Origin of the sequence: Gordonia sp. SMJS1 (genome assembly GCF_029866425.1) — a bacterium.
GTDB lineage: Bacteria > Actinomycetota > Actinomycetes > Mycobacteriales > Mycobacteriaceae > Gordonia > Gordonia hongkongensis.
Genome location: NZ_CP123383.1, coordinates 55,514 through 104,860, shown reverse-complemented (window position 1 = coordinate 104,860; position 49,347 = coordinate 55,514). Strand labels below are relative to the sequence as shown.

The 49,347-nt window shown below is 66.4% G+C and carries 57 protein-coding genes and 1 pseudogene (1 of these 58 running past the window's edge); 5 read left to right on the top strand and 53 right to left on the bottom strand.

Annotated features, from left to right (window positions below; translation table 11 throughout):
- Positions 1–526: 526 nt before the first annotated feature.
- From QAD21_RS25280 to QAD21_RS25230, 11 genes are all read right to left on the bottom strand, one after another.
- Entirely contained in the window at positions 527–688 is a 162-nt protein-coding gene (locus tag QAD21_RS25280; protein WP_280362348.1) for a hypothetical protein, read from the bottom strand.
- Positions 685–1,050, bottom strand: a complete 366-nt coding sequence (locus tag QAD21_RS25275) for a hypothetical protein (RefSeq protein WP_280362347.1) — start codon at positions 1,048–1,050, stop codon at positions 685–687. The genes QAD21_RS25280 and QAD21_RS25275 overlap by 4 nt, the downstream gene beginning before the upstream one ends.
- Before the next feature lie 262 nt (positions 1,051–1,312).
- Positions 1,313–1,720 carry a DUF3846 domain-containing protein gene (locus tag QAD21_RS25270; RefSeq protein WP_280362345.1) on the bottom strand — a complete coding sequence of 136 codons (408 nt, stop codon included), beginning with the start codon at positions 1,718–1,720 and terminating at the stop codon, positions 1,313–1,315.
- Positions 1,721–1,942: 222 nt separating this feature from the next.
- Positions 1,943–3,085 carry a hypothetical protein gene (locus tag QAD21_RS25265; RefSeq protein WP_280362344.1) on the bottom strand — a complete coding sequence of 381 codons (1,143 nt, stop codon included), beginning with the start codon at positions 3,083–3,085 and terminating at the stop codon, positions 1,943–1,945.
- A 213-nt stretch (positions 3,086–3,298) separates the two neighbouring features.
- Positions 3,299–3,721, bottom strand: coding sequence for a hypothetical protein (locus QAD21_RS25260; protein WP_280362342.1), 423 nt, complete (start codon positions 3,719–3,721; stop codon positions 3,299–3,301).
- On the bottom strand, positions 3,718–4,041 hold the full coding sequence (locus QAD21_RS25255) for a hypothetical protein (RefSeq protein WP_280362340.1): 324 nt from the start codon (positions 4,039–4,041) through the stop codon (positions 3,718–3,720). Before QAD21_RS25255 ends, QAD21_RS25260 begins: the two co-directional genes overlap by 4 nt.
- Complete coding sequence (locus QAD21_RS25250) at positions 4,034–4,714, bottom strand: hypothetical protein (RefSeq protein WP_280362338.1); 681 nt, start codon at positions 4,712–4,714, stop codon at positions 4,034–4,036. Before QAD21_RS25250 ends, QAD21_RS25255 begins: the two co-directional genes overlap by 8 nt.
- A complete protein-coding gene (locus QAD21_RS25245; RefSeq protein WP_280362336.1) occupies positions 4,711–5,232 on the bottom strand; it encodes a hypothetical protein in 522 nt (173 codons plus the stop codon). Before QAD21_RS25245 ends, QAD21_RS25250 begins: the two co-directional genes overlap by 4 nt.
- 255 nt (positions 5,233–5,487) lie before the next feature.
- Positions 5,488–6,522: a DUF4192 domain-containing protein gene (locus QAD21_RS25240; RefSeq protein WP_280362334.1), complete on the bottom strand. Its 1,035-nt coding sequence runs from the start codon at positions 6,520–6,522 to the stop codon at positions 5,488–5,490.
- Between the two features lie 228 nt (positions 6,523–6,750).
- Positions 6,751–7,248 (bottom strand): hypothetical protein, encoded by a 498-nt coding sequence (locus QAD21_RS25235; protein ID WP_280362332.1) that lies wholly within the window; start codon positions 7,246–7,248, stop codon positions 6,751–6,753.
- Between the two features lie 13 nt (positions 7,249–7,261).
- On the bottom strand, positions 7,262–7,753 hold the full coding sequence (locus QAD21_RS25230) for a hypothetical protein (RefSeq protein WP_280362330.1): 492 nt from the start codon (positions 7,751–7,753) through the stop codon (positions 7,262–7,264).
- A gap of 237 nt (positions 7,754–7,990) precedes the next feature.
- On the opposite strand from QAD21_RS25230, the gene QAD21_RS25225 reads away from it, so the two are divergent.
- The 3 genes and pseudogenes from QAD21_RS25225 (at position 7,991) to QAD21_RS25215 (ending at position 11,477) form a co-directional block, all read left to right on the top strand.
- Positions 7,991–8,977, top strand: a complete 987-nt coding sequence (locus QAD21_RS25225; protein WP_280362328.1) for an AbiV family abortive infection protein — start codon at positions 7,991–7,993, stop codon at positions 8,975–8,977.
- Between the two features lie 75 nt (positions 8,978–9,052).
- Positions 9,053–10,304, top strand: a pseudogene (locus tag QAD21_RS25220) (IS110 family transposase).
- Positions 10,305–10,568: 264 nt separating this feature from the next.
- The gene (locus QAD21_RS25215; RefSeq protein WP_280362326.1) at positions 10,569–11,477 is read left to right on the top strand and encodes a DNA methyltransferase; all 909 of its coding nucleotides are present in this window, start codon (positions 10,569–10,571) and stop codon (positions 11,475–11,477) included.
- Here QAD21_RS25215 and QAD21_RS25210 read toward each other — a convergent pair.
- The 28 genes from QAD21_RS25210 to QAD21_RS25075 all read right to left on the bottom strand — a co-directional run bounded on the left by QAD21_RS25210 (position 11,456) and on the right by QAD21_RS25075 (position 32,739).
- The gene (locus tag QAD21_RS25210; RefSeq protein ID WP_280362324.1) at positions 11,456–12,130 is read right to left on the bottom strand and encodes a hypothetical protein; all 675 of its coding nucleotides are present in this window, start codon (positions 12,128–12,130) and stop codon (positions 11,456–11,458) included. The genes QAD21_RS25215 and QAD21_RS25210 overlap by 22 nt on opposite strands.
- Before the next feature lie 147 nt (positions 12,131–12,277).
- The gene (locus QAD21_RS25205) at positions 12,278–13,087 is read right to left on the bottom strand and encodes a phosphoadenosine phosphosulfate reductase family protein (protein WP_280362323.1); all 810 of its coding nucleotides are present in this window, start codon (positions 13,085–13,087) and stop codon (positions 12,278–12,280) included.
- Positions 13,088–13,107: 20 nt separating this feature from the next.
- A complete protein-coding gene (locus tag QAD21_RS25200; RefSeq protein WP_280362321.1) occupies positions 13,108–13,335 on the bottom strand; it encodes a hypothetical protein in 228 nt (75 codons plus the stop codon).
- 2 nt (positions 13,336–13,337) lie between these two features.
- Positions 13,338–14,345, bottom strand: coding sequence for a hypothetical protein (locus QAD21_RS25195; protein WP_280362320.1), 1,008 nt, complete (start codon positions 14,343–14,345; stop codon positions 13,338–13,340).
- A gap of 5 nt (positions 14,346–14,350) precedes the next feature.
- On the bottom strand, positions 14,351–15,094 hold the full coding sequence (locus tag QAD21_RS25190) for a hypothetical protein (protein WP_280362318.1): 744 nt from the start codon (positions 15,092–15,094) through the stop codon (positions 14,351–14,353).
- 60 nt (positions 15,095–15,154) lie between these two features.
- Positions 15,155–16,330, bottom strand: coding sequence for a hypothetical protein (locus tag QAD21_RS25185; RefSeq protein WP_280362316.1), 1,176 nt, complete (start codon positions 16,328–16,330; stop codon positions 15,155–15,157).
- Positions 16,331–16,603: 273 nt separating this feature from the next.
- Positions 16,604–17,350 (bottom strand): hypothetical protein, encoded by a 747-nt coding sequence (locus QAD21_RS25180; RefSeq protein WP_280362314.1) that lies wholly within the window; start codon positions 17,348–17,350, stop codon positions 16,604–16,606.
- Positions 17,347–17,691 carry a hypothetical protein gene (locus QAD21_RS25175; protein WP_280362313.1) on the bottom strand — a complete coding sequence of 115 codons (345 nt, stop codon included), beginning with the start codon at positions 17,689–17,691 and terminating at the stop codon, positions 17,347–17,349. Before QAD21_RS25175 ends, QAD21_RS25180 begins: the two co-directional genes overlap by 4 nt.
- A complete protein-coding gene (locus tag QAD21_RS25170) occupies positions 17,684–18,169 on the bottom strand; it encodes a hypothetical protein (protein ID WP_280362311.1) in 486 nt (161 codons plus the stop codon). Before QAD21_RS25170 ends, QAD21_RS25175 begins: the two co-directional genes overlap by 8 nt.
- Positions 18,169–19,029: a hypothetical protein gene (locus QAD21_RS25165; protein WP_280362309.1), complete on the bottom strand. Its 861-nt coding sequence runs from the start codon at positions 19,027–19,029 to the stop codon at positions 18,169–18,171. Before QAD21_RS25165 ends, QAD21_RS25170 begins: the two co-directional genes overlap by 1 nt.
- Complete coding sequence (locus QAD21_RS25160; RefSeq protein WP_280362350.1) at positions 19,029–19,439, bottom strand: hypothetical protein; 411 nt, start codon at positions 19,437–19,439, stop codon at positions 19,029–19,031. Before QAD21_RS25160 ends, QAD21_RS25165 begins: the two co-directional genes overlap by 1 nt.
- A 29-nt stretch (positions 19,440–19,468) precedes the next feature.
- Positions 19,469–20,029: a hypothetical protein gene (locus QAD21_RS25155; protein WP_280362308.1), complete on the bottom strand. Its 561-nt coding sequence runs from the start codon at positions 20,027–20,029 to the stop codon at positions 19,469–19,471.
- A 208-nt stretch (positions 20,030–20,237) separates the two neighbouring features.
- Positions 20,238–20,486 carry a hypothetical protein gene (locus QAD21_RS25150; protein ID WP_280362306.1) on the bottom strand — a complete coding sequence of 83 codons (249 nt, stop codon included), beginning with the start codon at positions 20,484–20,486 and terminating at the stop codon, positions 20,238–20,240.
- Positions 20,487–20,498: 12 nt separating this feature from the next.
- Positions 20,499–20,816 (bottom strand): hypothetical protein, encoded by a 318-nt coding sequence (locus QAD21_RS25145; RefSeq protein WP_280362304.1) that lies wholly within the window; start codon positions 20,814–20,816, stop codon positions 20,499–20,501.
- A complete protein-coding gene (locus tag QAD21_RS25140) occupies positions 20,813–21,484 on the bottom strand; it encodes a hypothetical protein (RefSeq protein WP_280362302.1) in 672 nt (223 codons plus the stop codon). Before QAD21_RS25140 ends, QAD21_RS25145 begins: the two co-directional genes overlap by 4 nt.
- On the bottom strand, positions 21,481–21,651 hold the full coding sequence (locus tag QAD21_RS25135) for a hypothetical protein (protein WP_280362300.1): 171 nt from the start codon (positions 21,649–21,651) through the stop codon (positions 21,481–21,483). The genes QAD21_RS25140 and QAD21_RS25135 overlap by 4 nt, the downstream gene beginning before the upstream one ends.
- A 223-nt stretch (positions 21,652–21,874) precedes the next feature.
- Entirely contained in the window at positions 21,875–22,168 is a 294-nt protein-coding gene (locus QAD21_RS25130) for a hypothetical protein (RefSeq protein WP_280362298.1), read from the bottom strand.
- Positions 22,169–22,211: 43 nt separating this feature from the next.
- Entirely contained in the window at positions 22,212–23,006 is a 795-nt protein-coding gene (locus tag QAD21_RS25125; RefSeq protein WP_280362296.1) for an HNH endonuclease family protein, read from the bottom strand.
- Entirely contained in the window at positions 23,003–23,395 is a 393-nt protein-coding gene (locus QAD21_RS25120; protein WP_280362294.1) for a hypothetical protein, read from the bottom strand. Before QAD21_RS25120 ends, QAD21_RS25125 begins: the two co-directional genes overlap by 4 nt.
- Positions 23,396–23,425: 30 nt before the next feature.
- Entirely contained in the window at positions 23,426–24,088 is a 663-nt protein-coding gene (locus tag QAD21_RS25115; protein WP_280362292.1) for a hypothetical protein, read from the bottom strand.
- Positions 24,089–24,110: 22 nt separating this feature from the next.
- Complete coding sequence (locus QAD21_RS25110; protein WP_280362290.1) at positions 24,111–26,027, bottom strand: cutinase family protein; 1,917 nt, start codon at positions 26,025–26,027, stop codon at positions 24,111–24,113.
- A 229-nt stretch (positions 26,028–26,256) separates the two neighbouring features.
- The gene (locus tag QAD21_RS25105; protein ID WP_280362288.1) at positions 26,257–27,033 is read right to left on the bottom strand and encodes a hypothetical protein; all 777 of its coding nucleotides are present in this window, start codon (positions 27,031–27,033) and stop codon (positions 26,257–26,259) included.
- Positions 27,033–28,718 carry a hypothetical protein gene (locus QAD21_RS25100; protein ID WP_280362286.1) on the bottom strand — a complete coding sequence of 562 codons (1,686 nt, stop codon included), beginning with the start codon at positions 28,716–28,718 and terminating at the stop codon, positions 27,033–27,035. Before QAD21_RS25100 ends, QAD21_RS25105 begins: the two co-directional genes overlap by 1 nt.
- Before the next feature lie 91 nt (positions 28,719–28,809).
- Positions 28,810–29,676 (bottom strand): ParB/RepB/Spo0J family partition protein, encoded by an 867-nt coding sequence (locus tag QAD21_RS25095; protein WP_280362284.1) that lies wholly within the window; start codon positions 29,674–29,676, stop codon positions 28,810–28,812.
- Positions 29,676–30,377 carry a ParA family protein gene (locus QAD21_RS25090; RefSeq protein ID WP_280362282.1) on the bottom strand — a complete coding sequence of 234 codons (702 nt, stop codon included), beginning with the start codon at positions 30,375–30,377 and terminating at the stop codon, positions 29,676–29,678. Before QAD21_RS25090 ends, QAD21_RS25095 begins: the two co-directional genes overlap by 1 nt.
- Positions 30,378–30,872: 495 nt before the next feature.
- Positions 30,873–31,118: a glutaredoxin-like protein NrdH gene (gene nrdH / locus QAD21_RS25085; RefSeq protein WP_280362280.1), complete on the bottom strand. Its 246-nt coding sequence runs from the start codon at positions 31,116–31,118 to the stop codon at positions 30,873–30,875.
- Positions 31,119–31,181: 63 nt separating this feature from the next.
- Positions 31,182–31,658 (bottom strand): hypothetical protein, encoded by a 477-nt coding sequence (locus tag QAD21_RS25080; protein ID WP_280362279.1) that lies wholly within the window; start codon positions 31,656–31,658, stop codon positions 31,182–31,184.
- 850 nt (positions 31,659–32,508) lie between these two features.
- Entirely contained in the window at positions 32,509–32,739 is a 231-nt protein-coding gene (locus tag QAD21_RS25075) for a hypothetical protein (RefSeq protein ID WP_280362277.1), read from the bottom strand.
- A gap of 1,581 nt (positions 32,740–34,320) precedes the next feature.
- Here QAD21_RS25075 and QAD21_RS25070 point away from each other — a divergent pair.
- Entirely contained in the window at positions 34,321–34,770 is a 450-nt protein-coding gene (locus tag QAD21_RS25070) for a helix-turn-helix transcriptional regulator (RefSeq protein WP_280362275.1), read from the top strand.
- Between the two features lie 312 nt (positions 34,771–35,082).
- Here the strand turns inward: QAD21_RS25070 and QAD21_RS25065 are convergent, their stop codons facing one another.
- The 14 genes from QAD21_RS25065 to QAD21_RS25000 form a co-directional block, all read right to left on the bottom strand.
- Entirely contained in the window at positions 35,083–36,147 is a 1,065-nt protein-coding gene (locus tag QAD21_RS25065) for a GAF domain-containing protein (RefSeq protein WP_280362274.1), read from the bottom strand.
- 81 nt (positions 36,148–36,228) lie between these two features.
- The gene (locus tag QAD21_RS25060) at positions 36,229–37,068 is read right to left on the bottom strand and encodes an MBL fold metallo-hydrolase (RefSeq protein ID WP_280362272.1); all 840 of its coding nucleotides are present in this window, start codon (positions 37,066–37,068) and stop codon (positions 36,229–36,231) included.
- 92 nt (positions 37,069–37,160) lie between these two features.
- Complete coding sequence (locus QAD21_RS25055) at positions 37,161–37,736, bottom strand: hypothetical protein (protein WP_280362270.1); 576 nt, start codon at positions 37,734–37,736, stop codon at positions 37,161–37,163.
- A gap of 151 nt (positions 37,737–37,887) precedes the next feature.
- Positions 37,888–38,286 (bottom strand): hypothetical protein, encoded by a 399-nt coding sequence (locus tag QAD21_RS25050; RefSeq protein WP_280362268.1) that lies wholly within the window; start codon positions 38,284–38,286, stop codon positions 37,888–37,890.
- A 279-nt stretch (positions 38,287–38,565) separates the two neighbouring features.
- Positions 38,566–38,925 carry a hypothetical protein gene (locus QAD21_RS25045; RefSeq protein ID WP_280362266.1) on the bottom strand — a complete coding sequence of 120 codons (360 nt, stop codon included), beginning with the start codon at positions 38,923–38,925 and terminating at the stop codon, positions 38,566–38,568.
- 283 nt (positions 38,926–39,208) lie between these two features.
- Complete coding sequence (locus QAD21_RS25040) at positions 39,209–39,331, bottom strand: hypothetical protein (RefSeq protein ID WP_280362265.1); 123 nt, start codon at positions 39,329–39,331, stop codon at positions 39,209–39,211.
- Entirely contained in the window at positions 39,309–39,830 is a 522-nt protein-coding gene (locus tag QAD21_RS25035) for a hypothetical protein (RefSeq protein ID WP_280362263.1), read from the bottom strand. The genes QAD21_RS25040 and QAD21_RS25035 overlap by 23 nt, the downstream gene beginning before the upstream one ends.
- Before the next feature lie 16 nt (positions 39,831–39,846).
- Complete coding sequence (locus QAD21_RS25030; RefSeq protein WP_280362261.1) at positions 39,847–40,938, bottom strand: NlpC/P60 family protein; 1,092 nt, start codon at positions 40,936–40,938, stop codon at positions 39,847–39,849.
- The gene (locus QAD21_RS25025) at positions 40,935–41,483 is read right to left on the bottom strand and encodes a lytic transglycosylase domain-containing protein (RefSeq protein WP_280362259.1); all 549 of its coding nucleotides are present in this window, start codon (positions 41,481–41,483) and stop codon (positions 40,935–40,937) included. The genes QAD21_RS25030 and QAD21_RS25025 overlap by 4 nt, the downstream gene beginning before the upstream one ends.
- A gap of 29 nt (positions 41,484–41,512) precedes the next feature.
- Complete coding sequence (locus QAD21_RS25020; RefSeq protein ID WP_280362257.1) at positions 41,513–42,295, bottom strand: hypothetical protein; 783 nt, start codon at positions 42,293–42,295, stop codon at positions 41,513–41,515.
- Positions 42,288–44,420, bottom strand: coding sequence for a hypothetical protein (locus tag QAD21_RS25015; protein ID WP_280362256.1), 2,133 nt, complete (start codon positions 44,418–44,420; stop codon positions 42,288–42,290). Before QAD21_RS25015 ends, QAD21_RS25020 begins: the two co-directional genes overlap by 8 nt.
- A gap of 77 nt (positions 44,421–44,497) precedes the next feature.
- Positions 44,498–47,761 carry an ATP-binding protein gene (locus QAD21_RS25010; protein ID WP_280362254.1) on the bottom strand — a complete coding sequence of 1,088 codons (3,264 nt, stop codon included), beginning with the start codon at positions 47,759–47,761 and terminating at the stop codon, positions 44,498–44,500.
- Positions 47,758–48,180, bottom strand: a complete 423-nt coding sequence (locus QAD21_RS25005; protein ID WP_280362252.1) for a hypothetical protein — start codon at positions 48,178–48,180, stop codon at positions 47,758–47,760. Before QAD21_RS25005 ends, QAD21_RS25010 begins: the two co-directional genes overlap by 4 nt.
- Before the next feature lie 15 nt (positions 48,181–48,195).
- A complete protein-coding gene (locus QAD21_RS25000; protein ID WP_280362250.1) occupies positions 48,196–48,468 on the bottom strand; it encodes a hypothetical protein in 273 nt (90 codons plus the stop codon).
- Positions 48,469–48,928: 460 nt separating this feature from the next.
- On the opposite strand from QAD21_RS25000, the gene QAD21_RS24995 reads away from it, so the two are divergent.
- On the top strand, positions 48,929–49,347 hold the 5' portion of the coding sequence (locus QAD21_RS24995) for an FtsK/SpoIIIE domain-containing protein (protein ID WP_280362249.1). Its footprint extends 1,666 nt past the window's final position; 419 of the gene's 2,085 nt are visible here — the first part of the coding sequence; it begins with the start codon at positions 48,929–48,931; its stop codon lies beyond the right edge, outside the window.

Genomic DNA, 49,347 nt, shown 5'->3' with positions numbered 1-49,347 from the left:
GTGTCCCGCTCCCCATCGGCCTACGGCCGATTGGCTGTAGTGTGGTTGTGGTGCACCGTGTTTCATGTCGATCAGTCTATCACGACTCCCGTCGGGCAACGGGCCAGGACGCCGCTGTGTCGGCCTGCGGCCGACCCTGCCTCGCGCCCACCGACCGCCCTGCGGGCGCTCTCTGACTCCATATGAAACATGCTACCGCACAACAGAATTAAAACCCATTGCCACACAACCGATTCCCTGCGGGAATCTGAGACCACCGCGACCGATACTCGCACATGCAACCAAAAGGCCGGCGGACGCCCGTCATGTCAGAGGATCGGCGGTTTGCTATCGTTACCGTCGCGTTGCTCTGTTGCCACACCCAACGAGAGAGTGGACGCTACACAGGGGAGGGAGGGGACCCCCACCATTGCACCCCTCCCTCCCCTTCTGCCTGTCGGTGTCTGGGAGTCTGGACCGGGCACCGTGGCAGGGGTAGCCGAGTTGGGCGCTCACCTGCCCCGCCACGGTGGCTGTCAGCGGCCCGCTAGACCCGGTCCCAATCGCTGATCGACGTCGATGTGAGCGAGAATGCGCCTTCGCTCAGCTTCTCCCGGATTGCCTCATCGTCGATGCGTTGCTCTAGGCAATAGCTCTCCTGCTCGTTGCGGGGGACATCAGACGCCAGCACCGACACCTGCACCGTCACCTCGACGGTGACCTCGAGATCGTCGACGCGGCCCTGCCAGCCGAATTGATCGCAGAACTGCTCGAACTGGCTGCACAGATCGTTCTCGTCGGCCCACTCGCACGCCGCCTCATTGCGTGCCCGGTCTTCCCTCGCGAGGTCGACGCCTCTTCGCGGGCGGTGTCCCGGTCCAGCTCGGCGCGCCGCAACTCTTCGCGCAGACGCTCGACCTCGGCCTCGACCCGGCGCACATCCTCAGCGGGCACCCACGCCCCCGCGTCGGTGATCGGGTTCGGCAGATGCAACACACCCTCACCGATCGACGGCCACACCTGCTCGGCAGCGTGCCCGTTGTGTCCGTGGCTGACTTCCATTGTCGTCATGCGACTTTCCCTCCATGTGCCCCGGTGAGACCCTGATGTCTCGCCGGGTGGTCTGTGATGCTGTGCTGCCCGGTAATGTCGGCCAGCGTTAGGGCGGGGTGCCAGTGCCCGCACGGAGGCAGCACGGCGTCGCCCTGGTACGCCTCGGCGGGACCGTCGAAACAGCAGTGCCCCGCGTGCGGGACCGTGCCCACCCGCCAGCACACACACGCCGACGGCGCGGCGTCAACGGCACGTGCAGCGGGCGCGGCAGGGGCGGGCATCACTGCACCCCCGCCGGGGTCTCGACACCGCCCAGACCTGTGATCGCGGCAGCGACGTCGGGAGCCTCGACCTCATCGGCGAACCACGCCGCCAGCCGCGCGACCTGCTCACCGCTGAGTGAGACGGTCTCCCCCGCGTCGGTCGACGACGCGAACACCACCGGACCCCAGATCACCGGCTGACCGCCCAGGAGATCGTTGAGCACCGACGCCCACGCATTGACGGGCTGGGTGTAGGCGGCCTCATCACCGACCCACATATCGATGCCGCCGGGCAGGCGCACCACATCGACGTACCCGCCCACCCCGGCCTGCAACATGCTCAGCGTGTCGCCGCCCTCGGCGCTCACCTGTGACACCGCGCCCTCAGTATCGATCCGCACACCCGACACATCAGCAGTAGCCATGACGGCCCCTCTCGGTTTAGGTGTCCGGCCCAGACCCTTATGTCTCACCGGAACTAACCCACACACTAACCGCACCCACCGACAACAATCCAGCACCGCCACAACGCAATACACCGGGCCGACCTCATACCGGGGTCCGCCCGGTACAGCCGGTCGGGCCTGCCGGGACGGCTCGGCGCCGGCACCCCGATCGGTGGGTGCCGGCGCCCCGCTGGACCCGGTCTAGGCGGCCGCCGCCGCCGGCTCGGCACCGGGCAACCGGACGGGCATCAACAGATGACGCACCCGATCGAACTCGATGGTCATCGGCCGCGATGTCGGCGCGGTCGGTGACCACGTCAACTCGACCTCACCCGGGGCGCACGCCAGCAGCGACGCCAGATACTCCGGGTTGTAGCCGACCACCACCCCGACCACACGGTCGTCGACGTCGTGAGCGGCCACGTCGAAGGTCGTCGAGACCTGTCCGGTCTCGAGGTCGCCGGCCTCCACCCGCACACCGTCGGCCGCCATCGTGACCCGCACCGAGAACACCGACAGCTTCTTGAGCCGGCGCGCGAGATCCGGCGCGGCGATCCGCGCCCGCATCCGGTCATCACCAGCACCCGGCAGCAGATTCCGCCACCGCGGGAACTGGCAATCCAGCGCCCGGACCACGACGTCACTGTCACCGCCGCTGACGCGTACGTTCCCGCCGTCGACGTACACACTCACCGCGCCCTCGCGCTTGGCCACCCGTGCCGCGGCCGCGGCGAGGACCTTCGCCGGCACCAACACCGGCGCCTCCAGCGTCACGGGGGCGGCCGTGGCCAACTCCGTTGCCGCCAGCCGGAACCTGTCGGTCGTCGCCATCGACACCACCCCGGCGTCGTCGGCGTCGATGTGCACACCGGTCAGCATCGGCAGCGTCACATCATCCCCGGCCGCCGGCGCCACCGCGCCCACCGCCGTGGCGAACACCGCGGTATCGGCCACCAGCACCGCCGTCCCGCCGACGGTGGGCATCACCGGCACATCCTCGGCCTTGGCGAACACCGCCACCGACGACCGCCCGTCGGGCCCGGCCACCACAAGCCGGTCCCCGTCGCGCTCGAGCTCGACCACCCCGCGCCCCGCGGCTTTGACCGCCGCGGCGAGTTCGGGGAAGTCCACCGTGGTCGCCTCCATGTCACCGGAGATCTGCGCGCGCACCACCACCCCGGCGTCGTAGTTGTAGTGGGTCAGCGTGCCCACCCCGCCGAGCGCGGCGATCGTCACCGTCCGCAACGGCGCCAACACACCGCGGCGCGCCGACAGCCCGGTGACGCGCTTCACATAGGCCAGATCCGCGGCCAACGAACGTCCATCCCACTGCGCAACAGTCATGACACTGTCCTCTCAGGAAATCCGGCGAGACCCTGATGTCTCATCGGAACTAACCCACACACTAACCGCACCCACCGACAACAATCCAGCACCGCCACAACGCAATACACCCGGCCTACCTCATACCGGGGTCGGCCCGGTACCGCACTTCTCGGCCTGCGATTTTGGGGGAGGCGACACTCTGTCACCTCCCCCAAAATCGGGGTCAAAGCGCTATCCGATGGGCGGCCATCCGGCGGGGACTTGGGCGCGTAGTGCTGAGTTGATCGCCGCGCGCACGTCGCCGCGATCGGCCCAGTACTGGCCGTCGAGGTAGCGGAAGATGCGTCGTGGGCAGTTGCCGACGACCTCGAACATCACATCGTTGATCGCCTCCAGGTCGTTGTCGGCACCCAGGTAGCAGCGCTCGCCGTCGGCCAGCGCGAGTGTTTCGATCGCTGAGCACTCTTCGATGTCGACGTGGATCGCTACCCACCCGTTGCTGCACATCACCTCATACAGGGTGCGCAGCGCCGCCAACTCGGTATGGCGCTCAACGAGATTGCGCACCGTCAGATGCGACGACAGCGCCGCCCGCGCCCGCTCCCCGGTTTCGCCGAACACCACCGGACTCGCCGTCTGCTGGTCGATGGTCACTGCGACTCACCTGCCAGCGTCACCTGGTAGCCCAGCGCGTCGGCGAGCATCACCATCAGTTCCTCGCCCGACGGCAACGGCTGCTCGGCCATGCGATTGGTGACCGTGTCGCACACCGCATCGTCTTGCCCGCAATGGCATTCGACGTTGGACGGGTAGGTGTCGTGGGTCGAATCCAACGCGCCGCCGTCGATGGTGAGCGGGTCGATGACCCACCGGTCCTGGGTGGGGTGGCGCATCAGGTACACCGACACCGCTTCTTCGATGTAGTGCGCGCCCGGGTCCTCGCCGTCGCGGCGCGGGTACTTCGCATCAGCCACGACGCACCCCCTCAGCGGCGTCGCGCACCCGTTTGAGGTAGTCGACCTCGTCCATCTCCAGGGCCGTCAGGAGCCCGGTGTCGCACGCCTCCGACGCCGCGCTGATCTGCCCGGCCAACCGCCGATGATCGGCCAGCGCCTCATACAGGCCCAGCCAGGCCCTGTCCTGGCCGTCGGCGTCGACCTCGGCGCTGTCGGTGGCCGCCAGGTCGACGGTCTGCCAGAAGTCGACTGCGTCGTCGGTTGTGGTCCCGGAGTCGGTGAACGTCGGCACCCAGTGCGGGGCGATGCGGACAAGATGTGCGGCGACCCATTCGATGGTGTCGCTGGTCCACTCGGCCTGACCGCCGAGGGCGGTCATCATCTGTGCGCACGCCAGCTGCGCGGCGCGGGCCGGGATCTGATCCGCGATCTCGCCCACGGTCACCGCTGGCGGGTCGTCAGGGTCGGTGATCACCGCCAGTGCGCTACGCGCCTCGGTGGGGGCCTCGGGGAACGCCTCGGCCTCGCGCTCGTAGGCAACGACCTCGCCGCCCTCGCTCCCCTCCTCGATGTTGTGTCCGGTGGCGACGTCCTGCGCGCGATCGGCATCGGCGGCACGGACGCGGTAGCGGGTCGTGGTCGTCTCAGTGACCTCGACCGAGAACACCGGCGCGATGTCGGGGGCGCTCACGCGGCGGCCTCGCCGTCGGTGCTGGCGTAGACGCACGCGACCTCGACGCCGTGGTGCTGTCCGCAGCACCCGGTGACCTCCAGGACCCGGTCGGGGCGGTTGATGTGGCGGCGCGCATAGGTTTCGGCCTCGTCCAGGGCGTCGGCGCTGATCGCCTCGTAATGGGCTCGCATGTTGGTGACGCCGTCGACCTCCGGCAGCCCGGCGGCATCCCACATCCGTGCATACAGCCCGAACCCGTCATGACTCAGCGGCGCCCGCAGGCTCGCTTCCCGCAGCCCCAAGCACACCTCCACCGCCGTACCGGGGCGAGTGTCCTGCTCTTGGCCGACCCGATCGAGCAGTTCCCGGGCATAGGCCCGGTACACCGGTTCCACACTCAGCCGCTCCAGCAACTCGACCGGCGGCCGGATCAGCGAGAACGAATGGAACAGCGCATCTGAGCGAGCTGGCCAGCGCCGCTGCGCCGCCGCGATCTCATCCTCTGCCCACTCGATCGAGGCGAACACATCCGCCAACGAATCACGGACCTCTGCGAACAACTCGGCAACATCCATCGCCACAACACCCCTTCGGGAATCGCCCGGCGAGACCCTGATGTCTCATCGGAACTAACCCACACACTAACCGCACCCACCGACAACAAACCAGCACCGCCACAACGCAATACACCGGGCCGACCTCATACCGGGGTCCGCCCGGTACGGCCCGGGCGCCGGCACCCTTTCGAGCGCCGGCGCCCCGGGCCGTGGGAGGCCCGTCGGACAGAACGGTCAGGCGGGCAGGGCGGCCACCGCGTCGACCTCCACCGGGACGCCGAGCAGTGCGAGCATGTCGGCGCTGGTCTCGAGTATCGACCGCAGCACGCTCGGATGCGCGCCTGCCCGCAGTGCCTCATCGAGCAACCGCGCCAACGCCCAATCCGAATCCGCGACGAGCGCCTCATCCAGTGCGATACCGCTCATCGCGCCCTCACCGGCGACGTAGTACAGGTGCGCGAGCATCGTCGCCGCACTCGCCCGTACCGTGCCGATGCTGTGACGGGCGATGTGCTGCCACAGATTCGCCGCGGTGTGGCGGTGCGCGGTCGTACCGGCCAACGCCAGCAACGCATCGCGGATGTCGAGGTCGCACAACGCGCGCCCGACCGCGGCCGCCGTCACACAGTCCACCGGGCCGTCCAACGCGCCCATCACCGTGGCGACCGCAGCGACCGGATCGGTCTCGGTGTGACCGTGAGCGTCGAACCCATAGCCACCGCACGCGCAGCCGTCCGGACTAAGGTCGGCGCCGACCCGGTCGCGGCTGGCGACCACCGTGCGTCCCTGCTCGACCGCGGCGCGGGTGGCCGTCGGCGAGGTGAACGGATCACCGAGCACCTCATCAGAGTCCGCGCCGTCGCGGGCCTCCTCTCCCCACACCGTGCACCACCGCTGGCCTTCGGTCATCGTCTCGACCACATAGCCCGCGTGCAGCCCGCCGCACCCGGCGAGGATGTCGTGCATCCGGTGCGCGAACTCCCGGTGCGCGGCGTCGCCGCGGCGCAGCCGGTCATCCACGATCACCGCGGCCACCGTGGTCACGCCGTAGCTGGCGGTGATCGCCGCCAGGTCCCGCAGCGTCGCATACATGTGCTCGTGCGCGCTGCCATCGGCGCGCCGAGCGAAGTCGTGACGCATCGTCGCCACCACACGCTCACCGCCGTCGGCGAACGCCAGAATCACCAGCGAACGGTGCGGGACGAAACCCAGCAGGCCCGGCACCGCCGTCAGCACTGCCGCCACCGACTGCGGTACTCGACTCGACACGCACTCACCCATCGAAATCACTCCCTCGATTCGGCCCGGCGAGACCCTGATGTCTCATCGGAACTAACCCACACACTAGCCGCCGCCACCGACAACAAACCAGCACCGCCACAACGCAATACACCGGGCGAACCTCATACCGGGGTCCGCCCGGTATGGCCGGTACGGCCGGGTGCAGGTAGTCGTCGGAGGCCCCGACGACTACCTGCACCCGGCCCTGGCGTGCGATCAGAGGTTCAGCGGCACGTCTCCTGCCGGGTCGTCGCGTTCCTCACCGCGCCGTAGGTCGATCACATCGGTGTGGACCACGCTGGTGTAGTCACGGCCCAACTGGCGCAGCGCGGTCACCAACGACACGTGGGCTTCCTGCGCAGTGTCGAACGCGATCGGCCACCCACCGTCCTCGGTGAACGCCGGCGCCCCGTCGATCACCGCGTAGTAGCCGTTGTCTCCGCACTCGATCCAGCCACCCAGCCGCCCGATCGGGTTCCGCCTGGCCCAGTCCTGCGTCACCTGGCTGTACTGGCCCAGCTCGAGCTGCCACCCATGCCGTGCCGGGTGCGGCCGGATGCTCAACGCCCCGTAGTAGGCGCCGTCGATGACCAGATACACGTAGGTCTCGAAGCCGTCGAGGGCCAGGCGCAGCCTCTCATCGTCTTCGCCGTCGCTGGACAGTTCCAGCACGGCGTGTGCGGGCGTCCGTTGCTGTTGTGGTGTCGTCGTCACTGGCCTGCCCCTTTCAGCAGATCCGGAATCCGCCGCAGGCGGCGAGGAACTCGGCGAACTCGGCCACGTTCTCGGCGCTGAACGGATAGCTCGCATCAATCGGTGGGTGGGTTCCGACGCCGTTGCACGCGTTGCATCCGCCCCGCCCGGTCTCGGGGTCGCGCGGGCGGTCCAGACCCATCTGCACCCCGACCTCATCGGTACGCACCCCGGTGCCCGCGCACCACCGGCAGGTTTCATCCGGCAACGCTGCCAGGCGGGCGGTGTGGGCCTGTTCGTACTCGGCCACCACCCCAGACGCCAGATCGGCACGCAACCGCCCCGCCAGCTCGATCGAGGTCTGCTCGTCGAGCCCGTCACCGTCGTTGGACTGCCAGTACTTACACCCCGCAGCCAGCTCGGGATACCGCTCGCACACGAACTCCGCCAACGGCCGCCACCACCACACGTTGTTACGGAAGTACTCACCCACCGGCGCGCTCGGCGCCCGCCCAAACACATCCATCCCCATGCGGGACTCCTTCGGATCGAGGCTCCGGCGAGACCCTTATGTCTCACCGGAACTGATCCACACACTAACCCACACCACCGACAGCAAACCACCACCGCCACAACGTAATACGACGGTCTAACCTCATACCGGGGCCGCCCGGTACGGCCAGGCCCCTGGGATTCGCCGGCCCTCACAGGACCCACCAAAAGTCGCTGTCCCCGCAACCGCCCGACCCGGCACAATGACCAGGTGGAACCACGTGCCCTCGTACAACTATTCAACATCTCCGGAGCTGCCCGCACGCCCGTCATCGCCGAGGGTCTGCCCGCGATCGCCGAGCACGTCGCGGTCCTGACCGCCGACGCCGCGTTGCTGCGGGAGTCCGGCCGGCACCGGTCGGCCAAGGTGATCGAGCTTCTGGCTGATGAACAGGCGGGGTTGGCGATGATGCTGTTCGACATCGTTCGGGCCGAGAAGATCGCCAACGACAGGCTGGCAGCGCTACAGCGTCGGTTCTACGACCACCGGGCCCGAGCGATCTACGTTGCGGCGTACGAGGCCAGGCTGGATGACCTCGTCGAAGCGCAGCGACACGTCGACTCCTACCGCGACAGACGCTATCTCGACGGTCCGAACGACGTCGACTGGATCATGTACAACGAACTTGACCACCACCGGGAATCGTCGCTCTACGTTGATCTCGTCGCCGATAGTGAGAACCGTTTCGAGCTGCGCTGGCAGTCCCCTCGCCACTCGGTCTACGCCGAGACGACGTCCATGTCCCAGCGTCCCTCACGGGCGGTCACTCTTCTGCTCGCCCTCGACGCGATTGGCGTCACCTCACTCGCGGGGGTCGAAGCGACGAAGGCCGCCTGGACCAGTTGGTGGGAAGCGCGCGCCCTCGAGGAGCCTCCGCGCGAGATCCGCTGGAAAGATGCCCGCGCGATCAACTCCGAGATCGTCACAGCGTTTCTGGACACCTCCACGGCACCCACCGAGCAGCACCGAGTGGCCGTCAACTACTGGCTCTTCCCCTTGACCACACTGGATTTCAAGGTGCGCGAGGTGACAGCCAACACCGTTATCTTCTTGTCGGACCCCGGTGTTATCACTGGTGTCAGCCAGCTACTCCGGCATGGCTCACAGCCCACTGACCCTGTCAGGTCTCGCGAGGTGTCGCGACCGGGGTGGTCTGGCGTCGGTTCATCGCTGATAGAAGCGTGGTTCAGGCCCTGATCTGGATCTCATAACGTGTGTGCCGGGAACCGATGCCGCGGCTACGATTTCACGCCCCGACCGGGAGGAGTAGTCATGCGATACGACAACTACGATGTCTACTGCGGCATTGATGTCGGCAAATTCACTCATCACGCCATTGCGCTGCGCCCAGACGGCTCGCGGATACTAAGCCGTGAACTGCCGCAAGACGAGACAAAGCTCCGAGAGCTGTTCGGCGCGTTGGGCAAATTCGGTTCCGTGCTCGTGGTCGTAGACCAGCCGCGCAACATCGGCGCGCTACCATTAGCGGTAGCCCGAGACTGCGAGCTGGACCTCGCCTATCTTCCCGGGCTACGTATGCGCAGGATAGCGGACCTGTACCCGGGCTCCGCGAAAACCGACGCACGCGATTCATACATCATCGCCGATGCAGCACGCACTCTGCCCGACACATTGCTTCCCGTTGACGCGAGCAACGAGATCGTCGAAGGCCTGCGCATTCTCACCGGGTTTGACGCTGACCTCGCGGCCGAAGAGAACCGCCTGATCAACCGACTGCGCTCGCTACTGCTATCCCTGCACCCCGCCCTGGAACGTGCTATCGGAAAGCACCTTCACCGGCCCGTCGGACCTGGACTTCTCGCGAAGTTCGGCGGACCACAGGGGCTATCAAACGCTCGACCCGCAGCATTGCGCAAGGCAGCGCGACACTACGCGCCACGCGTCGGAGACGCAGTCGTCACCACGATCACCGAAGCACTCGCTGAGCAGTCGGTCGTCGTGCCCGGAGCCGCGAAAGCCGATTACGTCATATCGACCCTCGCCCAACAACTCCTCGACGTCCGCAACGCCAGAGCCGACCTCAGCGCACAATTCGAAAACGAACTCGACCGTCACCCCCACGGCGAGGTAGTCTCCTCGCTTCCCGGCGTCGGTCCCCGGACTGCTGCGACGATCCTCGTCGAGATCGGAGACATCAGACGCTTCGACAAACCCGGCCAGCTCGCCGTTTACGCCGGCATCGCACCTCGGACGCGGCGCTCAGGCACCTCCATCAGGGGCGAACACCACCAGAGCACCGGCAAACATGCGGCTCAAAAGAGCTATGTATCTCGCCGCGTTCGCGTCCTTGAGACGCCCGGTGAGCAGGGAGAACTACGAACGCAAACGAGCTGAGGGCAAGACCCATCACGCCGCGCTCATCTGCCTCGCACGCCGCCGATCGAATGTCCTCTACGCGATGCTGGCCAACAACTCCGTCTACGACGAACCCCCACCACCGCCACGCCTCCCATGCGGTCACCACGTCGAGCCCGGCGCGGATGAACAAGAACACGCAGCCTGAGTTCCCGCCAGGCGACTTTACATACGACGTCTAGACGTCTAGATTCAGGCGCATGAGCGAGAGGCCAGGCGTGGTGCGCGATGCAATCCTCAACAGCTTCACGACTTCCGAGCCTATGACGGTCGGCGAGATCCATGCCGCTGTCGAGAAGAGTGTCGGGCGCGAGGTCGCGCGATCATCGGTCAGGTCCTACCTCCGCCTCAACACCCCGGGCACCTTCGAACGCCACGGCCGGGGGTCGTACAGGAAGAAGCGAGTAACACGGTGACTCCGCCGAAGCCGTTCACCTACGGACGCGCTGAGCTTATCCGCACCGATTGCCTGACATGGCTGAAAGGCCGGGCAGAGAAGTCGATTCACGCGGTGGTCACAGACCCTCCGTACGGCTTGCACGAGTACACCGACGCCCAACAAGCCAAACTGCGCGCCGGCAAAGGCGGAGTGTGGAGAATCCCACCATCGTTTGATGGCCACCAGCGTTCGCCGCTCCCGCGCTTCACCACCATGACGAAGTCCGACCTGGAGCAGCTTTCCGAGTTCTTCCAAGCATGGGGAGAGGCGCTTCTGCCCGCCCTCGTCCCCGGTGCGCACGTTATGGTCGCGGCCAACCCGCTCGTGTCTCCCTATATCTCTGCGGCACTGGGTCACGCTGGTCTGGAACGGCGCGGCGAGATCGTACGGGCGGTCATGACCATGCGGGGTGGCGACCGACCCAAGAACGCGCACGACGAGTTCCCTGACGTATCGGTCATGCCCCGATCGCAGTGGGAACCCTGGTTGCTCTACCGCCGGCCGATCGAATGCAAGACAGTCGCGGATAACCTGCGCAAGTTCAAAACCGGTGGGCTACGCCGTATCTCGGAAGAGCAACCCTTCGGGGACCTCATCCTGTCCCACCCCACGCGGCAGAATGAACGAGATCTCGCCCAACACCCCTCACTCAAACCACAGTCGTTCCTCCGGACGATCGTCCGAGCGTCGCTGCCGATGGGCGAGGGTGTCGTACTCGACCCCTTTGCAGGCTCCGGGTCGACCCTGGCCGCCGCCGAGCACATCGGGTACGAATCCATCGGCCTCGAGCGCGATCCGCACTACTTCAAGGTGGCCAAGTCAGCGATCCCAAAGCTCGCGCAGTTTGCGACCCGATCGGCTCAAACCCGCCAAGCTGAATGACCGCCCTCACCGCTTCCGGTATCGAGGTAGACCCAGCTTTGACGGAACTTCTTAATGCCCTCTCGATGTAATGTCGAGGTAGGAGTTCCCAACGCGCCTCGATTGTTTCGGCGGAAGTCGTCGACAGTCACTTCGCCCAAGTAGATTTCGCGGAACCTGAGCGGCTCACGCTCGTATACCGACTTGCTACGGTCGTTGTCGACCTCGTACACCCACACACAGAGCGTCTGATTGCGGGCACCATGCATGTCAACAGCGCCACCCCGACTGCGCGTAGCTTTGATCTCGACGCCCTCCTCGCCGGCCTTAACTCCGTCCTGTGGGTATCGGCCCTTGACGATCAAATCCGGGTGCCCATTGTGAAACAAGTTCGAGGTCAGACCCCGTGAGTGGTTCGCCACACTGTCAGTGATCATGTCCGACAACATGCCCGACATCGCGGCAGGCCTCAGCATCTCATCAAGCCGCTGCAGACCCTTCGCTGTGAGGTTTTCGTTCACATCAGCAAAGAAGTCGTAGACGTCCTGCATCGCAGACACAAAATCCATTCGCCGCAACGAGTACGGATACTCGGCCGCCGCATTGAAACACGACTCGTGCACTTCAGCTCGCTTGACCTCCACCACAGCCCGCAGGCTATCAGCCTCGGACACGACTCCTGGCTGCCACAGCACCCCGACGGATACCGATCCCCCATCCCGCTGTAGCCATCGCGCGCCGCTTGCGGAGTTGATAGAAGCACCTCATTGAGAAGCGGAAGAACCGCACTTACGGATAACCACGCATGCCGCGTTGCGCGCTTATCGGTAGTCGGCCAGCCTCGGCAGCACCTCGACAAGTCGGTGGTAGATGTCGGGCCAACCGGCGGCGAGGCGGGCGATGTGGCCGTTGTCCAGGCGGGAGGGGTCGATCATGGCGTTGACCCTGGCGGTGTGGGTATCGGCGCCGAGGGATGCGAGTGTGGCGTAGAGCGGGTTCGGCGGGATGTTGCGAGCGGCGCTGTACTGCCACACCTGTTCGGTGCTCCAGTTCCAGATAGGCCCGAAGCTGCTGGTGCCGTCGCTTCGGTGCACCATACCGCGAGGTACGTCGCCGCTGTGGCGGGCGGCCTGGGTGCGGTAGAGGTGGCGGCGGCCGGCGGATTCGTCGGCGCGAACACCCCACAGGTTGGCCGGCCCGAACACGGCATGCGCACGGGCAGCCGGCGCGGTGATCATTGCCTGGCGCATGTCCACCTCGAGGTGCCGGGTCGGCGCGGTCGGGTCGAGGTCGCCGGCCGCGATGAGCAGGGTGAGCAGATCGGGTTCGGTCGGCACCACGTGCAGATTCAGCTCCCACGCGGCGGCGAGATCGGCGAGGTAGGTGCGGGTTTCGGGGAAGTCGAGGCCGCAGTCGTAGAACACCACCGGCACCGCCGGGTCCACGCGGCGAGCCAGATCGACCACCACGGTGCTGTCCTTGCCACCCGACCAGGCCACCCACATCCCGCCGTGACGATCGCGATAGTCGGCGATCTGGGCGAGCACCGCGGCACCGTCGGAACGTCGGCCGCGGACCGCCCGCAGCGCGGTGAGGTCCAATCCGGGGTCGAGACCGTCGCCGCCGGGCATCGGTACTGCTGGCCCTCCTGTTACCGCTTGCGGCGGCGGGAGGCGGCGGTGTTGATGTGCGGCACCTCAGGGGTTTCGTTGTCGGCGTTGGGGTCGCCGGGCTCGACCGAGCGGAAGCTGTTGATACCGAAGCGGATGTCGTCGTGCACGATCAGCACATCGTTCCACCGGCCACGCCCCAGGGGCTCGCCCTTCTTCTTTCGCGGTGGGATCGGGGGGAGGTCTTTGGGTGGGCGGGTTGCAGACATGGTCAGGGCTCCTTGGTGTCTCGGGCCGCTGCACGCGCGGCGGCGGCAGCTCGGCGGTCGGAGAACAGTCGGCGGCCGGTGATCGGTGGTTGGTAGTCGGGATCGCGTGGGGTGTCGCGCAGCTGTACGACCAGGGTGGAGTCGTGACCTCCGGGGCGGGCATAGTCGGCGTGCTCGTCGATGCCGGCCACCCGCATCCCCAGTCCGCGGGGAAGGATGTGGCTGGTGTCGTTGACGCTGTCTGATCGGCCTAGGTACATGCCTCGGGATGTTTCGATCTCCAGGATCACCGTCGACGCACCTGAGCCGCCGCCTTCGGCGCGGCGGCGGTCAGCCACTGCAGCAGCTTCGTGCAGGGTGTGGGTGGCCATCGTGTACTGGTCGAACGAGATCCGCGCCCCGGGCTGCAACGTGGCCGGCACATCCCGGCGGCGGGTGACCGGGTTGTCGGTGGGTAGCTCGACGACCGCGTACACCACATGCCCACGGCCGCTGTCGCGTTCGTAGCTTTGGATCAGCCGGTCCAGGCGTTGCACCGAGCGGCGATCACGCTCGGGCAACTGTTGGGCATCACCGGTCGCTGCACGCAGCGACGAGTTCAGATGCTTCCACCGCTGCGGATCACGGACCGCCCAACTCATCTCACGTATCTGGCTCTGCGGGGCGGTCTCATGAACGCGCCGTTTGGCCGCTGAACGGTCTTTGCGTTGCCGCGAGGACAGATCGCCGCGGAACTCCCCGCGAGCCGGTAGCCGCCGGCGTTTGCGGTCATCATCGACGGTCGAGGTGTCACGGGGGAACGCGCGATCGCGGTCGCGGGCCGCACGGTTGCGGGAGGTGTCGTCCTCGAGGACCCGATCAGACAGGTCGGCGCCGATGCGGGTCTGTTCCATCGCGTCGTAGAACTTCTCGGCCACCAGGCCGGCGGACTTGATCGCCGCATCGTCGACCGGCCCGGCCTCGAGGTCGATCACCCCGTGCCCGGTGTAGGCCGTCCGCGTGGAACTCACACCATTCAGCTTGGCAGAAACACCAGCCGCGCGCCGTCAACGCCGGCCGCGGCGCGTGCGGCGCACACCTGGTGGGTAGGCAACGGAAGCTGCTCGCGCGCCGGCCACTGGCGATCCATCTGCTCATCGGTGGCACACACCCACACGATCGGGTCGTCCGGATCGATGTCGGCGGCGAGTTCATCGATGTGCGCGCGCACCACTACGGCGATCTCGGCGATGTCGGCAAGCACCGACGCCGGCGCGGGACGGTCGCCGAACATCCAGTACTGCACGCCGCGTTTGCGAACATCGAACCAGCGCTGCATCTGCCCCAGCCCGATCCCGCAGGCTGCGGTCACGCACAGCAGCCACGCCTGACGTTCGGTGCCGTCGACGTCGCGGCGCACGACCGTCGCCGTCGGCACCGCCATCGCCGCACGGCCGACGCACACCCGATGTACTCCTTCGAGGCGGATACGCCCACCGGTGCGGGCGGCGACGACGTCGTTGCCGGCGAACGTGGTAATCGTCCCCGTGGTGGCGGCGACTTCGATCAGGCGGACCGTCTCGGCGGCCGCGGCCGCGGTGATCTCGACGAGCAGCCCATCAACGGTGTCGGGGACCGGGAGTCGTCCCGACTCCCACCCGGCAACGCTGCCCGCCGGCATACCGGCGAGCTGCTCGAGATCGGCTTCACGCAAGCCCACCGCCAGGCGGGCGCACCGCGCGTGTGCTGCATCAACTGTGCTCATCATTAGCGCCGTCATCGACGCGTCCTTTCACCTGTGCGTGGACCAGAGACCCTTGTGTCTCATCCATCTGCGGCTTCACTCTACGCCACCTACCCTCGTCGCTTCGAGTGCCAATCGGCGGATGGGGTCAAAAGATGTCACGCGGACCCATGATCCTGGCGAACTTCCTCGCACGGCTATGGTGGCGGGTCCGAGAGACCGCGACCTCCCATAAACCGGGGTCGACGCCCGCCGGCGGTCGGGCAGAGCGGGGTCTTCTCCTCCTACGCCCGCGACTCCGTAGGCAACGCGGCTTGGGCTCTCGTCAAGCTCCAAGGCGAGCTGGAATGACCGCGATTCTAGACCGCGGTCGGTGACCACCCAATCATCGTCGATGCGCTCGATCATCCTCCCGGTGAACCACGGATCGTGGTCTGCCCTAGTCGTAATGGCTTGTTCCAGAGCGGTTTTCAGACTAGGAAACACTGTCGATGCGACAACGCTGGACCTCGTGCTGTTCATGCCTTCGCGAGTCAGCTTATCGGCCAGCGCACCGAGCATCTCCCCGGCGGATTCTCCCTCCCTCCACGTCACCAACGCCGACTTCCCGCCGGCCGAAACCTCCACCTGGAGGATGTCTTCCACCCAACCGCCGGCGCCGAATGAGCTGCCATGGTTGGTTTCGCTCATAACCGCCAGTTGCACCGTGATCCGTGGCACGTGCGCGGCAATGTCTCCGGTGAGCGGTGCGGTGATCTCACTGCCTACAACAGCGTTGAGTCTGTCGGCTTCGCGAATCGCGGACGCCAACACGTCCCAGCTCGGCCTTTCTGCCAGCTCGTCGAGTATCTCGGCGCGGTGGGATTGCTGTCGATCGTGACGCTGGTTCAGCTGATCGTCGATCTCGTCGAGACGTTGGGTGAGGTGCTCGGCGTTTTCCCGTAGATCTCTGGTCCCCTCTTCGACAGCTGCCGTGGCACTCTCCGACGCGGCGACACGAACACGCTGGACGATCTTGCGTTCGATCCATATCAGCGCCGCCGCCAGAAGAACGTTCATGCCGCCAGCTGCGAGCGTGCTGGCCAAGATGCCCTGCCACGTCCCGAACTCCTTACCGAACATCAGCGGTAGCGCACACGCCACCGCGGCGATACCCAGCCCGACCGCGACCACGACAACGACCCAGCCCCAACGCAGCCGGTCAGCGGGCTCACCGCCACCTACCGCCGCCGGGTCCCTCCTCGCCGGGACCGTGCCATCGTTCTCCGTCACGGGCCGCACCCCCTCTCTCGCGCTCAATGGTCCGAACAGAGAGTCTCACGAACCACTGACCAGGCCGCGCAGCGTGGCGTCTCCACCACACGCCGCAGAACACGGGGACGACCCAGCATGTGCGCCGGGAACGCCGGGCGATGGCGCCTCCTCAACTGATTCGGTGGCGGGGTCGAACTTCCCAGTCCGACCCGCAACCGGCTACGCCGGCGGCGAGGACAGCGCGCGCCGCGATCACCGCAGTGCGCGCGGCTCGGCGGCCCCGCACGTGGGTCACCGCTGCGCCTCGTCGGGTGCGGGCAGGTACGCGGCGATCGCGTGGCGGCTGGGGTGGGCGTACGGGGCACGGACCGCGACCCTCGCGCGTCCACCGTGGGCGATGTCTGGGCGGTCGGCGACGCAAGGTGCCGGGGTGCTGCGACCCAGGACCCCGGGGTGGTGTTCGTGGCCAGCGGACCAGACGTCGTCGCTGGGTGCCGATTCGACGGTCCAGGAGCTGACGCGGCCTTCGCCGCTGGTGCGGTACTTGCCGATCTCGGTGACCTCGGCGAGCAGCTCGGCGATCTTCTCGGGGTCGCCGACAGCCCGCCACGTCGCCGTCGCAGTGATTGTCGCGACGGCGGGGATCAGGCGTTTGCGGTAGTGCCCGCGCGTATCGGAGACCGTGGAGGGCACAGAGGGTGAGAGGCGTTGCAGATCAGCGTGATCGGTGCGGCTCGATCTCATCCGCGGCTCCGGTTGTGGGGTGGCGGGGGTGGTGTGGGCGAAGGTGCACATCCAGTGCCACGGCTGCCCGACCTCGCAGCGGGCCAGGGGCAGCTCCATGTCTTCCGGCACCGCGAGGGGGTCGTAGGTGAGGACCTCACCGCGGCCGGCAGCGGCGGCTTTGCGGCGGTGCCAGAGCACCGAGGCCAACAGGCCGTCGAGGCTGATCCCCCACGGGGTGCCGACACACACCCCGTGCGGCAGGTCGGCGGTCACCCGTAGCGGCACCATTCCGGTCTGGCTCGTGGTGGTCATGTTCGCGGGTGCCGGCGGTGGGCCGAGAGTTGGTCGCGAAGCACAAAGACGCCGATTGCGGTGCCGAGGATGGTCAGTAGCGCGACCAGGGCTATCCCCGGTATGGCGTATCCAATCCGATCGGGGCAGACCCACACCTGCTGGCCGTCAATGGTGTTCGGCGTGCACCCCAGGTGCAGCACGGACTCGGACAGATAGATGAGCGGCCAGGCGAGAGCGGCGGCCACCGGTACCGCGATCGCGATGCTGACCACAATGATCCCGGCCAGTATCCATAGTGCGTGCGCCGGTCCTGGACTGGACTCCTCTCCATCCTCCGGATCGACGTGTCTGTCAGCCATGCTGGCCCCACACCGAATTGAGGGAATAACCGGCCTTCGCCGCTTCCTGAGCCTCCAGGATGCCGATGAGGACGAACGCAGCTTCTCGGTTGCTGGGCGGGAGAGCGCACACGGCGGCGGCAAGACGATAGTGGCGTCGGCTGATCCGGGCCAGGAGGACTCGCTGTGCCATCGTCTCGTGGTGGTGACGGTGGTGGAAGTTGGTGGTGAAGAACGCGATGTCAACGTCAAATCCGGCGGCGAGGGCGGCCACGGTCGTCAGGCTGGGCGACTGGACGCGGCCGTGACGGAGCGAGCTCAGTGCCGGGGGTTGTAGCTGTCCAGGGTGTGATCGGTGGGCGCGCCGGCATACTTCGTCGCCGGTGAGCCGCGTTCCCGGTGTCAGACCGGGTAGGTGAGTGAACAGTGCCTCGAGCAGCTCGGTGAACGGCAGCTCGTCGTCGGCGGGGTGGGAGAGCGCGTGTGTGGGCATCGGCATCAGGTGAGGGTGTTGAGGGCGGTGATCGCGGCATCACGGCCGGCGGCGATGATGGTGCGCCAATCGGATTCGGCGGGCGCGCCGGCGGCAATGGTCTGGGTGAGGGTGGCGTGGATGCGGCCGTGGCCAGCGCCGGTGCGGCCGCCGAGGTGGCCGCGGGTGGCGAAGTGCTCGAGGATGTCGGCCAGTAGCGCGTACTCCACCGAGCTGGCGTGGGTGAGGCGGATCTGTCCGGACAGGCGGGTGCCGGCGATGAGGGTCTCGGTGTCGAGACGGATCGGGCTGAATCCCTCACCGGTCTCACCGTCGGCGGCGGGGTTGGTGTCGGACAGGTCGTTGCTGTGACTGGTGGATTCCTGCCCGAGGACGGTGTGCACCGACCGCGGTATCGGACCACCCGGTGGTGCCGTGGGGAGTAGGTGCAGGGTGTCGGCGGTGACCGGAACGACCTTGGACACCACCAGTTTCCCGGACATGACCCGCGCGTTCCCGGCGCCGCCGAACAGCCCGATCAGCGGCACCAACGTCTTCAACTCGCGCTCTTGTTCGGGGGTCATCTCGCGAGTCGATTTGCGCAGGAACCCGCCGTTACGCAGCAGGTGCGCGGCCGCGGGGGTGAGTTGTCCGTCGTAGTCGAGGACTTCGGCGAGGAGTGTTTCGCCGGTGCGTCGCAGAATGCCGCGCCAGGCGTTGCCTGAGATGATCGGCACCACCGCCACCTCCCCGGTCGGGGTCAGGACTTTCTCGCGGCGGAACAGGCTCTGGATCGACGAGTTGTTGCGGGTGTCGTCGCGGTGCACGATCGACGTCGTGGCGGTGATGTCGAGATCGAATACCGCGCTGATCAACGGTTCCCCCATCAGCCCTTCCCTCCCGCGGATTCGGCGGCTGCGCGGCGATTGTCGGCGACGGTTTCGGCGATGATCCGCACGCGCAGGATCAGGGCAGGTAGTTGATCGCGAAGCAGATTGAGCACCGGCGCCGACGGCTCGGTGAGGAGCTGGGCGACCTCGAGCCGGCGGCCGCGGTCGGGGACCGTGATGGGGAGCGCTTGGGCCAGCAGAGACCACCAGGTGGGCAGGCTGTCGGCGCGGTAGGTCGCCGCCCGCACCCGCGCCGGGAGCAGCTCGTCCCAGTAGCGGTGGCGGTGATCGCCGATCCAGGAGTCCCAATCCAGGTCGTAGTGCACCAGCAGCAGCAGCCGTTCGGCGCAGATCGCGGCCGGGTCGGTGAGCGCGGGCAGTTCCGGGACCGCGGCCCGCCATCGCATGGTCGGCGTCGACCCCTCGTCGGTGGTGCTCACCCTGCCCGCCTCGCCGTCACGGCAGGAGCGACCGGTGTGGACAGGGCGATCGCGCCGTCCCACCACGCCCCAGGGTGGGTGCGCCACACCGACAAGGCGTCCCAGGCGGTGAGCAGCTGAGGCCACTGGTCGGCCGGCAGAGCGCGCATCACTGCTATGGGTGGAGCGGGGTCGGTGAGCATCGCTGCGCGTACCCCGGGCAGGGTGCGTATCCATCGCAGGTCGGTCAACAACGCCACCGCGGCATCATCCCACCGAACCGCTGTGTCGTCGGTGCAGACATGCCCCCATCGTGCGGTCGGGAGGATGTGGCGGCGACCACGGACCGGCACCACCGCCATCTGGTCGACCGGTAGTGGGCCGGCGGCCAGCAGCTCCCCCAGCTCGGTGCGCTCAACGATGGTGTGGGCGGGGTGATGTTGGTCGACGAGGTAGACGGTGCGGCGCAGTTCGGCTGTGCTGTAGGCCCATCCGCAGGCGGCGCACAACCAGTCCCCTCCGTACACCCAGGATTCGGCGTCGGTGAACTTGCGGGAGACCACCGTCAGAGCGGCCACCAGCGGTAGGTCGGTGGTCCCGCAGCAGCAGCACCACAGCCTCGGGCCGGGCAGCTCGACGGTGGGTGGGGTCGGTCGGCCGGCGGCGGTCCAGGCCGTGAACGCGGGAGACCCGGCAGCAGAGCGGGTCTGGGACCTTCTCGTCTGCCGGGCCTGTCGGGAACGCGATACTGCGGGCGAACCTGATATGTGAGAAGTACCGGACATTCTAGTGAGGCGCGATGCGTAGCGCAGCAACCAACTCGCCGCAGTCCAGACATCGTGGGGTGCCGCACCACCCGGTCACTGTCCCGTCCGCGGACAAGGTGACCGCGCCGGCGTCGCGGTCAAGCCCGGCGTCGCGGGCATCCAACTCGAACCACGCACCCCCACAGTTGTTGCACCCCAACACCTCGCCGCCGCTACGAGTTGCGTGTGTTGCCGCCCGTCGGGCGGCGAGGTCAACAACATCAGCCATGGGTGGGGTCCTTCATCGTGGCGGGAAAGCAACGCCGCAGGTATCGACGTCGAGGTAGTCATCGGCGTCGATGTCGACGTCGCTGCCGTCGTCGTGCAGGGCGATCAGGCGCACGGTGGTGGTTCGTTCGGTGATGGTGAATGCGTCGGTGTCGCCGTAGACGTCGTAGTGGCGGGCGGTGATGCGTACATATCCCGCGCCGGTGGCGGTGTCGGTGAGTGTGTGGATGGCGGTGACGTGTGCCGGCTGCGGGCCGTCGATGAGGATGTCGCCGACGGTCAGTTCATCGGCGCGGCACTCGAGTGCGTCCAGCGACGCCGCGGTCGTCATCGGTGATCCTGCCAGCGCGGTGTGGGCGTGAGGGGCGTGCGCTGGTTGACCGACCGCAGAGCGCGGTCGGAGCCGACCAATCCGATGCCGACGGAGATGGCGATTGCCGCGACAAGCACCACGACCAGGGGTGCGATCGCATGCTGCCAGTGCACGGCACCGCTGGCGGTGTACACCGTTGCCATCGCAACGCCGGTGAGTAGCACCACCATCCACCGGTAGTAGGTGCGGGGTGGTTCAACAGTGGCCATCAAGCCCAGGAGCAGACCGGCCGCGGCGAGGACCCCGGCCACCGACCAGCCGATCGCTTCACCAACGGGTATCGGCAGACGGGACCAGACGCTGGCGGGGTCGATCTGGGCGAGTACGGAGTTGGCGCAGCATACCGTGAGCCAGACGGTAAGCGCGACCGCTACCGCGGTGACCGCGACGCCGGCGGCGAAGCTGGCCGGGTGGCCGACGAACAGACCGGGCCGTACCGGCGGTTCTGGTTCCGGCTCGGGGGTCAGCCATGGCGGGCTCGCCGGTGAGGCACTGGCCGGATATGGGGCGGGTTCGTCGAACGCAGCGGTCGGCGGCTGATGTCGGGTGGTCGGGTCCTGTTGTGGGAGTTCGGAGTAGGCGACCGGCCGAGACCCGGGACTGGGTTCGCGGGGTGAGGCGGTCATCGCTGGTGAACCTCCACGAGGGTGAGGATGCGGTCGGTGTTGTCCGGATCCGCGATGTCGATTCCGGCGTCGGCGAGTTCGCGGGCCAGGCCGTCGAGGTCGACTTCGTGACCGTCGGGCAGGTCGAGCAGTTCAGCCAGCACACTGTGATCAGCGGTGGTGGTCATCAGGTGTCGCCCTCCCAGGGGGTCGCCGGTTGCGTGTGGGGCTCGGGTGGCTCCCGCCGCTCGTCCTGCGACGGGTGCACAGTGCGGGTCCGGTTGGCGGACGGGCCCGTCCTGTCGTCGATTCCAGGGCGGCGCGGGAGCCACCCGAGCTTCCTCGTCTCCGTTCCGCGTCGACCTGGTTTGGGGGCAGACCTTGTCGCGGACCGGAGGGGTTTCTGTGGGGTTATGCCGACCAGGGGCTGATGGCCCACCATTGGCCGTTGCCGGCGCGGTAGCAGGTCCCGAACCGGGGACCGAACTTCTTGGCGCCGAAGCTGGTGAGTCGGTTGGCGGTCGGGGCGCACTGCTCGGCGCTCGAATGGGGTCCGATCCCGAACGCCCGGTGACCGTCGACGGTGCCGATCGGGGTGACCGCAGCCGACGCGGGTGCGGCGGCGAGGCCGAGGCCGGTGGCGATCGAACCGGCCAACAGCGCTGCGGCCGCGGCGCGCCGCAACGGGGTACGGGTGGTGGTCATGGGGTCTCCTCAGTGTCGTGAATTTCGTCTGTCCTGCTGGGGGTCAACAGGTTCGGTCCGCGACAGCGTGGTCGGCGGTGGTGATGGGCAGCTGGTAGTCCGCGGCGACGCGCAGGTAGGTGGCGATGTAGGTGCACACGTAGGCGCGGTTGGGTGGCAACCATTCGGCGATGGTTTTGGAGCCTTTGGCGCTGTTGGCCGAGCCATCGGCGGCGAGGAGGTTGGCGGGATCGTTGGCGAAGGTGACCCGCTTGGCCAGCGGCCAGTCGTGGGCACCGGCATGCCAGGCCGCCTCGAGCGGGAACACGTGGTCGATCTCGATGTCGCTGCTGGTGGTGCCTTTACGGAACGGGAGGACTGCACCGGTGTAGGGGTCGGGGTCCAGGACACCGGAGAGGACCGTGCAGCCGCGGGTTTTCGGGTCGAGCTGCACGGCGTCGAGTTGGGTCCGCAGGATGTCGTTGCGGGTGTCGCATCCGTTGTGCGACATCGCCGCATCCGAATCGTCAGTCCAGGCCGGACCGAACACGCACGCTTTGCCTCTGCGGCAGGACCTTTCGTACCCGGGCCTGTCGGGAAGCCCCGACACCACCCGCACGCGGGCCAGGAGTTGACTGACCTCATCAGCGGCGCCGTCGACTGTGCCCCGGGGTGTGCCGGTGACCGGCTGGGCGGTCACCGGGGTGATGTGGTCGGCGGCGGTCTCGTCGATCCAGGAGGTGATCGTCTGTTTGGCGGCGTCGGTGGACTCTGTACGGATCATCCCGCCGGCAACCCCGAGACCTACAACAACGACCGCGCCCACGAGCAGCGCCACCAGACGGCGCACGATCATCATCGCGCCACCACCACCGGTCGCAGGAGTTGGCGTCGCAGCACGGCCTGTGTGGCGGCCAGGGCGCACATCACGACGACGGTGCCGATGTAGAGCGCCGGCGACACCACCACGAGGGCGTTGGCCCACACCGCGAGGGTGGCCAGCCATACCGTGGACGGGCGCAGTAGTGCGGGCCTATTCCAGCCCACCGCGACAACGAACAACGCCGCCACCGCTGCGCCGACGCCGATCAGCACCAGCGCGATGGCGCTGTCCAAGGGCTGGGTCCACGACACCGCGGCGAACCCGACCAGCCCGGCGGCGGTGACGACCACCGCGATCGCGGCATCGAGCCACGCAGACAGACCGGCGATGTTGTGCCGGTCGGGGCTGTCCGGGTCGGTGGTCATGGCGAACTCCAGGTGGTGTGGTGTCGGGGGTCAGTTGCTGGGGACGGGTGTGGTCGATGTGTTGCTGGTGGGTTGTTCGCGGAGCGCGCCGGCGGCGTGGGCGCCGGCGGTGATGCGCACCGTGACCGGGGACGCCGACGGCCCGGTCTCATCGGTGCCGGCGGTGCCGAGGTGGGTGAGGGTGTAGACGCCTTCGGGCAGGGCGAGGGCGATCGGGGTGTTGGCGGTGATGACGTCGAGGCTGGCGCCGACGGGGAAGGCGAGCGTGCTGCCTGCTCCCCCACCCTCGGCGGGTGTGGGGATCTGCGGGGACGTTGTTGTGGCAGTGCTTGGTGTCTGTTCGGTGCTCGACGATGCGTCCGTCGAGGGCGCGGCGGCGTCGTCTCGACGCTCGATGTGGATGACCGCGTTGGGCACTAGCCCGCCGGTGGCGGCGACCTGGGAGATCGAGACCAGGCCAATCTTGTCGGTGGAGGCCTCGGCGATCACCGTCGAGACGTCGGCGGTCGTCGAGCTGCTGGCGCTTGTGCTCGGTGTGGTGGTCTCGTCGGCGTGGGCCAGGCCGACTGTGGTGGCCACGACCAGCCCACCGAGCACCGCCGCCGTGGCTCCTACGCCAATGCGGCGTCGCCAGGACTGGGTGGTGGTGGGGTCCGCTACGTGGTCGTCACGGTGGGTGCGTTCGATGGACATCAGGTTCTCGTTTCAGCAGCGGTCAGACTTGTACGCGTTGGACTTTGAGGGTGATCCACTCGGCGAGCCATTCGATGGCTGAGCGCCCGGAGTTGTCGACTTTGTAGTTGCCGTAGGCGACGTGGTTGCGGGTGGCGCCGCCGACGAACTGCGACACCTCGATACCGGCGTCGACAAGCCCGGCGAGGTTGTTGGCGTCCTCAGAGGACACGAGCTGGATCATGGAGTTGGTCAGGCCCAGGAAGTCCGCGCCTGCGACCTGGTTGGACAGAGTCGTACCGGCGACGAGGTTGGGCTGATACCCCGAGGCGGGGGTTTTGGTGCCGCCGTTGAGGACTCCGGACGCCACGGTCGCCAGATCGAGGCCGACCGGCACGAGGTCGGCCAACCGTACGAGGTTGCGTTGCTCGAGGACGTCGAAAGCAATGCCCTCGATGCGCTGGACGTTGTTGACCAGCCGGATGATGTCGAGGTTGCCTACGAAATCCAGGACGGTCGCGGCGATCTGGGTGTACCCCGACGGATCAGGGATCATCCGCAGGATGCTGGCGATCCATTTGAAATCGACCTGGGCGGCCATCTTCACCAGCGGGGCGATCGCTTCGTTGATCTCCTGGGCACTCTTGCGCACCCCGGGCACGTCGAGGGCGACCGCGCGTTGCACGGTCATGCTCAGCCCGTTGATCATGCCGATCCAGTTCGTCGACCCCAGTCCCACAACGACGTTGAGGACTTGTTCGATCACCTTCTGTGGCGCCAGGACACTCAGGACGTTGGAGGCGGTGGCCATGGTCGGTGCGGGGGTGGCGGTCAGCGGGGCGGTCTGTTGGCCCAGCTGGTTCGACAGCGACGACAGCTGTTGAGCCTGTGCGGGATCGAGGCTGCCCGACCCGGACTGCTGGGCCAGGGTGCCCGCAGTCGTGGCGAGCTGCTGGGAGGTCGTCACCGCTCCAGACAGGTCGGCCTTGTTCGCGTTGTTGAGGACGGTCAGCGCGGCGCGATCGGGTGAACCCGCCGGCGCCGCGGACAGGTCTTTGGTGGTGGTCGTGTCGACGGTTCCCGAGCCGATGAGCTGCTGCAACGGTTGCAGGGTGTTGCTCACCGAGGATGCGGTGGTGGCGATCTGGCCCAGGTCGACAGCCCGTCCCCCACTGGGGGTGTTGGCCAGCGATTGGGCCAGGGTGGACACATTCGAGCCGAGCTGCCCCAGATCTGCACTCGACCAGTCGGTGGTCATCGCCGAGGTCAGCTGCGACGGCGACTGCTGCCCGGTCGGTGACACACCCGTGGCGCCGGGCAGACCGGCCATCTGGCGTTCGTTCTGCTGTTTGACCCCGGCTTCGGCCGGCGTGGTGGCCAGCATCTGCGAGATGCTCGAGACCAGGGGGTACTTCTGCCGGTCGAGGTTGCAGTACATGTCACCGGGCGTGGTCTTGGTGCCGGTGTCACAGATCGTCGCGACCCGCCCGGACAGTGATCCCATCCCGCCGGGACGGTTACCGCCCATTCCCACACCACTATTGGCGTTGGGACCCACGAGCGCTTCACCGGGTGTGCCGCGGCCGGGATCAGCCAACAGCGCGACCGCCAGGACCTTCTCAGCCTCGATCGGGCCGCGGTTGTTGCCGATGTCCGAGGCCACGTCACCGGCGGCATCAGCGCCCTGGCTGTATCCGCCGAGCACGATTTGGGTGGTGGGGCACTGACTGACCTGGCTGGTCAGGGTGTGTTTGAGCGAGTCGATGCCGGTCTGTTTGGACTGAACGTAGTTGAGTCCCTTGTTGAATGCCGACGCCGAGTAGGCCGGGAAGATCACCGACACGTTGTCGCCGACAGAGGCTTTCACGCGGTCGGTGACGCCTTTGAGCATCCCCACCGGCTGGTTCGGGTTCGCCGCGGCGTGGGTCTCCCCTGTCCCGGCCATCATCACGATCGTCACCGGCGCACACCCAGCCGCCGGAGCAGCAGACGCGGCCGGCACAGTCACCAGGGACGAACCCGCGACCGCCGCGACGACAGCACCCGCCGAGACAACCTTTGTGAACCGTTGTCGGAGACTGACTCCCACCCTCGTGACCCCTTGCTGTCCGGATCGGCACGTAACGCGCCGATCGCCCTATACAGCGAGTGTCACTCGGATTTTTCGGTATTCAACGCACGACTAGGGGTCAGTTCCAGTCGATGCGGAAGTCGCGGACGCCGTCGAAGTGGAATCCGGTGTCGTCGTCGAAGTCGTCGAAGGCGGCGAAGTTGATCGAGGCGTGTTCTTCGAGGATGGCCGCGACGCGGGCGTGGTCGTCACGGGCCAGGGCGTCGCCGAGGGCGGAGATTTGTTGGCGGCTCATCTGGGTGTGGTCGAGGCCTTGGGGGCCGCCGAAGTCGAAGGATTTGGCCATGCGGTAGTCGTAGTTGCCGCCGTCGGTGCGGGCGTGGACGTCGGCGGTGAAGTGGATGGTCGGTCGCATGCGGGAGACGTCGACGCCGCTGTCGACGAGGCGTTGGGCGACCTGTGCATCGACGAGGCGGCCTTGAGCGTCGGGCCGCAGACTCTTGGTGCGTCCGGCCCGCCAGTCGTAGACGGCACTCGGTGAGCGGCCGAGTTGTCGTGCGGCTCCGTCAACACCGCCCATGCGGGTGATCTCGGCGCGGCGAGCGACGAGGTCGGCGGTGCGGTCATCGGGGATGCGGCCCTGTTGTTTCCAGCGGCGGAAGGTGCGCCGCGAGGGTGGGCGGCGGCCGGCGTCCTGGGCGGCTTTGCAGGCGGCGTCGTAGCCGATAGTGCCGAGGTGGTCGGTAGGGGTGCGCTCCCCCACCAGACCCGCATCGGCCCGTGCGAGATCAGCCGCGGTCCCGGCTGCGACGGAGACCTGCCGGCCGGCGGCCGCGGTAGTGGTGGCGGTGGGCTCGTCGCGGCGTTCGCGACGGCGCGGCCGGAACTGGGCCATCAGCTCACCACCTCCGCGGTGGTGGCCGTGTCATTCTCGGATGTGAGATCGGTTGTGGCGGAGTCATCGTCGTCTGGCAGGCCGGAGGCAGTGTAGGCGGTGCTGATCGCCTTGCGAACCTCCGTGGGTGTAGTTGCTGAGAGCAGAGCGAGGATGACGTTGTCGTCGAGTGGGCGCCGCTTCTCGACCACGAACTTGCCGAGGTAGGTCAGTTCGTCGGCGAGGCCGGCACCCGCGGTGAGGTAGGTCCAGGCGTCGGTGAGGCCTTTGATGGGCCAGATGTTGTGTTCGCGTGCGAGTTTCATGGCTTTGGCGCGGGATCGGTGGCGGGCGTGAGCTTTGATGGCCGCGGCCCAGATCGGCTGGTAGTGGTGGCGCATGTGGGAATCCCAGTTGCGGTCCCCGGCGATGCGACCGAGGTAGCCCTTGTAGATGTCGGTGACCATCGATTTGAGGATTGGGTCATCGGCCTCCACAGCGGCTTTGCGGGCGGCAGCGAGCAGTTCCTTCCACCGCTTGAGCACCTGCCCCTGGTCGCTGGTGGTCCAGGCCTCGGCGATCGCCAGATCGGCGATGTCGAGGCCCGCTCCCCCATCTGGAATGGGTGCAGTCAGGCTGATGATCGTTTCGGTAGTCACCCAGGTCGTCACGGGCCGGTCGGTGCGCATCCGCGGATGCGGGAGCGGCAGCTTGTCCGGTAGGGCGAGGGTGTCGGCGGCCGGCAGCGTGATCTGCCAAACACCGAACGGAAGAGGGCTACTGGTGTGGGCGAGTTCGTCGGCGCCGGTGCTGTGGTGGACGAGTTCGCCGTATCCCAGGTTGATCATGCCGGCGCTGGCCAGATACGAGGCGCGTTGGTCGATCGTCACCAGCTCATCGGCGGCGTCGAGTTCTTCGGTGTCGATCCAGCCGCGCGACCACACGATGACCGGTTCGAGTTCGTCGGCATCTGTGATATCGATGGGCGGCAACGGGACTGGCGCATCGACGATGGTGCCGCGACCGGTTTTGCGGCGGTCCCGGAAGATCCGGTCGAGGATCACCGCCCCGGTACGTGCGGGAGTGATCCCAGGCAGGACGCCGAGGTTCTCGACATGCCAGCACAACCGTCGGGCCAGCTCCCGGGCGGTGTCCATCTCGTCATCGAAATCGATGAGCGTGCCTGCGGTTTCGGAGCCAAGGATGCCCATGCGGTCGTGGTTGATGCGTGCAGTCCACGCCCAGCCCTCGAGGATCACATCGACCATCAGCTTGCGGTTCCCTGCGGTGTGAGACAGGTGCAGGCGGTAGCCGATCTCCTCCCCCGGCTGGTACAGATGCCATCCGTCCTCACCCTGCGGGGTCAGGAAGGGGCCGAGTAGCTCGCGGGTGGCGTCATCCAGGCGCGCGATCACGTCGGTCTTCATCCGGCCTTCGCGCAGCTCCTCATCGGAGTAATCCGCCTCGTCGCCCGGGTCGACATCGTCCGGGCCCCAGCCGAGCTGTGCGCACGCAGCGTCGATCACCCACACCTGCGCCGGCAACCCCGCCGGAGACAACGGCTGCCGACGCTGACGCCACTCCAACACCTTGAGGAGCTTGTCGACCGAATCAACAGGCTTGTCTACCAACACGATCCCCGACGGGGACAGAACCTTTGTGGAGGTGACGATCATCGCGTGATCGTCGGCCGTTTTGCCACTCAAGGGGTCACCTCTGCGTTCGCATAGTCGCTCCTGCTTAGCTCTCTTTACCGCGGTAAACCGACTTGGTCGCTTTACCGCGGTAAAGAACGCCTCAGCTACGGTCTTGGAGCTGTTCGATGAGTGCGTCGATATCTTCGGGCGGCCAGACCTCGCGGATTGCAATCGCTACGGTGCTTGGCTCGGCCTTGAACCTCTTCAAAGCACGCTTCATTGCAGCAGAGGAGTGTTCCGGCGTTCGGGCCTGCTTACCGCCCTCCTCCCCTGTGTCTGTTGACTTTTCACGCTTCTCGCTTGCCGCCTGCCAGGCGGCGACCTGCTCCTCCATCGGGACCTTCGCGAGAGTGCGTGCATGCCGCACCGCGAGTTCTCCACTCCGTAACTTCGCTTGGAGTTCCGGGTCCAGCTGGAGGAGGGTGCGGCGCTGCGACACCCACCCCTCCGTGCGGTTGAGACGCTCGGCAGCCGCTTTGGCGCTTCCCAGCTCGGCGACCATCGCCTCCACCGCGTTCGCTTCTTCGATGACGTCGAAGTCCTGGCGTTCCAGGTTCTCAGCAATCGCGGCCCACAGCAGCGTCGCCTTATCCGCTGCCAGCCCGTCACGAATCACCATGTCGAGGCCTTCGCGCCCGAACTGTCGAGCCGCGGCGAGACGTCGGCACCCATTGACGATCACGTACTGCGCGTCGCTGATCGCGCTCTGATCTTCCGGATACAACCTGAGCCAGGCGGATCGAGAGATCGCGGTCGCCGGCTGGAGCTGACGATCGCGAATACTCTCCAAATCGGCGAGATCCCCCAGATCGGACCGCGGGTTACGAGGGTTTGGCGCTAGTTCGTCAAGGCGGACGTTCGAGCGATAGATGCCGTCGACCGCAGCGGTGGGGTCCACAGTCGAGTTGACGCCTACTGAGGATGCGAGCGAACTCAGGTCAACTCGTCCGCCATTCTTGCGCGCCATCAGCGGGCCCCCACATTGAGTTCGAGGCACAGTCGCTGGAAGTCTTCTCTGGCCTGTAGTGCCACCCTGTTCGTCGGGTATTCAGTGACGACCTTGCCGTCCGCGGCGGCGCGAGTGTGGAGCTTGTACCGGCGTATGACAGTGTTCGCCAACGGCCAGCCCATCGATCGCGCAAACTGCTGCGTTTCCTCTAGGTCTGCTCGGCCATCTCGTGGATCCCAGTTGTTGATCACGACTTTGAAAGCCACCCCGCGAGGCTTGAGCACCTTCTCGATCGTTCGAGCTGTGGGATCGAACGCAAGCACTTCTGGAGTGAGCGGCACTACCGCAAGGTCTGTAGCCGAGAGTAAAGCATCCAGGACCAGCCCCGTGTTTCCGTTCTCGGTCGTCCCAGGGTCATCGCCTAGCCAGCCTGGGGTGTCCACGAACACGTGCTCGACGCCGGGCAAGTCGCCGAGTGCACGCAGTAGCTCGGGATTGCCATCGACCTGGGTGATACGGAAGGGGAGGTCGTCGACCCTGTCTGCCCACCACACAGCCGAACCTTGAGGGTCCGTGGAGACGGCGAGGACGGGGGAGTCCTCTTCTTGGGATGTTGATGTGGGGTCGTTGATCACATCGGCGGTGACTGCGGCACAGTTGACTGTGGCGGTGGACTTTCCCACGCCACCTTTCTGGTTGATGAAGGTGTAGACGGTCATTCTGGGGTGAGCCTCCGTGTGCTTCGTCGATTGACTACTTCGGTGGGCGAGGGCGGTTCGGTCTTTACCGCGGTAAAGACGGTAGCGCCTCGGGTTACAGGATACACCCTCTCGGGTGTATTTCAATACAGGGAGCGAGTCCCTACCGGTGAGATGTGATGGGGGATCTCTCGAAGCGCGCCCGCATAGGGGCCCACGGCTATATTCCACCGGAGGAGGTGTCCTCGCCAAGGCGACAGGCCGGGACGGCGAGTCTTACCGCGGTAAAGACTCGCCGTCCGGAACCGGCTGTCGGTCGCGAATCCACTCGTTCACGGTCGCTTCCTTCCAACCTCTCGTCGAGCCGGTGAGTGCGTCGTAGGCGGGAAGCATTCTCTTGCGGTCGTAACTCTTGAGCGTGTTCACAGATAGGTTCGCCCTCGCTGCGAACTCGCTCAGAGATAGATACCGTTCCATGACCCGTGCAGTCTATCTGCGCGTGAGGCCGGTAGGTGCTCATGCAGAAACCGCAAACAGGTCGTGGCGCAACGCTTTGATCCGGTCAGGGCGGAACCCGGACCAATGGTCACTGCCGGCCACGACGACCGGGGCTTGTTGGTAGCCCAGTTGCACCACGAAGTCCCGCGCCTGGGCGTCTTCGGTGATGTCGATGACCTTGTAGGTGAGGCCTTGCTTGTCGAGAGCCTTGTAGGTGGCGTTGCACTGGACACAGGCTGGTTTGGTGTAGACGGTGATGGTCATTTTGATGCTCCTTGTGTTTGGCTGTCGATCGGGATCTGCGTGGTGACGCTGGGGGAAGGGCGGCTACTCGTTGGCGCCTCCCGCAGGTTTGTTCCATCCGCAGGCGGCGGCCGCGATCTCGTAGGCGCGGGCGCGTAGTGCACTGTCGACTGCGGGTCGGTGGGCGACAGGGGGTCGGTGACCGTTCCCGTCGGCTCGTGGGTTCTGGGAGGGGGCAGGACTCGGTGTGGCCCAGTCGATCTGTCCAAGGCGCCACCGCAGGTAGGCCGCGGGGTTGTCGATGGTGTTCGGCCAGCTCAGGTTGGCGTTGCGGCCGTGGTCGTTGAGTCGTGCGACTACCGCGGCCGGTGTCCAGGTGGACGGGTCAATGCCGGCGTCGGTGAGAACGTCGCAGATCCGGCCGAGGTGGTGTTTGCGCTGGAAGTCCGGGCGACGCCACGACTGCGGTACGACCCTGCGGGGTGAGGCGAGTGCGTCAGTATCGGGGTCGAGCCCGCGGCAGCGGGCCACGATCCCCGCTGCGAGTCTCTGAATCGGCAACGATCGACCTGCGCAGGGCTCTTCGACGGAAATGTCCGTTTTTCTCTTGAAGAAGTAGAACTTCTAGAAAGAGAAAAAGCTCTACTTGACCCCTGACGGGATAGGGGTGGGCAACCCTTCGGCTGCTGGCGGCGGCCCTGGCCCGTCGTCTGTGATGTCTGGTCGGGTGCGGGTGCGGGTGCGGGTGTCGGCTCGGCGGCGGCAACAGCGGCGACGGCGTCCTTAGGCATGGTGAGCGAGATCTGCGAGGCCACGCGCAGCTGCGTGCCGCCGTGGTGGGCGCGGGCGGCCATAATCTCGATCCCGGTGAGCCGCTGCCCATAGGCCACGTCGACGAGCAGGCCAAGGGTGCGCAGTACACGCCGGCCGTCCTTAATCTGGTCCAGGCTGAGCCCCGCCTTACCAGCGAGTGTTTTCAACGAGGCCGTCATATATCGACCGGTGGGGGTTTCGGCGTAGTGGGCGTGCGCCTTGGCTGCGGCCATGACGGTCGCCGCGGCCACGCGGTGATGGCGTCGGCGAGCAGCTGCACCCTCGGCTGTTGCAAGGAGGACCGCTACAGCGTTGAGCCAGGCATCCCTGCTCGTCCAGCACGGCACCTGCGCCGGGGCCCGACCGTCCGTCGTGCGCTCGGGGGTAGGTCGTTGCCACGTGCGGCGGCCTCGTTGCTCGGCGTTGAGGTCTTCAATCTCGTTGCGCTGCTGTGTTTCTACCGCGTCGAGTAATCGGCAGGTGACCGCGAACGCAAGCGACACCCGGGCGGTCAGGCACAACGGCTCCAGTAGCGCAGCGATGGCCGCACTGAACGTCCCCGGCGGTTGTTGGTCGGACGGAAGCAGTGCTGGGGCGGTCACGGGATCACCGCCCCAGCCTGTGCGGCACCAGATCCGGCGCGATCGCCGTGGTCGTCCAGGAGGCCGACGACCAGGTGGGTGTCGACGTGATGGCTCCACAGATCGGCTGAGCCGGCCTCGACAAGCCCGAGTACGGCGTCGATCACCACCGAGGGTGGTGCGTCAACAGCCGCGATCAGCTGAGCCAGGCTCAGCGTGCAGCACCGCGCGAGGATCTCGGCAATCACGCGCTCGGCGCGGGCGATCGCCGCGCGAGGTGTGGTGTGTGCGCCCCCGTCCAGCCGAACTGAACGGTTACTCCCGCACGTCGCCGCATACGCTGGTGCGGCTCTGTGGGGGGTGTCGAAGACAACGCTGGTAGGGGCGTTCGCCCCGACAGTCACCGCAACGGTGGTCGGGGCGTTCCCGTGTTGACCTCACCGATCGCCCTATCAATGGGTGCGACCTGCGGTGATGTCTCTACGGGGGGTGTGAATGGCGCGACACGGCGGCGATAGTTGCCCGTGTCGAGGGTGTGCTTTACCATCAGAAGTGCCTGGAGCGGCAATTCCTTCCTGTTTGGGAGGCTTCCGGGGTCTAGCTGGTAACTAGATTCCGAACCAGTTCTCGGGGTGAAGCGAAGCGGCTAACTTCGCTCCCCACTCGAAAATCCGTGTACTCCCCTTCGGGGGGACCGGTGTCTCCATCGCTGTGTAGTTATTTCGTCGCTGGCGTCCTACGGCGGCTTCCGTTCCGCCCCGGTACGGGCAAAACGACTGCGGCGCAAGACTTTCGCGCGCTGTCTGCTACATGACAGAGGCCTCCTCGGGTGGTGTAGACATGGGTCCAAGCGTGATCGTTTCACGTTCGTTACCTGCCCCATCGGAGGCGCGCCGCCCTCCGGTGGAGATCGGAAAAGGCGCAGGTGCCGCAAGCGTTCGGTCATGATGCGACGGCCGTCTGCGGAGATTCTGCGGCGGGGCGGCCGGGACTCTGTTGGAGTAGCCGGCGCTGTTCGCGATTGCGGGCGGCGTGAGCAAGTCGTGCAGAGTGCGCGACGTCGGTAGTCCAGGGCTCGCCGCGCTGTCCCCACACCAGGCCGCCCCAGATGACTGATCGAGGAGCAGTGCTTTCGCGCTCGCCACGGCGCAGGGCTCCCTCCCGGCAGGCGGTGAAGACAGGGCATCGCTCGCATAGGGCGACGGCCCGGTTGATAGCAGCGACGTCATGAAGGACCACGTCGAGGTCCCAGCCGTACGGATCTCGAGTGCAGGGCTCTTCGCTGAGGATGTTCGCTGCTGCCTGGTTAGCGGTGCTGGTGGGCGCTTTCCGACCGCGAGGGGTAGCAGCGGCAGGGGGAGCGTGAAAGTCGCTCAGGGGCCTCACGCGCGGTGGAGTAGACGCGACGAGCGTGTGGCGGTTACCGCCAGAACCAGGCTCGGCGGATTGCGGATGGTTCACTTTTGCCCCCAAGGGTCGACGATGAACGAATACGTTTCGGTGTCGACAGGCCGCTTGTCGTGGCCACTGACCTGTGGGAGCGCGTAAAGTCACGCACGTCCGTCGGTTCGTGCCTTTGCTCAAGGGCCGGTCGGACTTATCGGGCTCGCGGTCCCGGGGTGTGGATCGCCAAATCAACTTCCCCGGGCCGCGAGATTCCTCATGTTCGAGTCACTTCGCTGCGACAGCACGCCTCCTCTCCTGAGTCTGAACGGCTGGCAACAAGCGGTGAGAGCGCTTCTATATTCCTCTTATAAAATACTCTCAGGTCCGAATCGTACGGCGGAGGTGCCAGAGTGTCTAGCGATGAGCCGAGACTTTCCGATCGAATGAGCCGCAGCGTCCTCCGGGGATTCGCGCCTGCGGAGTTCCGTCGGGCCCGTGAGCGCGCCGGCATGAGCCGTAGTGACTTGGCTCGACTGTCTGGGATCAAGACCGCTGAGACGATCCGCAGGTGGGAACTGGGGCTGGCATCCCCGCAGGTGGATATCCTCGCCGGCGCGATACGCGCTCTTGCGATCCCTGCGGACGAGGTCATCATTACCCAGCCGGACACGCGATCCCTAGCAGACTGGCGCCACCTGCGACTGCTGACCCAGCCCCAGCTTGCGTCTGCCGCAAGCATGTCCACAAGCCTGGTACAGCAACTCGAGTCGGGGCTGGGGACACTCACGACTGAGCGCGCGGAGCGCCTCGCCGTTGCGTTGGAGCTGGAAGTGGGTGAAGTGCAGAGGGCCCATGAAAGAGCGCGACGTCGACCTCCGGGGGCGCCAGCGTAGCGCGACCGCGCTAGGGCATATGGAGCGCAGGAGGAGGCTGTGACAGAGCGGGTCTGTGCGAGTGGTGATGAAAACACGAAAAACCTCCCCGGGTGACTGGAAATCTGGCGAACGAGTCAGTAAGAAAGCCCACGGGCATCGCCCGGTTGCCTAAATGGAACTGCACTCTGTGTTCGCGACCAGACCCGAAAGGGTTCGTCAGGGTCTGGGAATTTCCACCGGTGAGGGTGCGCGTTGTAGCTCGGAGCATAACACCAGACCGAAGGGCTGCACTAGTTTGTGAGCCTCGTGGTGTCGCCGCGGCCCGGGGGGTTAAGAGGCCATGACTTCTGGCAGTGGCTCGACCGTCAGAAACCCCAAGCCGTCTTCGCCCTGTTTGTCCGGTGTGATCGTGATCCGGGCCGTGTGCCACAGGTCAGGCGGACTGCCGGCGAATCTGACCCGCGCACGATAGGTTGCTCTCTCTTGGCGACGGGTGAGCAGTGCAAGCTGTGCTGCCGCGATCTCTTCCCGATCGTCCTCATGGAAGATGGGGCTGTCGGTGAGCCACGAGTCGAGTGGTGGGGGAGGTGTCCGCAGCCAATCGGTCACCAATCCGGTGGCGAAATCGATTCGCCCCAACCCGGATTCGCGCTCCTCAAGGTTGGCGATGACACGGGCGGTGTGCCGGTTGAAAGCAATGAACTCGGCTGGGTCGACATCGTTGATGTCGTGCACGACCCCGCGCAGGGCCCATCGCGAGGACAGGTGCACAGCTCTCATCGTCATGTAGCAGCGGTAGCGCAGCTGGTCGTCGCTGTCGCGCGCATGCCGAACGGTGAGTGGGGAGTCGAAGGTGGCTCCGTTGTCCAGGCGCCCAGTGTTCATGTCGCGAACGAAGGGCCCGATGTCTGATTCTCGGGGGAAGTCGTAGAAATACTGGAAGACCTCGGGCGCAACGCGAATGACTTCCCCAGGAGAGTCGTCCATGCCGAGGATGTCGCGTTCGATGTTCGGGCCGTCGTGGATGTGCGCGACATCGCGGGCCTCGTCGTAGATGAACTCGAAAGCACCGACGAGGCGCCGCGGAGGGGGAGTGGCCTCAGCGTCGCCGATCCACAGCTGCACCGCGAAGACCACCTGGCTGGGCCCGAACACAGGCTCGGCGATGATCCGCACCTGCGAGACAACCACCGACTGAGGGCGCCCGGTCGCGGCGGCCTTGCCAAGTGCGTCAAGGACATGCGCATACACGGCGTAGTCGCCGTTGGGCACCTCCTGCCGCAACCTCTGTACGGAGGTGTATTGGGAGCGCCGGCCGTCCTTGAAGACCACCGAGGGCTCGACTTCGCCTTGGGCGCCGATTCCCATCGTCTCGACAACAATCCAGTGTGACATCAAACAACCCCCCGAGCGCACTGCTTCTTAGCGGCTCTATGCATGATCCTGAATCACGAAATTACTCCATCTGTCTAGCGTCTACCGGCGCGGGTTCGCGGCGGCCGCTAGGTGCTCGTACTGGTCGCGATCGTGCGAACAGATGACGAGATGCCCCTGGTCGGCTGCGGCGCGCAGTGCCGCGTGGTTGTGCGCGAGGTTACTGGGGTCCATCGCGAGCATTCTCTCGACCCTGTCCATGGAGGCGTCAGACGCTGACGTGAGCGCGGTGTGGTGCAGGAAGGCGTCGCCGGCATGGATTAACCACCGGTCCTTCTGGTCTGGGTCTCGGGTCGCAACGGCGGCGTGTCCCGCGGTGTGACCAGGTAGCGGGATCAGAAACAGATCGCCGGAGTCGGTGAGCGGGTGCCCGTGGAAGTTCATGATCGGGATTGAGTCATCCGGTGCGTAGGTGTGTGCACGACTGGTGATCGAGGTGAGGTGGTGCGGTCGGTAGCGGATACGGCCGCGGATGCCTGGTCGGCGCGCTGCGGCGAACAGTTCCGTCACGGTGAGGTGGACAGGAGCGGTGGGGAAGTCGAGCGCGCCGCTGATGTGGTCGTAGTCCAAGTGAGTAGCGATGATTCCCACGACATCATCGGCGGTAAAGCCGAGGCCGGCGAGTTGCTGGATGGCGGTATCGGCCCTTCTCAAACGGGGACGTACCGCCCGCAGTGCTTGTCCCAGGCCCCGGATGGGGTGGGCGACGTCTTGTTGTCCGAGGCCGACGTCGACGAGGACCAGGCCGTGATCGAACTCGAGGGCGAGGACGTGGGTCACGCACTCAGGAATGCCCACAGGCGTGAAGGTTCCGCAGTTGAGGTGGTGAACATGACGAATCGATCCGATTTGTGGGAGCACCGCCGAAAACCCATCCTTCAAGACGACATGGACAACCCCAAGGGCAACCGGCCAGGCGATCTACCTGCGGTGACTGCTCTGCGCATCGGAAGCCGGAAGGCGAAAGCCTTCGATCAGTCCAGCGAGCCCGCCGGCGGCTGATCACCCGATGCGGCCTGGGTGAGGTAGCTGCGAAGTGCGGCGATACGCACGATCTGGTCGTCAACCTCATCCCCTCTTCCGGGGAAAGGTGTGCCGAGGATGTTGACGACCCTGCGTGCGTTGCGCAGCAAGATCGTGCCGATCTCGCTCAGCACGGCATCGAGGTCACGACGAACCTGATCGCGCTCGGCAGTTGTCGAGAACACACCCAAGTCGTCGAACTGCTCGGCTACCTCTCCGGCTATCTCCATGACGGCCCAACAGCGCAGAGCGCGTTGAGGATCGACGGTTGGCAGCCAACTTCCGCGCGAGGCGTTGCGCCATTCCTTGCACACCGACGTATCGGCCGCGTGGGTACCTAGAGCGACGGCCACGACCCTTGCCGCGTGGCGAGGTGGCATCGCGGCCAGCATGGCGCCGGACCATCGAGCCTCGAGAGCAGCGACATCGGAGCGGACCGATTCGGTGAGGTCCTCGCTACGGACGCTCTGCACAACATTCGACATGGCAACCACCTTGATGACGAGACGGGTAGACAGCCGCGGCATGAGCCCTCACTGATGTGAGGTCAGATGCACGCGACATCGTGATCGTCATCCAGTGCCGAATACCGCATCAAGGCCCGGAGAAGAACCCACGATAACACGCGCAAGCATCCGTGATATGTGCTGGACGTCCCGGCCGCCAGATTCGGTTTACTCAGGTGAGTCGGTCCAATTCACGCCCGTTCACTACGTCCTCCCAACGGGCGGACATGTGTCGGTTGAGCGCGGCGATCGTCGCGGCCGGAATGCCGGTAGAAGAGGACATTTGTTCGAGATCGGCTCGCCGCCAGGTCTTTCGGCTCTTACGGGCGCCAGTCACGATCGCCACGAACACCTCGGGGTCGACCCGGGTCGCCTCGAAAAACTCGTCCGCACGAACACCCACCCCGACTGAGGTGAGTACCGGGCGCCACACCGCATGCACGGTTTGAGCCAGTGCCCACGACCGCTGACGATCGTCGAGCATCGGCTCCAACATGTAGTCGATCTCAGATGTGAAGTTGACCTCAGGCGGTGGCTCCGTTACATCCACGCGACTGGCTTCCGCGATCACCCGCTCACACCTTGCTCGCTAGGCGGAACGCACATCTTCCCTGCCGGGTACGTGCGTTCTGGACTCCGCAAAGTCGCGCAGCCACTTCACAATCACGCTGACCCCCTAACGTCGTTGTGTGTGCTGCCCCACACGCTGCGTCTCACACGCTTCCGTCGAGAGCGCAGTATAGAAGACGCACCACAAAGGCCCGCGTTTGAATTGGCGGCAAGGAGCTTTCTTGAGGTGGCGCGGTCCGATCAGCAAGCCCGGCAAACCCGTGGGACATTTGGCTGCCGACTATCTCGGAGCACGGGTGGTCGTGGATGAGGATGCTGCTGTTTGGTCGCCCCCGCAATTGATGTGCATGTACATCTTGAACTCCGGCAGGCGGGCCCATTCGGCGGGGACGTTTTCCTGGTTGATCTGGACTTCAATGTGGCCGGGGGAGGGCTTGTCCCAAGTGATCCCGTCGGTGTAGATGCTGGAGTATCCGAGCGTCGCAAGATCGTCGGCGTTCTGCTCGAGGTCTGAATCGATCCAAGTTTGTGGAGTAGAGAGCTGTCCGGTAGGTGCCGGGATCTGAGCGTTCTCGGCGGTGATGGTTTGTGAGCCGTGAGTCAACTGGACTTTCCATCCGTCGGCGGTGGTGACGGTCACCGTCTGGGGAGGCTGGCCCTTAGGACCGTGGCATTCAGCGGCGACTTGACTTCCTGCGGCGATGGTCAGGTATGGCGGGGGGAGGTGGCTGTCGTCGCCGACGCCGACTAGAACCTGGCCGTCGCCGACGGGTCCAGCTTCCGAGGAGGTTACGACCCCGGCATAGCTGTCCCTGTTCCCGCTGTTTCCGCCGATTCCTCCATCTGAGTTAGAGCTCCCGCATCCGGTGAGGACGAGAGCGAAGGTGGCGGTCGCTGTGGCCGCCCAGATGGCGCGCACGGGTCTAGGTGATGGGTGTGAGGGTGTCGAGGCGGTAGCCCATGCCGTCGACGACGGTGAGGGTCGCTGAGACGGCGATGGTGTCGAGGGTGGTTCCGGGTGCGTCATTGTCTGCTCCAACGGGCACCGCCTTCCTGCTGATTTGGTAGTAGGTCGACTGGTTCTCGGTCTGGATCGTAACGGTGGCAACGACTCGTTTGCGTGAGGCCTTCAAGTTGGCCCATTCGGTGTTCTGGGCGCTTGGTGGGGGCGACGATTCGGCCGATCATCGCTGAGGAGAGCAGCGGCACCGCGCGCAGCATGGCGTCCTGGCTGGAGGCGTCGCGGGTGGGGTTGGTCGAGTACATGGTGCGCAGCGCTGTCAGCGCGACGGCCTTTTCGTCGCAGGCGTCGACATCTGTGAATGGTTCGGGCAGTTTCGCGCACGAGTCCGGTTTCGCTGGTGAGGGGTTCGGTCCTGCGGAGGGCGCGACACTGCCCTCGACCTGCACCTGGGTGGAGGTGACCACCGAGGGGTACTGATCGGTGTCGTCGGTGTTGCTGCCGCAGCCGGCGAGTAGCGCGGCCGATGCCGCCGCGATGGCGATTGTCTGAGTCAGGCGCTGGGTGGTCTTGGTGCGGGTCATGAGGGGGTCCTTTCGTTCAGGCGGCGTCTTGGTGTCCGGCGTTGGTGCCGGTGCCGACGTAGCGGCGGCCGACGCCGCCGGGACGCAGGGGGGAGACCTTGATGAGCGTCCCGGATTGTTGGGCTTCGACCATGGTCTTTCCGTCGCCGCGGGCGATCGCGACGTGCCCGGGCCAGAGGATGAGGTCGCCGGCTTGGAGCTGGTCGAGCGGCACGGGAGTGCCGCCGGCCTCTTGGGCGCTGGTGTGTCGCCCGATGGTGACCTTCCCACGTGAACCCTGGTAGATGGCATAGCGACTCAGTCCCGAGCAATCGAACCCGATCTTGTTGTAGTCGCCGTGACTGTCGGCGGTGCCGCCGTCGGTGATCCCTTTCGACGGTCCGGTCAGTGAGCCGCCACCCCAGGCGTAGGGCAACCCGATCTGGGACATGGCGGCCAAAACCACATTCTGCCCCGGCGTTTTCGATTCGTCGTAACGGAATGGGCCACGCGGACTGCTGGTTTCGGCGTTGCCGGTGAGTCCGCCGTCGGCGGCGGTGAACTCCTCGACGTAGGCCAGGATGCGGGGTACATAAATCTCGGTTTCGCCGTTCGCCGGCACTTCGCAGCCGGAGACACCGCCGGGGCCGGCGTTGTACATGGCGAGCATGACCTTGACCGCGTCCTCACCGGTGCAGCCGCGGTCGGCGGCGATCTTGAGCATGGCGCAGTCGTATTTTGCCTGGGCCTTCACTGCATCACGCGGGTTGTTCGGATCCCCACCGTCGCCGTAGGCCGCCCACGTGCCCGGCATGAACTGCGTGTATCCCATTGCTCCAGCGGGAGATACGGCGCCCTTCTGGAAATTGGACTCGGCTTTGATCTGCGCGGCCAGCAGCGGAGGGCTGATGCCCTCGCACATGGAACCGAACTCGGTCAGCGGTCCGACGAACTCGGCCGGCACCGCCGCGGTGTTCAGTCCGCCAGCACCACCGCCACCGCTGCCCTCGGCGTTGTCCCGGATGACGACCACACCGCTGGTGCAGCCGGCCAGGATCAGCACCGCACACAGCGCGGCGAGCAGTTGCGCCAGTCGGGTGGCGCGCGAGGGCCGGGACAGGCGGGTCATCGCAGCGCCAGCACCCGGGCGACGTAGCGGTCGGTTTCTCCGTTGGCCGGGACCGTGCAGCCGCGTACCGCGGCTTCACCGGCGTTGTACATGGCCAGCGTCACCCGGACGGCGTCCTCGCCGTGGCATCCGCGGCCGTGGGCGACGGCCAGTAGCGAGCAGTCCAGCTCGGCGAGTGCCCGGACGGCATCACGGGGGTTGTTGGGGTTACCGCCGTGGCCGTACCGTGCCCAGTCTCGCGGCAGCATCTGCGCGTAACCCGTGGCGCCGGCCACTGACACGTGACCTTTTTCGAAGTTGCTCTCGATGTGCACTTGGGCGCCCAGAATCGCCGGATCAACACCGTCGCAGAGTGTTCCGTACTCGGTCAGTGGTGCGGCGAACGCGGCCGGGACATCGAATGGTGGCTCAGCGTCGGCGGGACTCTTCGTGGTCGTGAGAACCAGCGCGGCCGCGAGAGCGGCGAGGATCAGTACTGCGGAGGCCGCAGCGTAGACCCACCGCGGCAGGCACCGGGCCGGGGACGTGGTGGAGGGGGTGGCCATGTCGGCTCCTTAGCTCAGCGGAGTGGGGTTCAGCGGCGCCCAGGCAAGGGGCCTTCGAGCTGCGGGATGGGGATGGGCCCGCTCTGCGGGGTGGGTTCAGCCGGGCGGGCCGGCGCGCTGGACGTGACCGACGGCGGCGGCGTGGACGGTATCGAGGGCGACGGTTCGGCCGAGGTGGTGGGCGCCTCGGTGGTCTCGGGGATGGCGTCCTCGGTGGTGGTCGGGGTGTATTCGGGGAGGTCGAGTTGGGGCAGTGGGGTGGTGACTTGCCAACCGGCGGGGGTGGATTCGAGGTTGACGGTGAGCTGTCCGGAGCTGGTGGGCACGATGACCAGTTCGCCGCGGGAGCTGCTCGAGGTGGGTCCGGAGATGGCGATCGGGACGACGGGTCGTGCGGCGACGACCTCCCCGGCCACCGCGCCCGGTGCCGCGAACGCCGACAGGGCGGTGATCCATTCGCCGGTGGTGGCGTCGAGGTCGGTGTAGGCGATCGCGTACTTCATCGCCACGATCTGGGGGCTCTTGCGTGCCTGGGCGTCGTCGGTGACGGCGGCCGCATCGTCGCGGGTCACCTCATCACCGGCCTTGAGGACCTGGCGGGTGGCGGTCGTACTGGTGGCCGCCCCGCCGGCTGCGGTGTCGCCGCTGAATGCACCGGGAGCCGGGTCGGGCATGAGCTGGCCGATGAGAATGCACACGCCGATCAGGCCGGCGACGAGACCGATCAGGCGGGCGGGGGAGTAGAGCACCCAGCGCCGGATCGGCGTCCAGAGTGCCTGTGAGCCGCTGTGGGTGCGGCGGCTGCTACCCATCGAGGCGTCCTCGATCGGTCAGCGACGAGTTGTCCCAGACGTGCGGGCGGGGGGCCGAAGCCTCCCGTGCAGAGCGGCTGATGGAGAGGGTAGGCAGCGACCGCTGCGGCGTCGCCGACGAGCTGGCGCCCGACGGGCCTGAGCTGCCGGCCGGGAGTTGCAGCTGGTCCTGGGAGGGCCGGTAGAGACGCATCGGAGCGATGGGAGAGTCATTGCCGCCGTCCCACACATCCGGTGCCCGCACAGGTGCCGGTGTGTGGGTGTCGATGCGGTCGCGGTGGGGCACAGCAGTGTTGGTGAACCCGCCGGCATGCTCGTCGGCGGACATCGCCCCTGATCCGCCGAGATGCGAGGAGAGCACTTCGCCGTCGACGATGACCGGGTCATCGATACGCGGACCACTACGGCCGGTCTTGTTCCACACCGAGTCGGGGTTGTTGACCGAGTTGATGTAGCCCTGGTTCGTTTCGCCCTGGGCCAGGCGCATCCGATCGAACTGGCCTTCGGGCCGCCACGTCGACGACGCCGAGGGCTGGTAGCCGCCCATGACCTTGAATCCCTGGCGGGCGTTACCGACTTCGTCGCCGATCGCGTTGCCGAGGCCTTCGGCGGCACCCTGGATGGGCCCGCCGGCCCACTGAGCGCCCTTCCACAGCTTGTTGCCGGCGCCGCGGCCGCGGCGCAACGTTTTCTTGGTGATCGTGGTGGCGTCGCTGCGGGCGACGGTGGAGATCCGCTTGAACGGCCGCATGATCGACCAGGCGATGACGGTCATGATCAGCAGGAACCACAGCCGCCATGCGCCGTCGATACCCGGGGTGACCCCGGAATACAGGCGCACCAGCGCGACCAGGTAGATACCGAGGATGCCCGCGGCGGCGATCGCCCACAGCCAGGCGCCCATGATGATGCGGAACGCCCGCTCGAGCAGCCCGCCCGACATCGCCACCCAGGGCACCCAGATCGGGGCAAACAGGACCGCGAACCGGATCACCAACAGACCCAGGATCTTTAGCAGCGATCCACCCGCCCACACCAGCGACGGCATGCCGGTCTTGACCATCGCCATAAACCCGGTACTCGTTCGACCGGACTCCTTGCCCTGAAACTGCCGATACGCACCCGAGTCAGACTTTCCAAGGTTCCCTGCAAGCTCAGTGAAATCGTCGGCCTTCTCGTTGGCTTTCTCGTTGGCTTTCTCGCCATCGATGGAGTTGGTGCCCGGTTTCAGCACTGCGCGCTGCTCGTCGTAGCTGAACGCCAGCGACGCTCGCAGTTTGGAGTCGATGTCTTTGCCTTCGGGCGATGAGGGGTCGTGGTTGGGGCCGAACCAGCCCTTGTAGTAGTCGGGGAGTAGGACGTTTTCGATCATCACGTTGCGGGGGTCCTCGGCGGTGATGCCGCCCCCGACCTGCAAGATCGTGGATTGGGTATCGGTGATCAGCGATGCGAAGGTGTCATCGGCGACACCGATGGCTTTCTGGGGTGCGCCGATCATGAGCCCGCCGAGCAGCATCGTCGCCCCGCACAGCATGACGACCTTCATCACCGCTGCGGTGTTCTGTTGCAACGCACGGTATCCGGCGACGCACGCAGCAATCATGAGTGCGACCCCCACCCACGGCGTGAACACCCGGTCCTTCAACGTGGTGGCCACCGCGGTGACGATGTTGTCGAAGTTCTTCCACATCGGAGTGATCCCGCGGGCCTGCGCCTCGGCGGGGGTGGCGGCCTGGTCGTCGAGCCAGAACGCCATCGCCATCAGGTGCTTACCGATCGACAGGAACGCGTTGCCGACCTTGGTGTCGGCCACGGCGTCCGGTGCGCGGGTGGGATCGGGTCCGCATCCGAGGTCGTAGGTGTGCCAGCTCAGCCCGGCCCACCCATACACCTCGTACGGGTGGGCTGGGTCGCCGTTGCCGGAGTTGTTGCGCGACTTGGATTGTTCGTCGAACCATGCCTCATTGGGTTCGCGCGGCATCTGCGGCCGCGGCGCTTCTTTGCACTCATACCCCGACTTCAATGCGTCGAGCGGATTCGGGATCGCGTTCGCCGAGGCCTGGGGGCCGAACACCGCCAACGCCAGAATCCCGGCCACCAGCACCAGTCGCACCCATCGCGACATCCGTTGCCCCACGCACATTGGGCGATGTAGGCGGCCGGGGACGTGGGTGGGGTGGGTCCGGATCTGGCGACGTGGCATCAGGCAACTCCCCGCGCAGTGGTGGGTCGTGCGGTGCGCGAGGCGGTGGGGTCCGAGCGCAAGATGTCGAAGACGTGGGCGAGGTGGGTGAAGTTGGACCAGTCGGCGGTGATCAGCTCGATGTCGTCGCCCATCTTCACCACGAACTGGCGTGGCCGGTTGTCTTGACGGCGCGCGGCCCGCACATCCTCGTCCAGGGTCTCGTCTTCACTGCCACCGATCGCGGCCAGCACACCTTCGTACCCTTCCCCGGTCGGCAGACCGAGGAGTTTGAGTGCACCGTCGATCGCGGTTTTGCTGGAGCCGACGTCGCCGACGAACACCTCGTAGGCCAAGGCGGATTGGTCGTCGCCGCCGTCGGTGAGGCCGAGGAAGTCATCGGCGAGCTGGGAACCGACGAACGCGCGGACGTTGAACTTGCGGGTGTCGCGGTTGATGCGCTGGTTGAGGGTGGCCCCGGCGCCGGTCTCTTTGAGGTACTTGTTCTCGTCGAGGAACAGCACCTTGCGCACCCAGCGCGGCATGTCGTAGATCATCCGGTTGGCCAGCCACGCCGCCAGATGCATCAACGGCCCAGCCATGCGCTGCTCGGGCGACCACTGCTCCTCGGGGATGCGGTCCGAAGGCAGCTGCAAACCCGGCATCGTCAGGATGGTCAACCGGTCCGATTGATCAGCGTGGGGGACCCGGCCGGTCGAGCCCGCCGGCGGGAACAACACACGAGCTGAGGGGAGCTGGCGCATCGCATCGAGCTCGTCGAAGATCGCCTGCGCGGCCTCACGGAACTCGGCGCTGTGGCGGGCATCAGTGTCGGAGTGGGCGTAACGCTCGATCAACTTGAGCGGGTCGAGCATGGAGTGGTTGATGTCGCCGCCGACCTCGGTCGCGGCGCGTTGCAGCACCTGGTTGGTGGTACGCAGTCCCCGGGTTTGGGGGGTGAGCATCATCCGGAACACCGTCACCACGGTGGAGATCCGTTCGGATTCGGCTGCGTGCTGATCGGCGGCCAGGCGGTTGCGGGCAGCGGCGACACGCGAGTCCCAGTCGGGTTCGGTGCCGAAGTTCTCGTCGTTGTCGGGGTTGTAGTCCCAGTCCTCGGGGTCGGGGTCGCGGATGACGTGATAGGCGTTGAGCGCCCCGGGTTGCGAGCGGGCGCCGGTGAGTTCGTAGACGCGGGTGAACGGTGTGAGTTCGGGGATGAGTTTGAGCCGCGACAGCGGCCCGGAGGGGTCGAGGATGACACCGTGGGCGCCGGCCCGAACCATCTGGTAGACGCAGAGCGCGGCCATGAACGTCTTACCCGAACCGAGACCGCCGACGATCGGGGTCAGCCCGGACTTCTGGATGAGCGGATCTTCCATCGCGGCGAACGAGTTCCAGGCGACCGGCCGTGCGGCGATCGACGCGGTGCGGCCGAGAATGATGCCAGTGCGGTCACCGACCCGGTCACCAACGGCGGCCATCCCGGAAGCGGCGGTTTGCACCTTCATGCGGCGCTGGTGGGCGGTGTTGGCTTGCGGCTCGCACGGCAAGAACTCACGCAGCAGCTGCACCTGGCCGTGCTCGACGTGCAGCTCGATCGTCGGTTCGTACACCTCCCGCAGGCGGGCAACCTTGTTGCGCACCTCTTCCGGGGAAGCACCCACCACAGCGATGCGCCACCAGCCGTGCACACGGGTGACGAACCCGGTGTGATCGTGATCGGCCTCTTCGATGACCTGCTTGCTCATCTGGTACTGCTCCCGCAACGCCTGCGGGGGGTCTTCGTCGTGCTCGACGGTGTAGTGATCGAACTGCGCTTTGATCTTGTCGGCCTGGCGCTGCATGACCTTTCGCGCCTCACCAGCGTCGAGCAACCGCACCCGCTCGGACCATTCCAGGGTGGCGTCGACACCATCGCCGAGAACCTGCCAGGGCAGCATGCGTTCAGGGATGGGCAGCGCACCCATGCGCCCGACGGTGACCACGATGACGAACCCGGTGTGGCGCCGGCCGTTGACCGTTCCGCTGACTTGCACGTAGTCGTCACCGGGCACGACCGCAAGGTCGGCCAGATCAGCGAGCGCAGCGACATCGTTGACCGACCAATCCCCGGCGGTGCCAGCCGACCGGCTCGGCGGCGCTTCCAGCGGCAGCCCGAGACTCGCCGAGCGCCGCAGCAGATAGTCGAGCTGACCGGGCTGGGCGGGACGTGCACCGAACCCGGTCGTGGCCATCACTCGCTCGATATCGGCGAGGTGCTCACGGCGCGACTGCAACTCGGTATCGGCGACGCTGTCAGCGAAACGGCGGAGCCAGGCGAACGCCCCGAAACCGTGCCGCTGACCGGTCGCCGCGGCGGCCTGTTCGACTATCCGCGACGTCGCCGGGCGGGTGGGTAGGTAGATCCCCCAGAACCGCAGTTTGACCGTCGGGTGTTCATACAGCAGGGCGGTCTGCTGCCCGGCGAGGTACTCATCCCACGACAGGGCGCCAGCGACGTCGGGTAGCGGTGTTTGAGTGCCGGCGCCCTCGACCTCATCGGTATGCGGGTCGCGACCGTAGGCCCAGTTGTTGTGCTGACGAGCCCACTGCTGCACCGGCCAGGTGGTACGCACCGTCCGGCGATGCAACTGCTCGACGCCGAGATCGGCTAGGCGCGCCATCACCCGCGCTTCGGTGTCGATCATTCTGCGTTGCTTGTCGTTCGCGCGCATCGTCCACGCCCCCGGGGGTTGGACGAACCAGGCGATCGCCTCGGTCTTGGAGAACGTGACGTGCCCGACCGTTCCGGTCATCCGCGGCTTCAACGCCCGACGACCCGCGGCCACCCGGTAGTCACTGGCCGCCTCGACATCGGCCTTGCGGCGTTTGCGTACCGCTCCCGACGACTTCTTCCCACCGTGACCCGACCCGCCCCGACGGCCCCACCGGCGCCGGCGAGGCGACGCCTCGTCGGCGTCGCCGTCGAGCATCTCGTCGTACATGTCAACGTCGTCACCGCCATACACGTCCTCGGAGCCATCTTGGCCGGCGGTCACCCACTCCCCGACGACGGCCACCCGTTGCTGCTCCACCGGTTCGTCTGCCGAATGCCGCGGCGCCGCGGCCGGCGGTTGCATGGCCGCCGCACGCTCTTGTTCACGTTCCTGGGCGCGCTTGCGCTTCTCGGCATCGCGCCACGACGGCGGGAGGGTGACCGCCAGCTCCCGAGGCGGCAGACCACTCGGTGGCGCCGGCCGCCGGCGGGCGGGGTCGAAGAGATCAGCGAAGTCGTCACTCACGCGGCATCGCTCCAAGAGTTGTCGGATAGGTCGGCCGGCACGGACGTGCCGGCGGCTGGGGTGTTGTGGCGCATACGGTGTTCGGGCAGCGGCGCCACACTCACCGGCGCTCCGGTCTTGGGTGGCCGCGGCGCTACAAGGTCGTTGAAGGCGGCGGTCAGCACCGACCGCACCGTCACATCACCGGTGACGAAGCGCATCAGCCGACCGGTGATGAAGATCGTGATTCCGAACAGGATCAGCGTCGAACTCGACGACCACGGGATCGACAGCAGCCCGCGCAGGACAACGGTGGTTGTCACGAACACCAGAGCGCCGACACCGTAGGCGGTGTAGCGAATCTTGACCGGCGCGGTCTTACCGGGCGGGCCAAGGTAGATGCGATCGACCCGGTGCAGCAGATCATCGGTGTGATACATCGTGCAGCGCCGTCCTCAGAGCCCGAACATGCTCAGCGCCCACGACATCACCGTCTGCTGGGTCGCGGCACTACCGGCGATACCGACCAGCATCAGCACCACCACACTCAACGCGGCGACGGTGATCACCTTCGATGCGTTCTGCCGCATGGCACCCATGCCGGCGACGCAGGCAATGGCCAAGATGATCACGGCGAACACGTTGTCTTTGATCCACGACGTCAGCGTCTGCGTTCCGACCTCGCCCTCGGCCGCCAGCAGGAGCGAGTCGGTGCTGTGAACCGCCACGCCACCATCTCCACCCGACGGGGCGTGCGTAGAAGCGAGCAAAATCATTGCATCGGGAAGCGTTTCGATCATCTCGGTCCAATCAAATGGTGGTCTCGGCGAAGAGGGCGATCCGACATCGCTGCCTTGAGTTGGACGCTACTGCCAGTTTTCACCGATGCAACGCACGACTGCGAACAAGCCAGAAACGCGGTTCCGCGGAACGCTCTGAGGCACAACCCCTTCGGGGATCAGGCCCGCCCCCCGTAGGGGGGCGGGCCTGCGTCTAGGAGAAATCCGCGGCTCAATCGACTTTGATCCAGACTCCAGTTTTGGTGCTCAAACAGCCTCCTGCGCAGCGCTATGCGGGGGCCTGCGGATGACGCACCTGGAGCTCTCAAATTGGTCCGCAGTCGTGCGTTGCGCGGCGCGAAATCGGGGTTACGTTCGACTCACTAGACCGATCGATTGAGGAGTGGGTGTGACCGATCCGTTGTCGCGTGAGTTGGAAGCGACTGTGCGCGACATGTTCTCGGCTGGCCCTTCGTCGTCGAAGGCTCCGAAGAACGCTGGAAACGATAGCCAAAACGGCGTCGAGAGCGCACGCTTCATCCCGATCTCGGCGATCCCGGCCGTCGTGTTCGTGCTCCTTCGGTTCACCGCTGGAATCAGTGCCCCGATCCCCGTGCTGGCGAGCGTTCTCGCCCATCCGGTGGTGGTGTGGGTGCTTGCTCATCAGCCGTTGGTGATGGCAGCGCTCGCTGCGGTAGCGATCATCGATGGGTTGCGGTTCAACGCGTTCCGCCATCGCCGCGCACTGCGCCGTATGGTGTGGCAGGCCACTCGTCAGCAGCCGGTGTGGGTGCGGGTGCCGTGGTGGGTGCGTCCGGGTCGCTTGGT

Bases quoted from the DNA above. Each gene is read 5' to 3' on its own strand.
- QAD21_RS25090 (WP_280362282.1), bottom strand. From the start codon at position 30,377: ATGACCGTCTACACCTTCATCAACCAGAAAGGTGGCGTGGGAAAGTCC.
- QAD21_RS25020 (WP_280362257.1), bottom strand. From the start codon at position 42,295: ATGGGTAGCAGCCGCCGCACCCACAGCGGCTCACAGGCACTCTGGACG.
- QAD21_RS25005 (WP_280362252.1), bottom strand. From the start codon at position 48,180: ATGTATCACACCGATGATCTGCTGCACCGGGTCGATCGCATCTACCTT.
- QAD21_RS25265 (WP_280362344.1), bottom strand. From the start codon at position 3,085: ATGACTGTTGCGCAGTGGGATGGACGTTCGTTGGCCGCGGATCTGGCC.
- QAD21_RS25070 (WP_280362275.1), top strand. From the start codon at position 34,321: ATGAGCCGCAGCGTCCTCCGGGGATTCGCGCCTGCGGAGTTCCGTCGG.
- QAD21_RS25170 (WP_280362311.1), bottom strand. From the start codon at position 18,169: ATGCCGATGCCCACACACGCGCTCTCCCACCCCGCCGACGACGAGCTG.
- QAD21_RS25130 (WP_280362298.1), bottom strand. From the start codon at position 22,168: ATGACCACCACCCGTACCCCGTTGCGGCGCGCCGCGGCCGCAGCGCTG.
- QAD21_RS25035 (WP_280362263.1), bottom strand. From the start codon at position 39,830: ATGACCCGCACCAAGACCACCCAGCGCCTGACTCAGACAATCGCCATC.
- QAD21_RS25120 (WP_280362294.1), bottom strand. From the start codon at position 23,395: ATGACCACCGACCCGGACAGCCCCGACCGGCACAACATCGCCGGTCTG.
- QAD21_RS25270 (WP_280362345.1), bottom strand. From the start codon at position 1,720: ATGGCTACTGCTGATGTGTCGGGTGTGCGGATCGATACTGAGGGCGCG.
- QAD21_RS25145 (WP_280362304.1), bottom strand. From the start codon at position 20,816: ATGACGACCGCGGCGTCGCTGGACGCACTCGAGTGCCGCGCCGATGAA.
- QAD21_RS25160 (WP_280362350.1), bottom strand. From the start codon at position 19,439: ATGCGATGGCGGGCCGCGGTCCCGGAACTGCCCGCGCTCACCGACCCG.
- QAD21_RS25140 (WP_280362302.1), bottom strand. From the start codon at position 21,484: ATGACCGCCTCACCCCGCGAACCCAGTCCCGGGTCTCGGCCGGTCGCC.
- QAD21_RS25115 (WP_280362292.1), bottom strand. From the start codon at position 24,088: ATGTCCATCGAACGCACCCACCGTGACGACCACGTAGCGGACCCCACC.
- QAD21_RS25205 (WP_280362323.1), bottom strand. From the start codon at position 13,087: ATGCCCGGCGGCGACGGTCTCGACCCCGGATTGGACCTCACCGCGCTG.
- QAD21_RS25095 (WP_280362284.1), bottom strand. From the start codon at position 29,676: ATGGCGCGCAAGAATGGCGGACGAGTTGACCTGAGTTCGCTCGCATCC.
- nrdH (WP_280362280.1), bottom strand. From the start codon at position 31,118: ATGACCATCACCGTCTACACCAAACCAGCCTGTGTCCAGTGCAACGCC.
- QAD21_RS25150 (WP_280362306.1), bottom strand. From the start codon at position 20,486: ATGGCTGATGTTGTTGACCTCGCCGCCCGACGGGCGGCAACACACGCA.
- QAD21_RS25190 (WP_280362318.1), bottom strand. From the start codon at position 15,094: ATGACGGCGCTAATGATGAGCACAGTTGATGCAGCACACGCGCGGTGC.
- QAD21_RS25065 (WP_280362274.1), bottom strand. From the start codon at position 36,147: ATGTCACACTGGATTGTTGTCGAGACGATGGGAATCGGCGCCCAAGGC.
- QAD21_RS25135 (WP_280362300.1), bottom strand. From the start codon at position 21,651: ATGACCACCACCGCTGATCACAGTGTGCTGGCTGAACTGCTCGACCTG.
- QAD21_RS25125 (WP_280362296.1), bottom strand. From the start codon at position 23,006: ATGATGATCGTGCGCCGTCTGGTGGCGCTGCTCGTGGGCGCGGTCGTT.
- QAD21_RS25180 (WP_280362314.1), bottom strand. From the start codon at position 17,350: ATGACCACCACGAGCCAGACCGGAATGGTGCCGCTACGGGTGACCGCC.
- QAD21_RS25030 (WP_280362261.1), bottom strand. From the start codon at position 40,938: ATGACCCGCCTGTCCCGGCCCTCGCGCGCCACCCGACTGGCGCAACTG.
- QAD21_RS25025 (WP_280362259.1), bottom strand. From the start codon at position 41,483: ATGGCCACCCCCTCCACCACGTCCCCGGCCCGGTGCCTGCCGCGGTGG.
- QAD21_RS25015 (WP_280362256.1), bottom strand. From the start codon at position 44,420: ATGTCGCGATGGGTGCGACTGGTGCTGGTGGCCGGGATTCTGGCGTTG.
- QAD21_RS25175 (WP_280362313.1), bottom strand. From the start codon at position 17,691: ATGGCTGACAGACACGTCGATCCGGAGGATGGAGAGGAGTCCAGTCCA.
- QAD21_RS25165 (WP_280362309.1), bottom strand. From the start codon at position 19,029: ATGGGGGAACCGTTGATCAGCGCGGTATTCGATCTCGACATCACCGCC.
- QAD21_RS25230 (WP_280362330.1), bottom strand. From the start codon at position 7,753: ATGGATGTGTTTGGGCGGGCGCCGAGCGCGCCGGTGGGTGAGTACTTC.
- QAD21_RS25105 (WP_280362288.1), bottom strand. From the start codon at position 27,033: ATGGCCCAGTTCCGGCCGCGCCGTCGCGAACGCCGCGACGAGCCCACC.
- QAD21_RS25055 (WP_280362270.1), bottom strand. From the start codon at position 37,736: ATGCCGCGGCTGTCTACCCGTCTCGTCATCAAGGTGGTTGCCATGTCG.
- QAD21_RS25275 (WP_280362347.1), bottom strand. From the start codon at position 1,050: ATGACGACAATGGAAGTCAGCCACGGACACAACGGGCACGCTGCCGAG.
- QAD21_RS25200 (WP_280362321.1), bottom strand. From the start codon at position 13,335: ATGTCTGCAACCCGCCCACCCAAAGACCTCCCCCCGATCCCACCGCGA.